General features: G+C 63.7%; 71 protein-coding genes, 1 tRNA gene and 2 pseudogenes (1 of these 74 cut by a window edge). 55 read left to right on the forward strand and 19 right to left on the reverse strand.

Features of this window, described 5'->3' with window-relative positions; genetic code table 11:
- Positions 1-402: 402 nt before the first annotated feature.
- From RDW26_RS01715 to rlmD, 16 genes are all read right to left on the reverse strand, one after another.
- A complete protein-coding gene (locus RDW26_RS01715; protein ID WP_294398588.1) occupies positions 403-1,113 on the reverse strand; it encodes a TIGR03936 family radical SAM-associated protein in 711 nt (236 codons plus the stop codon).
- A gap of 1 nt (position 1,114) precedes the next feature.
- Positions 1,115-3,103 (reverse strand): TIGR03960 family B12-binding radical SAM protein, encoded by a 1,989-nt coding sequence (locus RDW26_RS01720; RefSeq protein ID WP_307982261.1) that lies wholly within the window; start codon positions 3,101-3,103, stop codon positions 1,115-1,117.
- 22 nt (positions 3,104-3,125) lie between these two features.
- Positions 3,126-4,250: a hypothetical protein gene (locus tag RDW26_RS01725; RefSeq protein ID WP_307982262.1), complete on the reverse strand. Its 1,125-nt coding sequence runs from the start codon at positions 4,248-4,250 to the stop codon at positions 3,126-3,128.
- A gap of 15 nt (positions 4,251-4,265) precedes the next feature.
- Positions 4,266-5,465, reverse strand: a complete 1,200-nt coding sequence (locus RDW26_RS01730) for an FtsW/RodA/SpoVE family cell cycle protein (RefSeq protein ID WP_307982263.1) — start codon at positions 5,463-5,465, stop codon at positions 4,266-4,268.
- A gap of 15 nt (positions 5,466-5,480) precedes the next feature.
- On the reverse strand, positions 5,481-7,646 hold the full coding sequence (mrdA, locus tag RDW26_RS01735) for a penicillin-binding protein 2 (RefSeq protein WP_294166598.1): 2,166 nt from the start codon (positions 7,644-7,646) through the stop codon (positions 5,481-5,483).
- 9 nt (positions 7,647-7,655) lie between these two features.
- Positions 7,656-8,180, reverse strand: coding sequence for a rod shape-determining protein MreD (mreD, locus tag RDW26_RS01740; RefSeq protein ID WP_118350207.1), 525 nt, complete (start codon positions 8,178-8,180; stop codon positions 7,656-7,658).
- A 2-nt stretch (positions 8,181-8,182) separates the two neighbouring features.
- Complete coding sequence (gene mreC / locus RDW26_RS01745) at positions 8,183-9,187, reverse strand: rod shape-determining protein MreC (RefSeq protein WP_307982264.1); 1,005 nt, start codon at positions 9,185-9,187, stop codon at positions 8,183-8,185.
- 15 nt (positions 9,188-9,202) lie between these two features.
- Positions 9,203-10,249, reverse strand: coding sequence for a rod shape-determining protein (locus tag RDW26_RS01750; protein ID WP_374047757.1), 1,047 nt, complete (start codon positions 10,247-10,249; stop codon positions 9,203-9,205).
- Between the two features lie 295 nt (positions 10,250-10,544).
- Positions 10,545-11,840, reverse strand: coding sequence for a Ni/Fe hydrogenase subunit alpha (locus RDW26_RS01755; protein WP_307982265.1), 1,296 nt, complete (start codon positions 11,838-11,840; stop codon positions 10,545-10,547).
- Positions 11,841-11,853: 13 nt separating this feature from the next.
- The gene (locus RDW26_RS01760; protein WP_307982266.1) at positions 11,854-12,636 is read right to left on the reverse strand and encodes an NADH:ubiquinone oxidoreductase; all 783 of its coding nucleotides are present in this window, start codon (positions 12,634-12,636) and stop codon (positions 11,854-11,856) included.
- A gap of 15 nt (positions 12,637-12,651) precedes the next feature.
- Complete coding sequence (locus tag RDW26_RS01765) at positions 12,652-13,563, reverse strand: FAD/NAD(P)-binding protein (protein ID WP_042434614.1); 912 nt, start codon at positions 13,561-13,563, stop codon at positions 12,652-12,654.
- Complete coding sequence (locus RDW26_RS01770) at positions 13,553-14,590, reverse strand: 4Fe-4S dicluster domain-containing protein (protein ID WP_307982267.1); 1,038 nt, start codon at positions 14,588-14,590, stop codon at positions 13,553-13,555. Before RDW26_RS01770 ends, RDW26_RS01765 begins: the two co-directional genes overlap by 11 nt.
- Before the next feature lie 206 nt (positions 14,591-14,796).
- Positions 14,797-15,201 carry a nucleoside-diphosphate kinase gene (ndk, locus tag RDW26_RS01775; protein WP_042434618.1) on the reverse strand — a complete coding sequence of 135 codons (405 nt, stop codon included), beginning with the start codon at positions 15,199-15,201 and terminating at the stop codon, positions 14,797-14,799.
- 142 nt (positions 15,202-15,343) lie between these two features.
- Positions 15,344-16,732 (reverse strand): tetratricopeptide repeat protein, encoded by a 1,389-nt coding sequence (locus RDW26_RS01780; RefSeq protein WP_307982268.1) that lies wholly within the window; start codon positions 16,730-16,732, stop codon positions 15,344-15,346.
- Positions 16,733-16,780: 48 nt separating this feature from the next.
- Positions 16,781-17,314, reverse strand: coding sequence for a peptidylprolyl isomerase (locus RDW26_RS01785; protein WP_042434623.1), 534 nt, complete (start codon positions 17,312-17,314; stop codon positions 16,781-16,783).
- 329 nt (positions 17,315-17,643) lie between these two features.
- Positions 17,644-18,984: a 23S rRNA (uracil(1939)-C(5))-methyltransferase RlmD gene (gene rlmD, locus RDW26_RS01790; protein ID WP_307982269.1), complete on the reverse strand. Its 1,341-nt coding sequence runs from the start codon at positions 18,982-18,984 to the stop codon at positions 17,644-17,646.
- 61 nt (positions 18,985-19,045) lie between these two features.
- On the opposite strand from rlmD, the gene RDW26_RS01795 reads away from it, so the two are divergent.
- Both RDW26_RS01795 and RDW26_RS01800 read left to right on the forward strand, forming a co-directional pair.
- Positions 19,046-19,122: transfer RNA gene (locus tag RDW26_RS01795), tRNA-Arg, on the forward strand.
- Positions 19,123-19,143: 21 nt separating this feature from the next.
- Positions 19,144-19,452 (forward strand): hypothetical protein, encoded by a 309-nt coding sequence (locus RDW26_RS01800; protein ID WP_307982270.1) that lies wholly within the window; start codon positions 19,144-19,146, stop codon positions 19,450-19,452.
- 168 nt (positions 19,453-19,620) lie between these two features.
- Here the strand turns inward: RDW26_RS01800 and RDW26_RS09100 are convergent.
- From RDW26_RS09100 to RDW26_RS01815, 3 genes and pseudogenes are all read right to left on the reverse strand, one after another.
- A pseudogene (locus RDW26_RS09100) lies at positions 19,621-20,526 on the reverse strand (recombinase family protein); the annotation flags it as partial.
- Positions 20,513-21,016, reverse strand: a complete 504-nt coding sequence (locus tag RDW26_RS01810; RefSeq protein ID WP_307982272.1) for a hypothetical protein — start codon at positions 21,014-21,016, stop codon at positions 20,513-20,515. The pseudogene RDW26_RS09100 and the gene RDW26_RS01810, both read right to left, overlap by 14 nt.
- Before the next feature lie 2 nt (positions 21,017-21,018).
- Positions 21,019-21,231, reverse strand: coding sequence for a helix-turn-helix transcriptional regulator (locus RDW26_RS01815; RefSeq protein WP_307982273.1), 213 nt, complete (start codon positions 21,229-21,231; stop codon positions 21,019-21,021).
- A 107-nt stretch (positions 21,232-21,338) separates the two neighbouring features.
- Between RDW26_RS01815 and RDW26_RS01820 the strand changes: the two genes are divergently transcribed.
- From RDW26_RS01820 to RDW26_RS02080, 53 genes and pseudogenes are all read left to right on the forward strand, one after another.
- The gene (locus tag RDW26_RS01820; protein WP_307982274.1) at positions 21,339-21,542 is read left to right on the forward strand and encodes a helix-turn-helix transcriptional regulator; all 204 of its coding nucleotides are present in this window, start codon (positions 21,339-21,341) and stop codon (positions 21,540-21,542) included.
- Entirely contained in the window at positions 21,542-21,673 is a 132-nt protein-coding gene (locus tag RDW26_RS01825) for a hypothetical protein (RefSeq protein ID WP_307982275.1), read from the forward strand. Before RDW26_RS01820 ends, RDW26_RS01825 begins: the two co-directional genes overlap by 1 nt.
- Positions 21,674-21,900: 227 nt before the next feature.
- Positions 21,901-22,032, forward strand: a complete 132-nt coding sequence (locus RDW26_RS01830; protein WP_278541272.1) for a hypothetical protein — start codon at positions 21,901-21,903, stop codon at positions 22,030-22,032.
- Positions 22,033-22,079: 47 nt separating this feature from the next.
- Positions 22,080-22,364 carry a hypothetical protein gene (locus RDW26_RS01835; RefSeq protein WP_307982276.1) on the forward strand — a complete coding sequence of 95 codons (285 nt, stop codon included), beginning with the start codon at positions 22,080-22,082 and terminating at the stop codon, positions 22,362-22,364.
- A complete protein-coding gene (locus tag RDW26_RS01840; protein ID WP_294418362.1) occupies positions 22,357-22,692 on the forward strand; it encodes a hypothetical protein in 336 nt (111 codons plus the stop codon). The genes RDW26_RS01835 and RDW26_RS01840 overlap by 8 nt, the downstream gene beginning before the upstream one ends.
- Complete coding sequence (locus RDW26_RS01845; RefSeq protein WP_307982277.1) at positions 22,689-23,150, forward strand: RusA family crossover junction endodeoxyribonuclease; 462 nt, start codon at positions 22,689-22,691, stop codon at positions 23,148-23,150. Before RDW26_RS01840 ends, RDW26_RS01845 begins: the two co-directional genes overlap by 4 nt.
- On the forward strand, positions 23,147-23,482 hold the full coding sequence (locus RDW26_RS01850) for a hypothetical protein (protein ID WP_307982278.1): 336 nt from the start codon (positions 23,147-23,149) through the stop codon (positions 23,480-23,482). Before RDW26_RS01845 ends, RDW26_RS01850 begins: the two co-directional genes overlap by 4 nt.
- A 2-nt stretch (positions 23,483-23,484) precedes the next feature.
- Entirely contained in the window at positions 23,485-23,691 is a 207-nt protein-coding gene (locus RDW26_RS01855; RefSeq protein WP_307982279.1) for a hypothetical protein, read from the forward strand.
- Positions 23,684-24,691, forward strand: a complete 1,008-nt coding sequence (locus RDW26_RS01860; protein ID WP_307982280.1) for a DUF1351 domain-containing protein — start codon at positions 23,684-23,686, stop codon at positions 24,689-24,691. The genes RDW26_RS01855 and RDW26_RS01860 overlap by 8 nt, the downstream gene beginning before the upstream one ends.
- 9 nt (positions 24,692-24,700) lie before the next feature.
- On the forward strand, positions 24,701-25,267 hold the full coding sequence (locus tag RDW26_RS01865) for an ERF family protein (RefSeq protein ID WP_138378170.1): 567 nt from the start codon (positions 24,701-24,703) through the stop codon (positions 25,265-25,267).
- Between the two features lie 3 nt (positions 25,268-25,270).
- The gene (locus RDW26_RS01870) at positions 25,271-25,624 is read left to right on the forward strand and encodes a hypothetical protein (RefSeq protein WP_195644530.1); all 354 of its coding nucleotides are present in this window, start codon (positions 25,271-25,273) and stop codon (positions 25,622-25,624) included.
- Positions 25,621-26,253 (forward strand): single-stranded DNA-binding protein, encoded by a 633-nt coding sequence (locus RDW26_RS01875; protein WP_307982281.1) that lies wholly within the window; start codon positions 25,621-25,623, stop codon positions 26,251-26,253. The genes RDW26_RS01870 and RDW26_RS01875 overlap by 4 nt, the downstream gene beginning before the upstream one ends.
- 13 nt (positions 26,254-26,266) lie before the next feature.
- Positions 26,267-26,917 carry a hypothetical protein gene (locus RDW26_RS01880; RefSeq protein WP_307982282.1) on the forward strand — a complete coding sequence of 217 codons (651 nt, stop codon included), beginning with the start codon at positions 26,267-26,269 and terminating at the stop codon, positions 26,915-26,917.
- Positions 26,895-27,608, forward strand: a complete 714-nt coding sequence (locus tag RDW26_RS01885; protein WP_307982283.1) for an ATP-binding protein — start codon at positions 26,895-26,897, stop codon at positions 27,606-27,608. Before RDW26_RS01880 ends, RDW26_RS01885 begins: the two co-directional genes overlap by 23 nt.
- Positions 27,605-28,060, forward strand: coding sequence for a hypothetical protein (locus RDW26_RS01890; protein ID WP_307982284.1), 456 nt, complete (start codon positions 27,605-27,607; stop codon positions 28,058-28,060). The genes RDW26_RS01885 and RDW26_RS01890 overlap by 4 nt, the downstream gene beginning before the upstream one ends.
- Before the next feature lie 3 nt (positions 28,061-28,063).
- Positions 28,064-28,459, forward strand: a complete 396-nt coding sequence (locus RDW26_RS01895) for a hypothetical protein (RefSeq protein WP_307982285.1) — start codon at positions 28,064-28,066, stop codon at positions 28,457-28,459.
- On the forward strand, positions 28,456-28,671 hold the full coding sequence (locus RDW26_RS01900) for a hypothetical protein (protein WP_307982286.1): 216 nt from the start codon (positions 28,456-28,458) through the stop codon (positions 28,669-28,671). The genes RDW26_RS01895 and RDW26_RS01900 overlap by 4 nt, the downstream gene beginning before the upstream one ends.
- Complete coding sequence (locus RDW26_RS01905; RefSeq protein ID WP_307982287.1) at positions 28,668-28,904, forward strand: hypothetical protein; 237 nt, start codon at positions 28,668-28,670, stop codon at positions 28,902-28,904. Before RDW26_RS01900 ends, RDW26_RS01905 begins: the two co-directional genes overlap by 4 nt.
- A gap of 36 nt (positions 28,905-28,940) precedes the next feature.
- Positions 28,941-29,294, forward strand: coding sequence for a hypothetical protein (locus RDW26_RS01910; protein WP_307982288.1), 354 nt, complete (start codon positions 28,941-28,943; stop codon positions 29,292-29,294).
- Between the two features lie 234 nt (positions 29,295-29,528).
- The gene (locus RDW26_RS01915; protein ID WP_307982289.1) at positions 29,529-29,894 is read left to right on the forward strand and encodes a DUF4406 domain-containing protein; all 366 of its coding nucleotides are present in this window, start codon (positions 29,529-29,531) and stop codon (positions 29,892-29,894) included.
- Positions 29,895-30,029: 135 nt separating this feature from the next.
- The gene (locus RDW26_RS01920; RefSeq protein WP_307982290.1) at positions 30,030-30,740 is read left to right on the forward strand and encodes a hypothetical protein; all 711 of its coding nucleotides are present in this window, start codon (positions 30,030-30,032) and stop codon (positions 30,738-30,740) included.
- 184 nt (positions 30,741-30,924) lie between these two features.
- Entirely contained in the window at positions 30,925-31,155 is a 231-nt protein-coding gene (locus RDW26_RS01925) for a hypothetical protein (RefSeq protein WP_307982291.1), read from the forward strand.
- A complete protein-coding gene (locus RDW26_RS01930) occupies positions 31,152-31,385 on the forward strand; it encodes a hypothetical protein (protein ID WP_307982292.1) in 234 nt (77 codons plus the stop codon). The genes RDW26_RS01925 and RDW26_RS01930 overlap by 4 nt, the downstream gene beginning before the upstream one ends.
- Entirely contained in the window at positions 31,382-31,738 is a 357-nt protein-coding gene (locus RDW26_RS01935; RefSeq protein ID WP_307982293.1) for a hypothetical protein, read from the forward strand. The genes RDW26_RS01930 and RDW26_RS01935 overlap by 4 nt, the downstream gene beginning before the upstream one ends.
- A gap of 183 nt (positions 31,739-31,921) precedes the next feature.
- A complete protein-coding gene (locus RDW26_RS01940) occupies positions 31,922-32,212 on the forward strand; it encodes a hypothetical protein (protein ID WP_307982294.1) in 291 nt (96 codons plus the stop codon).
- A gap of 118 nt (positions 32,213-32,330) precedes the next feature.
- The gene (locus RDW26_RS01945; RefSeq protein ID WP_307982295.1) at positions 32,331-32,558 is read left to right on the forward strand and encodes a hypothetical protein; all 228 of its coding nucleotides are present in this window, start codon (positions 32,331-32,333) and stop codon (positions 32,556-32,558) included.
- Positions 32,559-32,797: 239 nt separating this feature from the next.
- Positions 32,798-33,088 carry an HNH endonuclease gene (locus RDW26_RS01950; protein WP_307982296.1) on the forward strand — a complete coding sequence of 97 codons (291 nt, stop codon included), beginning with the start codon at positions 32,798-32,800 and terminating at the stop codon, positions 33,086-33,088.
- Between the two features lie 222 nt (positions 33,089-33,310).
- Complete coding sequence (locus RDW26_RS01955; RefSeq protein ID WP_307982297.1) at positions 33,311-33,754, forward strand: P27 family phage terminase small subunit; 444 nt, start codon at positions 33,311-33,313, stop codon at positions 33,752-33,754.
- On the forward strand, positions 33,754-35,175 hold the full coding sequence (locus RDW26_RS01960) for a hypothetical protein (protein WP_307982298.1): 1,422 nt from the start codon (positions 33,754-33,756) through the stop codon (positions 35,173-35,175). The genes RDW26_RS01955 and RDW26_RS01960 overlap by 1 nt, the downstream gene beginning before the upstream one ends.
- The gene (locus tag RDW26_RS01965) at positions 35,175-36,602 is read left to right on the forward strand and encodes a phage portal protein (RefSeq protein WP_307982299.1); all 1,428 of its coding nucleotides are present in this window, start codon (positions 35,175-35,177) and stop codon (positions 36,600-36,602) included. The genes RDW26_RS01960 and RDW26_RS01965 overlap by 1 nt, the downstream gene beginning before the upstream one ends.
- Positions 36,574-37,827 carry a hypothetical protein gene (locus tag RDW26_RS01970; protein WP_307982300.1) on the forward strand — a complete coding sequence of 418 codons (1,254 nt, stop codon included), beginning with the start codon at positions 36,574-36,576 and terminating at the stop codon, positions 37,825-37,827. Before RDW26_RS01965 ends, RDW26_RS01970 begins: the two co-directional genes overlap by 29 nt.
- A 224-nt stretch (positions 37,828-38,051) precedes the next feature.
- Complete coding sequence (locus RDW26_RS01975; RefSeq protein ID WP_307982301.1) at positions 38,052-38,528, forward strand: hypothetical protein; 477 nt, start codon at positions 38,052-38,054, stop codon at positions 38,526-38,528.
- A gap of 19 nt (positions 38,529-38,547) precedes the next feature.
- Positions 38,548-39,426 carry a phage major capsid protein gene (locus RDW26_RS01980; RefSeq protein WP_307982302.1) on the forward strand — a complete coding sequence of 293 codons (879 nt, stop codon included), beginning with the start codon at positions 38,548-38,550 and terminating at the stop codon, positions 39,424-39,426.
- Positions 39,427-39,438: 12 nt separating this feature from the next.
- The gene (locus RDW26_RS01985) at positions 39,439-39,720 is read left to right on the forward strand and encodes a hypothetical protein (protein WP_302854215.1); all 282 of its coding nucleotides are present in this window, start codon (positions 39,439-39,441) and stop codon (positions 39,718-39,720) included.
- A gap of 4 nt (positions 39,721-39,724) precedes the next feature.
- On the forward strand, positions 39,725-40,123 hold the full coding sequence (locus RDW26_RS01990; protein WP_307982303.1) for a Gp19/Gp15/Gp42 family protein: 399 nt from the start codon (positions 39,725-39,727) through the stop codon (positions 40,121-40,123).
- Positions 40,111-40,449, forward strand: a complete 339-nt coding sequence (locus tag RDW26_RS01995) for a hypothetical protein (protein ID WP_307982304.1) — start codon at positions 40,111-40,113, stop codon at positions 40,447-40,449. The genes RDW26_RS01990 and RDW26_RS01995 overlap by 13 nt, the downstream gene beginning before the upstream one ends.
- Complete coding sequence (locus RDW26_RS02000; RefSeq protein ID WP_307982305.1) at positions 40,442-40,732, forward strand: hypothetical protein; 291 nt, start codon at positions 40,442-40,444, stop codon at positions 40,730-40,732. Before RDW26_RS01995 ends, RDW26_RS02000 begins: the two co-directional genes overlap by 8 nt.
- Positions 40,732-41,073: a hypothetical protein gene (locus RDW26_RS02005; protein ID WP_307982306.1), complete on the forward strand. Its 342-nt coding sequence runs from the start codon at positions 40,732-40,734 to the stop codon at positions 41,071-41,073. Before RDW26_RS02000 ends, RDW26_RS02005 begins: the two co-directional genes overlap by 1 nt.
- An 8-nt stretch (positions 41,074-41,081) precedes the next feature.
- Complete coding sequence (locus tag RDW26_RS02010; protein WP_307982307.1) at positions 41,082-41,657, forward strand: hypothetical protein; 576 nt, start codon at positions 41,082-41,084, stop codon at positions 41,655-41,657.
- A gap of 11 nt (positions 41,658-41,668) precedes the next feature.
- Positions 41,669-41,917 carry a hypothetical protein gene (locus RDW26_RS02015; RefSeq protein ID WP_307982308.1) on the forward strand — a complete coding sequence of 83 codons (249 nt, stop codon included), beginning with the start codon at positions 41,669-41,671 and terminating at the stop codon, positions 41,915-41,917.
- Between the two features lie 110 nt (positions 41,918-42,027).
- A complete protein-coding gene (locus RDW26_RS02020) occupies positions 42,028-42,312 on the forward strand; it encodes a hypothetical protein (RefSeq protein ID WP_307982309.1) in 285 nt (94 codons plus the stop codon).
- A complete protein-coding gene (locus tag RDW26_RS02025) occupies positions 42,302-44,857 on the forward strand; it encodes a hypothetical protein (RefSeq protein ID WP_307982310.1) in 2,556 nt (851 codons plus the stop codon). Before RDW26_RS02020 ends, RDW26_RS02025 begins: the two co-directional genes overlap by 11 nt.
- Positions 44,858-44,860: 3 nt before the next feature.
- On the forward strand, positions 44,861-47,170 hold the full coding sequence (locus RDW26_RS02030) for a fibronectin type III domain-containing protein (RefSeq protein WP_307982311.1): 2,310 nt from the start codon (positions 44,861-44,863) through the stop codon (positions 47,168-47,170).
- On the forward strand, positions 47,163-48,248 hold the full coding sequence (locus tag RDW26_RS02035; RefSeq protein ID WP_307982312.1) for a hypothetical protein: 1,086 nt from the start codon (positions 47,163-47,165) through the stop codon (positions 48,246-48,248). The genes RDW26_RS02030 and RDW26_RS02035 overlap by 8 nt, the downstream gene beginning before the upstream one ends.
- Positions 48,238-48,495, forward strand: a complete 258-nt coding sequence (locus tag RDW26_RS02040) for a hypothetical protein (protein ID WP_307982313.1) — start codon at positions 48,238-48,240, stop codon at positions 48,493-48,495. Before RDW26_RS02035 ends, RDW26_RS02040 begins: the two co-directional genes overlap by 11 nt.
- A gap of 10 nt (positions 48,496-48,505) precedes the next feature.
- Positions 48,506-49,231, forward strand: coding sequence for a hypothetical protein (locus RDW26_RS02045; RefSeq protein WP_307982314.1), 726 nt, complete (start codon positions 48,506-48,508; stop codon positions 49,229-49,231).
- 12 nt (positions 49,232-49,243) lie between these two features.
- The gene (locus tag RDW26_RS02050; RefSeq protein WP_307982315.1) at positions 49,244-50,161 is read left to right on the forward strand and encodes a DUF6273 domain-containing protein; all 918 of its coding nucleotides are present in this window, start codon (positions 49,244-49,246) and stop codon (positions 50,159-50,161) included.
- Positions 50,162-50,267: 106 nt separating this feature from the next.
- Complete coding sequence (locus RDW26_RS02055) at positions 50,268-50,738, forward strand: hypothetical protein (protein WP_307982316.1); 471 nt, start codon at positions 50,268-50,270, stop codon at positions 50,736-50,738.
- A gap of 34 nt (positions 50,739-50,772) precedes the next feature.
- Positions 50,773-50,910 (forward strand): annotated as a pseudogene (locus RDW26_RS02060) (DUF6273 domain-containing protein); the annotation flags it as partial.
- Positions 50,911-51,102: 192 nt separating this feature from the next.
- Positions 51,103-52,332 (forward strand): RNA-directed DNA polymerase, encoded by a 1,230-nt coding sequence (locus RDW26_RS02065; protein WP_307982317.1) that lies wholly within the window; start codon positions 51,103-51,105, stop codon positions 52,330-52,332.
- Positions 52,333-52,450: 118 nt separating this feature from the next.
- Positions 52,451-52,777: a hypothetical protein gene (locus RDW26_RS02070; protein WP_035136723.1), complete on the forward strand. Its 327-nt coding sequence runs from the start codon at positions 52,451-52,453 to the stop codon at positions 52,775-52,777.
- Positions 52,777-52,944 (forward strand): XkdX family protein, encoded by a 168-nt coding sequence (locus RDW26_RS02075; RefSeq protein WP_294418228.1) that lies wholly within the window; start codon positions 52,777-52,779, stop codon positions 52,942-52,944. Before RDW26_RS02070 ends, RDW26_RS02075 begins: the two co-directional genes overlap by 1 nt.
- 1 nt (position 52,945) lies before the next feature.
- Positions 52,946-53,185: the 5' portion of a hypothetical protein gene (locus tag RDW26_RS02080; protein WP_294418226.1), read on the forward strand. Its footprint extends 102 nt past the window's final position; the window shows 240 of its 342 coding nt (coding positions 1-240); its start codon is at positions 52,946-52,948; its stop codon lies beyond the right edge, outside the window.

Below are 53,185 nucleotides of genomic sequence, written 5' to 3' on the forward strand. Positions count from 1 at the left end.
TCGCGACCTCCGACGTGACAGGCCGGCGCTCTAACCAACTGAGCTAACACCCCGTTCAGCTGCGAGAAAGTACAATACAGCAGTTAGCGATTCGATGCAAGTACTATTTTCAAAAAATTGGCAGTCCGGCGGTTTTCAACCCGGAACGACACGTCATGACGGATTCGTGCCCGCGTAGAGAAACCGAACTTAGGCAGAAAATCGAACAGCCTCCCGGCGACCGCCCTATCAGCAGCTATCCTAGCGCCATCGATCAACCTCCCAGCGACTGCCCTAGCATCGACCGCCCTAGCATCGACGCCGTGCCCGACCCCAATCATGGCAATACGCGCAAGAGCGCCTCCCATCCCGCAATGCACAAGAAATGGGAGGCGACTCAAGGGCGTTCGTCGTTTATTCAGCCTATTTCGCCCGCTGATCGATGCGCGTCATGGACAGCACGCGTAGCGGCTGTCCATCGGCAGGCGGCTCGATGGACTGCGTCCAAGCGTTGTCCACCAGAAACGCCAGCGGAACCTCCTGCTCCTGGCCATCGGGCGCGTTAGCCTGATCAAGGCATGCGGCCAGCAGCTTGTCGGGACGAAGGCTGCCCGTAGGCTTCTGCTCCAAGGTGAACGTCAGCGACGCCCCCTCGAGGAGCATCTCCCCCACCAGGAAGTCGGCCACGTCGAGCACCTTCTCCTTCTTCTTGCGGATGATGTGCACCTGCGCGGGCACCGGCAGCTGCGCCGGCGCGGCCGACAGCAGCGCACGATACGTGCTCAGCGGGAACGCCGCCGAAGCCGCAGGCGCCTTCGGCTCGATGTAGACGCATTCCTTCACCATAAGGTCGGGAACGCTCTCCTTCTGCAGGGCGAGCAGCGCCTCCTCGGGACGAACATAGCGCAGGAGCTGCAGATCGACCATCTCGTGCGTGCCGCCCACGCCCACGGGCAGCGCGGCGCCGAACGCGATCTTCATATGCGGGCTGAAGCCCTGCGACACGGCGAACGGAAGCTGGGCGCGACGTACGGCGCGCTCGATGGCGCGCGCCACCTCAAGGTGCGACAGCAAAGCCAGGCGACCCTGCTTGGCGAACGTGATGCGCATGCGGAACGTCTGCTGCTCGGCCATGCTACTCCCCTTCCTCGGCGGTTTGCGGACCGGCGGCGGGCTGTCCGCTTGCGGCCTGCTCGGCGGCTACGGCCGCAGCCGCACCCTCTTCGCCAGCCTGCTGCGGGCGAGCGTTCGACCCGCCGGCGATGCGCGGCTGCGCCAGCTGGTTGTCGATGCCCAGGCCCGGGCATGCGCCGCATGCGGCGCAGCGCTCGAAGGTGCAGTCCGGCGTGGTCTTCTCCGCAGCGGCCTTCTTGCGCTCATGCGCCAAAAAGCGCGTGGACACGCCCGTGGAGATATGCTCCCAAGGCATGACGTAGCTGGTGTCGTAGGACGTCTGCGCGACAGCGGCAGGGTCAAGACCCACCTCGACGGCGGCATCGCGCCACGCCTGCTCGCTGAAGTGCTCGGTCCATGCGTCGAAGCGCGCGCCGTGACGCCACGCGGATTCCACCCAGGCGGCGGCAGCGCGCCCGCCGCGGCTCATGACGGCTTCGACGAAGCTGGTGGACGGGTCATGCCAGTGCACGTCGATGGCGCGGTACTTCACGCTGCGGCGAAGGAGGGACACGCGGCGCAGGGCCTCTTCCGGGGCGATCTGGCCGTCCCACTGGAACGGCGTCTGAGCCTTCGGCACGAACAGCGCGCACGACACCGACATGCGGATGTTGCCGCGCTGCTCGACCGGCACGGCCTTCTTCGCCCTATCGTAGGCGCGCTGCACCAGGCTGGCGATGCCCTTGATGTCGTCATCGGTCTCGGTGGGCAGGCCGATCATGAAGTACAGCTTGCAGCGGCGCCAACCGGCGCCGAAAGCCGCGTCCACAGCGCCGAACAGGTCGTCTTCGGTCACCTGCTTGTTGATGACGTCGCGCAAACGCTGCGTACCCGCCTCGGGGGCGAACGTCAGGCCGCCCTTCTTCTGGCCGGCCACCAAGCCCGCCATATCCACGCCGAAGCTGTCAAGGCGCTGGGAAGGCACGGAGATGCGCACGCCCTTGCCCTGGAACTGCTTGTTCAGGCGCGTGAGGACATCGGCGATCTGCGAGTGGTCGGTGGAGGACAGCGAGGTCAGGCTGACCTCGTCATAGCCGGTTTGCGCCAGGCCGCACACCACCGAGTTCACGATGTTGTCGGCAGAGCGCTCACGCACCGGGCGGTACATCATGCCCGCCTGGCAGAACCGGCAGCCGCGGGCGCACCCGCGCAGCACCTCCACGTTCAAACGATCCTGCACCACCTCGGTGAACGGCACGATGCACGGCTCCCAGCCCGGGCTTTCCGCGAACCCCTCGAACACGCGCTTCCGGATGTGCGTGGGAAGGCCCTCCTCGACCGGCTCGATCCAGCTGCCGGCCTGCTGCGCCTGCTCCTCCTCGCGCCAGCGATACAGGCTGGGCACGTAGAAGCCGTCCATGCGCGCGATGGCGCGCAGGATGTCGGCACGGCACGCCCCTTCTGCGCGCAGGCGGCGGATAGCCTGCAGGCACTCGGGCAGCGCCTCCTCGCCCTCGCCGATGCTGAAGATGTCGAAGAACGGCGCATAGGGCTCGGGGTTGAACGAGCACGGGCCGCCGCCGATGACGAACAGGTCGTCCTCGCCGCGGTCCTGCGCGTGCAGCGGGATGCCCGCCAGGTCAAGCGCCTCGAGCACGTTCGTAGCCACCAACTCATGGGACAGCGTGACGCCGAGCGCATCGAACTCGGCCACAGGCGCGCAGCTTTCGATGGAGAACAGCGGCAAGCCCTCGGCTCGCATGGTGTCGCAGAACTCCGCCGCCGGCAGGAAGGCGCGCTCGGCCACCATGCCGTCCACGGCGTTCACCACGTTCACCAGGATGCGCAGGGCCTGATTGGCCTGCCCAAGCTCGTAGGTATCCGGATACATCATGCAGAAGCGGAAGTCCGCCTCGGGTTTGTACACGCAGCCGAACTCATGGTTCAGGTAGCGCGCCGGTCTTTCGGCGCTCGCAAGCAGCGGCTCGAGCCGCGGCCACAGATCTGTCACTGTTACCCCCTCGGAAACAAGATTAGCGTCGGGAAATGCGGGCGCGCAGACTCGCAGCGGCATCGGTTGCCTTTTGGCGAACGGCTTCCACGGCAGCCGCGCCGTTGTCGGCGGCAGCGCCTGCAGCCTGCTTCGCGGCAGCGGCGATCACCTTATCGCGCGCGGCCGAAACGTACTCGGCGAACTTCGCCACCGTCGGCCCGCCTTCGTAGAACTCCACGGCGGCACGGCCCATGGCAAGCGTGCCCGAATAGCCAACCGCAGCCTTCACGGCCCATCCGAGCACCGGCACGGCAGCGGCAAGCTGGCGCGCGACCGCGCGGCATGCGAACGCGCCGCCCACCAGGGCGGCAAGCTCGCGCACGCGCCCGGCGTCGATGGACTGCCCATAGGCCGCGGCGATTTGAAGCAGCATCTTGGCCTGGTTGAGCGTCATCACGGGAAGGTCGGCGCCCGGAATGAGGAACAGCAGCCCCACGCCGGCGTTCTGCACGGACGTGGCGTTGACCGTTTCCAAGGCCAGCGGACGACGAACGAACGGGAAGGCCTGCGCGAACGCCAGGCGCTTGGCACGGCACGCCGCGCACACCCATTGGCCCATGCGCGCATCGAGCGTGGCCCGCGCGTCGTCAATGAGCTCGATGGGCTCGTAGATGCCCACATCGCCGTTTTCCGGCGGCTTGGGCGCGCCCCACGAGGCCGTGATAGCCGGCCCCTGACCCGCTGCCGTGGACACGTGCTCGTACACCTTCGCCGTGAGCTTGGGCGCCACGATGTCCGCCTCGGGAATGGCGCAACCAGCCGCCTTGGCGATAGCCCCCACCAGCTGCGGGAGCGTAGTGACCACCATGGCGGGCACCCCGGCCTTGCGGCAAGCGCGGGCATAGGTGCCCACGTTCTCGTTAAGACCCGCCACGATGCAGGCCATGTCGTCTTCGGAGCTGGGCGCGAACTCGCGTCCGTCCAGGTAGATGAGCGAAACGCGCGCCGTGTCGGAAGCGCTGGCGAACGCCTGGCGCACATGCGCGGCAACATCGCCCGGCGCCGTTTCGTCCACATAGACGCTTACCGAAAGCGGCGTGGCGCGGGCGGCCTCGACGTTGACGGCCTCTTCCAACAGCGCGCCGATATCAACAGGAAGCTGCATAGGGCATCCTTTCGCTTAATGCTGCTTGAGCGTCGCGTTGTGGGACCAAACCGAGCCGATCATGCCCAGCATGAAGAAGTTCACCACCATAAACGACGATCCGTAGCTCATGAACGGCAACGGGATGCCCGTGATGGGCATCAGGCCGCAGTCCATGCCGATGTTCTCCAAGATCTGGAACAACCACATACCCACGACGCACATCACGATGACCATGCCGAACAGGTCGCCGGAGCTGCGGGCTATGCGGAAGCTTATCAAAACCAGCGCGGCGTACAAACCGAGCAGCACGAGCGCGCCCAAAAATCCCAGCTCCTCGGCAAGCACGCAGAAGATGAAGTCGGTGGGCGCCTCGGGAAGAAGGCCTAGCGAATGTTGCGTGCCCTGGAACAGGCCCTTGCCGAACAGGCCGCCCGAGCCGATGGCGACCTTCGCCTGCTGCAGGTTGTAGCCTTCATCGGTAGTTGCCGTGCCGGACTGGTCCATGAATACCAACAAGCGGTTGCGCTGGTACTGTTTGAGCAGCTTGTACTCGCCCGTGGAGGATTTGATGACCTCGTCTATGGCGAACACCGCCACGACAGCGGCCACGAACAATCCAAGCGTTATCAGCAGGCATTTCGAGTTAGCGCCGCCCATGACCAGGGCGAACGCCGCAATGCACAGATACACCAGGCCGGTGCCCAGGTCGGGCTGCGTCATGATGCACGCAAACGGCACCATCATGATGCCCAAAGCCTTCACATACTCGCGCGGATCGTCCAAGTTGCCGCCGTAGCGCGCCATGACCGCGGCATCCATGAGGATGACGGTGATCTTGGCGAACTCGCCGGGCTGGATCTGCATGCCCAGCTTGATCCAACTTTTCGCGCCCATGCCGGCATCGGTGCCGAGCCCCGGTATGTGCGGCGACATGATGAGCACCACGTTGATGATAAGGAACAGCGTGGTGTAATCCGACAAGCGCCGGTAATCGAACCGCCACACCAAGATCATGAACACAAGGCCCACGGCAACGCCGCCAAGCTGGCGGCTGTACTGGTAATCGCCGTCAGCGCGGACGGCGGAATACACGATGATCAAGCCGTATCCCACCAGCAACGTGATCACGATGGCAAGCGGCAGGTGCAGCCACGGGAAACGGCGCGGCTTGGATGCAGCTGATGCCGCCGCGTTGGGGCGGCGAAGCGAATCGATTTGCGGTAACTGCGCCATAGCGCCTCCTTCCCGTTAGTCCGAACGTCCGCTCGACGTGCCCTTACCGGCGCCGGCTTCCGACTTGCCCGAGGAGCCCGCGATATCGCCGACCTCCCCATCCGAGGCGTTGGTCGACGAAAGCGCCGCGGCCATGACCTGCGCGCCGATCGGCGCCGCTACCGATGAACCGCCGCCGCCGTGCTCGACGACGCAGGCGAGCACGTACTTCGGGTCGTCATAGGGGGCATAGCAGGCGAACCAAGCCGTGTCCTCCATATCAGTGTATTCGGCCGTACCGGTTTTACACGCAACCGTATCCGGGTCGATACCTTGATCGTTGAACAGCTTGGCGATCTCCTCGTTGTCGGTGGTCACGCCGCGAAGCGCATTGCGCACCACGGCAAGGTCGGCCATGGAGACGTCAGGCGTGTCCAGAACCTGCGGCTGATACGTAAGCGCCACATCGCCGCCGGCGTTGCGCACCTCTTTGAGCAGATGCGGCTTGACGATGTTGCCAGACGCGATGGCGCCGTAGGCTACCGCGATCTCCATGGGCGTGACCAGCACGTAGCCCTGGCCGATGCACATGTTCGTATAGTCGCCGCCCTTCCACTGGGCATCCTCGGGAGTGTCGCGGAAATACTCCTGCTTCCATTCGGGCGTGGGAATGCGACCCGAGGTTTCGCCGTTAAGGTCGATGCCGGTGGTTTGATCCAAGCGGTAGCGTTTCAGGAAATCCTGCAGCAACGTTGCCGACTTGCCCTTGTTCGCAGCAGCGTCCCAGAACTTGTAGCCGATGTCGTAATACACGGTATCGCACGAGTTCACGATGCCGCCGCGGAAATCGAGCGTGCCATGGCCCTGCTTCTTCCAGCACTTCTGAACATCGCCCGAGCCGAAACCGTCCCAGCTGCCGGTGCAGTCCCAGGTCTCGGTTGCCGTGGCCATGCCGTTTTCAAGCGCCGCCAAGCCGGTGAACGTCTTGTACGTGGATGCTGCCGGATAGGTGCCCTGGATGGCGCGGTTGAGCAGCGGGCTGAACGCGGCCGAGGATTGCAGCAGGTCCAGCTCGTCTTGCGTGATGCCGCCCACGAACGTGGTGGGCGTGAACGTGGGATAGCTGGAAAGCGCCACAATGCTTCCATCGGTGACATCCATGACCACCACCGCGCCGCCCGTGCCCTTGCCCGAGCCGATAGCGCCGCCATCGGGGCAGATCATATCGGCAAGCGCCTTGTCGGCCACATACTGCACGTGCGATTTCAGGGTGGTGTGCACATCAGAGCCTTTGACGGGCTGCGTTTCGCTAACCACTTCCACCACGTTGCCCTGCGCGTCCGCCATGACCTTGCGCTCGCCATGATCGCCGGCAAGCAGATTGTCATACATCTGCTCGATGCCGCTGCGACCCACCGAGTCTCCCAGCTCAAGGTCGCGGCCCTCGGCCACGCTTGCGATGTCGTCGCTGGTCACGCTGCCGGTATAGCCCACCGCATGCGCCGCAAGGGCGCCATGGGGGTAATCGCGCACCGTGCGTGTTTGCACGGTGATGCCCGGAAACGCATCGGCGTGCTCGGCGATGAAGGCGACGTTTCGCATGCTGGCATCGCTTGCCACCACGCGCTGGCTTTGCGCGCCGCTCGTCGCATCGGCGATGCGCTTGCGCACGATGCCGCTCGGTACGCCCAGCACCGTGGACAGACGGGCGACGACATCGTGATCGTTTGCGACGTCGGGCTCGGCAAGCACCGTCAGCGACGTGCGGTTCTTCACGATGACGTTGCCGTCGGCATCCAGGATGTAGCCGCGCGGCGCGGGAGTGTACACCGTGGTGTACTGGTTGTCCTCGGACTCCTTTTTGAAGGAGGCTCCGGAAAGCACCTGCATGCTCCACAGCTTCGTGGCGAGCGTGCCGAAGATCAGGCCGGCCACAACGCCCATGGCGGTGAAGCGGCTTTTCAGGTTATCGCCGGGGTTTGCCACCGGCTGCGCAGGCGTTCCTCCGCGGGCGACGCCGCCTGCCGGCACACGATGCGAATCGGGAAGCGAGCTGCTCACGCCCACCGATTGGATGGAGCGAACGTCGCGCTTGACGCTGACGTTCTCGGTTTTCCGGCTGCGAAGCACCGCATAGACCGCCACCAAGATAGCGGCGACCACCAAAAGGGCCACGAAGCCGGCTACGATAGCTGCGAACATGCGCGCCCCCTATCGCAGTTTCGGCGTGCGCAGACCGCGGTCCTGGGCGCCGCCGGCAAGCAGCCGCGCCATGACGAAGTAGACCACCAGGCCCACGGCGCAGTCGTACAGCGCGCACGGAAGGGCGCGGGTGAACAGCGCCTCCAGAGGGTTGGCGGCAAGCCCGCATGCCATGAGCAGCATGCCGTAGCAAAGCTCGGCCAAAAGCGCGCAGGCCGTGAAGATGGCCAGCGGCATGAACAGCGTGTCGTTATCCACCAGCGAGAACACGCGGGAAGCCAAGAAGCACGCGATGACCAGCAGAAGCGCCATGCCGCCCACCGGGCCCGTGCCCGTAAGGTCGTACAGAAGGCCCATGGCAAACGGCAGCACCGGGCCCGCCTCCGTGGGGATGACGATGGCCACGACCAGCGCATAGGCCAGCAGGAAGTTCGGCTGCGCCGAGAACAGCGCCACGGCCGGAGCCAGCGCGATCTGCAGCACGAACGCCACGATAGCGCCCACCACCAGCACCAGGTTGTTCTTCTCGCCCATGGCTAGCGCCCCCCTTCGTTGGATGAATTGCCGTTGCCGGAGTTACTGGAACCGCTCGAGCTCGACGAGGAGCTGCTCGAACTTCCCGTATTGGATCCGCTGGAGCTATTGGGGCCGCTTGTGGAAGTCGAGCTGCTGGAGGCTGTGGAATCCGAATCGTCGTCATCGGATGCGCCCACGCTGGAAACCACCAGCACGTCCTCGAGCGTGTCGATGGAATCGTTCGGGGAGACCACGATGCGTCGGCTGGTATCGCCCTGCTGGGCGTCCACCTTCACCACCGTGCCGATGATGAGGCCGCGCGCGTAGCTACCGCCCAGACCCGAGGTGACGATGACGTCGCCGACGTTGACCTCGGCATCGGCATCCAGGTCCTCAAGATACAGAAGGCCGATCAGGCTGCCACGCAGGATGCCCTCGGCGCGGCTGGACTGAACCATGGCCGCGGCGCCGGATTGCGGGTCGGTGAGCAAGCGCACCGTCGCGGTGCTTCCGCTGGCCGATACCACCTGGCCCACCACGCCGGAGGTCCCGATAACCGTTTGACCGGTCGAAATGCCCTCGTTGGCGCCCTTGTTGATGATGACCGTCTGACTCCATGCCTCGGAGCTTCGGCCGATGACGCGCGCACCCGTGCCCTCGATCTGGTAGTTATCCTTCAAATCGAGCAGCTTCTGCAAGCGCTGCGCTTCCTGCTTATATTCTTCCATCTGGGCATATTGCTGCTCAAGCTGGCTGTTGTACTCGCGCAAGCCCGTCAAGGTGTTCTGGTCGGCCGTGATGTTCTCCATGGTGTCGCCCACCGTGGAGGTTGCGGCCTCCACCGAGCCGCCCACGATGCGCAGCGGGCTGACGGCGCCCGACACCGCCGACTGCAGCGTGTGCAGCGGGCCGGCCGAACCTTCGCGACCGTAAGCCGTGACCATGATGATGCTGGCCGCAATCAAGCCTATAAGCAGCGCTCGGCGCATAAGCGCCGAGCTTTGTTGTTGAAAATTAAGAGCCATAACGTTGAGGCTGTCCTATTTCGATCGCATGAGCGTCTGCTTGAGCGCCTGCGGGGTTTCGAGAACCTTCAGGCAGCCCATGACCACGTTCGTCAAAGCCGTCTCGCTCACCCACACGGGAATCTCCAGCTTATCGGTAAGGTAGCGGTCCAAGCCGGAAAGCAGGCCGCCGCCGCCGGTGAGCAGGATGCCGTTCTGGATGATGTCCGATGCCAGGTCGGGGTTGGTCTTCTTGAACGTCTCCTTGATGTGCACCACCATCTCCTCGCACGGGGCGATGAGCGCCTGGCGCACATCCTCGGACTGGATGGTGACTTCCTTGGGCTGCTCGGTGATGACGTCCTGGCCGGAGATGATCATGTCGCGCTCGCGGCCGTCTTCAAACGGCAGGATGGAGCCGATCTTGATCTTGATGATCTCGGCGGTGCGCTCGCCGATCTTGATGCCCAGAAGGTCGCGCAGGTGCATGGCGATGGCCTCGTCCATACGGTTGCCGGCCAAGCGCAGGCTGGAGGACGTGACGATGCCGCCCAGGGAGATGACGGCCACCTCGGTGGTGCCACCGCCGATGTCGACGACCATGGAGCCGGTAGGCTCGGTGACGGGCAGGTCGGCGCCCATGGCAGCGGCCATAGGCTCCTCGATCAGGTACGCCTGGCGGGCACCCGCCTGCACGGCAGCCTCGAACACGGCGCGCTTCTCAACGGAGGTGGCGCCGCAAGGGATGCAGATGACGATGCGGGGCTTGGCCTGCCACGGATACTTGCGCGGCGCAGCCTTGTTGATGAACGCGCTGATCATAGCCTCGGTGACGTCGTAATCGGCCACCACGCCGTCATGCAGCGGGTGCTCGGCCGAGAACGCATCGGGCGTATGGTTGATCATGTTCTTCGCCTCGTGGCCGACGGCCAAGACGCGATGGGTGCTTTTCTCGATTGCGACGACGGAAGGCTCGTTGACGACGATGCCTTCGCCGGGAATGGCGACCAGGGTATTCGCGGTGCCGAGGTCGATGGCCATGTCGCACGACATCTGGCCAGTAAGACCCGAGAAGAAATCCAAGAATGACATGTAGGCAAACCCCTTGTGCTACGTTTCTAGTGAAACCAGATTCTATCACAGGCAATTTTACCCGGTTTCCCAGCGCATGGAAATCCATCAGGGGTACGCATTAGGGATGACGAAGGGAGCCCCTGCTTTACGTCGAGCATCAAGGCCAAGCCGACAAGCACCGAGCAAACCGTACACAGCGCATCGCAAGCCGCTTCACCATTGCGCCAACAGAGCGCACCCGACCAGCCCCATCAAGAAGCGGCCCGCATTCCGCGGGCCGCCTTCGTTCGCATTATTCGGTTCTCTAGTGCACGCTGCAGCTGAAGCAGGGGTCGTAGGCTCGCACGAGCTTCTCGACCTCGGCGCGCACCTCCGGCGCCTCCGCGCCGTCGGCGATGAGCTTCTCGGCCAGCACGCGCATATCGGCCTCCAGGTTCGCGCAGTTCTGCGCCGTGGGGGTCATGATGGTGGCGTGCACCACGCGGCCGGCATCGTCCAGTTCGAGCTGATGGAACACCGTGCCTCGCGGCGCCTCGGTGAAGCCCGTGCCCACGCCTGCGCGCACGTCGAACGGCACCGGGGCGCTGCCGCCCTCGAACGGACCGTCGGGCTCGGCAAGCTTGCGGCACAGGTCGGCGCAGCGTCCCAGCGCGTCGAGCACCTCCACTGCTTGGGCGACGTTGTTCAGGAACGGATTGCGCTCGGGCGGACGCAGGCCTGCCTTTGCCGCCGCCACCTTCGCCTCCTGCGAAAGCGCGCCCCACGATGCGTTGATGCGCGCCAGCGCGCCCGTGAAGTAGGTCTTCCCGGTCTGCCTGCAGCGGGCGAACAGCGCCGCGGAATGCGACACCTCGTACTCCTCGACCTGCTCGCAGGCCCTATCGGCGTCGAACGTGACGCCTGCGTCCAAGAAGCGCGCCCAACGGCTGTCGGCCACCGGGTAGCGGCCCTCGGCCACCATGGCCATCATGTCGCCCTGGGTGGCGATATCGGGAACGGCGAAGCCGTTGAACAGGTCGACCACCGCACGGGCGAACTCGCGCTCGGCTTCCAGCTTGTCGGCCATAGCCAGGTACTCGTCGCGCGACGGCTCGTGGGTGAAGCCGCCCACCACCGCGGTGATCGGGTGGATGGAGCGCCCGCCCACCAGGTTGCACAGCTGGTTGCCCAACGACTTCAGGCCCAGCGCCTGGTCGAACAGCTCGGGGTTGGCCTTGGCCAGCGGGAACACGCTTGCCATGTCCAAAAAGTCGGGCGCGGCGAACACGAATAGGTGCGACGCATGGTTTTGCAGGTAGCTGCCGTACACCAGAAGCTCGCGCAGGGCGCGCGTGCGGTCGGTGACCTCCACGCCGACGATGCGCTCGATGGCCAGGATGTCGGTGATCACGTGGCTTGCCGAGCAGATGCCGCACACGCGGCTGGCGATATACGGCACGTCGGCGAACTTGCGGCCCACCACCATGGACTCGAACAGGCGTGCCGGCTCCACCACGTTCATCTCGCACGTTTCCACCGCACCGTCCTTGATGGACAGATGCACGTTGCCATGGCCCTCAACGCGGGCGATATGGTCTACCGAAATGGCGGTCCTCGTCATATCGATTCGTCTCCTATTCGCGCGCCGACTGCCCGCGTTCAACCTGGTTGAACAGCGCCAGCGCCTCGTCGAAATCGTCCGGGTCCACGCCCGCGCGTTCGCACGCGGCGCGCGCGGCGTCAAGGTTGGCGTCGGGGGAAAGCCCGCGGCAGCCGTTGCACGCCCGCCCAAGGTTCACGCACTTCGCGCCGCAGCCGGCAACCGTCACCAAGCCCAGGCACAGCTGGCCTTGGTCGAAGAAGCAGTCGGTGCCGTTGCGCTTGCACTGCCCGCACATGGTGCCCGTGCGGTCGAACTTGTTCGAGCCGTACAGCGCGCGCTGCAACACGTCGATGAAGTCCATGGTGTCGATCGGGCAGCAGCGCACCGTGTGGTCGACGTCGATGACCGCGCCGACCGGGCGCGGCACCACCATGGAGCCGCATGCCGCCGGCACGTCCTGGTACACCTGGCTCGGACGCTTGAAGAAGTTGCGCGCCGCGATGCCGGGGATGCCGGCAGTGGCGGCGCAAGAGCCCAAGGCGATGATGCACTTGGCGCGCTCGCGCAGCTTGCGCACCGTGGCCTCGGCTTCCTCGGTGGTCACGGCGCCCTCGATGACGGCCACGTCGAACTCCTCCGGCATGGGCTCGCTCGAAGCCAGCTGCCAGTAACGCAGGTCGATCTGGCCGAGCACATCGGTCAGGTGCTCCTCGACGTTGGTGATCTGGAGCTGGCAGCCGAAGCAGCTGGCAAGCCCGACCACCACAACGCGCGGAAGGTCGCGCGCCTGGCGCTCGTCGTTTGCGCATCCCATGTTCGTGCCTCCCATCTACATCGACCCCTGGATGTTCTTCGCTTCCCAATAGTTGAACACGGGCCCGTCGATGCAGCAGTACTGGTGCCCGATCTGGCAGTGGCCGCACTTGCCCATGCCGCACTTCATGTGGCGCTCGAAGCTCATGTAGATATGGTCGTAGCTGATGCCCTTCTTGCGCATCTCGGCGACCACGAAGCGGTACATCACCGGCGGGCCGCACACCGCGCCGAAGGTGTTCGCCGGGCTGATCTCAAGATGCTCGAAGGGCTTGGTGACCAGGCCCACTTCGCCATCCCACGTGTCGTCGGGGTTGTCGACGGTCAGGTACAGGTCGAAGTCCTTGCGATGACGCCACATCTCGAACTGGTTGCGAAACATGACCTCAGAGGGGTTCTTCGAACCGTAGATGATGGTGACCTTGCCGAAGTCGCTGCGCTCGTCGTGGATGTTGTTGATAAGGCTGCGAAGCGGCGCGATGCCCAGGCCGCCTGCCACCAGCAGGATGTCGTGGCCCTTCATCTCCTCGAACGGGAAGCCGCGGCCGAAGGGCCCGCGGATGCCCACGATGTCGCCGCACTGCATCTTGTGCAGCGCCTCGGTGAAACGACCGGCGCGACGCACGCACAGCTCGATGAAGCCGCGCTTGGAGGGGCTTGACGAGATGGAGATGGGAGCCTCGCCCACGCCGAAGATGGTCAGCTCGACGAACTGGCCCGGCTCATGGCGGAACGCCTCGCGGATGCGCTCGTCGATCAGGCGGAACTCGAACAGCTTCTCGGTTGCCGTTAACTCGGTGATGGATGTGATGCGCGCCGGCCACGGGCGATACGGGTTAGCGGCCATGAGCTCCTGCCCCGTCATGGCAGCCGGCTCATCGTGGTACGGCGATACGACCACGGGGTTGAAATCGGTGTTAGCAGGCACCTTCGGCCCCCTTCTTCTCGAAGAACTCCAGCACGCGAATGGGGTTGATGTCGGCCTTGCACGCCTTCACGCAGCGTCCGCAGCCCACGCACAACATGCGGTCGTAGGTTGCCAAAAAGCCATTGAGCTTGTGATACATGCGATGACGCACGCGCTCGCGACCCGTGGGGCGGAAGTTGTGGCCGCCGGCCACCACGGCGAACTGCGGCGAAGTGCACGCATCCCAGATACGCTGACGCTCGCCGGTTTGGCCGTCGGGGTCGAGCACGTCCTGGATGTCGAAGCAGAAGCACGTCGGGCACACGGCGGCACAGGCGTTGCAGGCCAGGCACTTGCTGCCCAGCTCCTCCCAAAACGGATCGGAGTGAAACGCGTCCATGAGCATGGCCACGTCCTGAATCTCGGGGATCTCGGGATTGAATGCAGCCTGACGCGCACGCGTGGCGTGGCGGAACTCGATACGGTCCTCGTTGGTGGCATCGCGCAGGTCGACCGCGGACTCGAGGATGTTGGCGGCCTCGACGCTGGAGATGCTGACCAAGAACTTATCGCCCAGGCGATGAAGGAACAGATCATAGCCGAAACGCGCCTCGTCGGCATCCCACAGGTTGCAGAAGCAATCGGAGTCGGGGCTGCACGACACGCCCACGATCAACGTGGCGGCGCGGCGGGCCTTGTAGTACGGATCGGGATAACGCCCGTCGCGGAACACCAGGTCCAGACGGTTGATGGCGTTGATGTCGCACGCATGGGCGCCGAAGATCACGCGCGGGACCACTTCCTCCTGAAAATCGGCCACCTCGTTGGTGGCGGCGTTGTAACGCATAAGCGTTTCGGTGGGAGGAAGGAAGTAGCGCTTCGGCGATGCGAGCGTGGTGTCGTAGGCCAGGTCCATCTCGTCAGGCGAGCTGATGGCCTCGAACGAAAAGTGCGCACCGCGCTTCACGGGGGCCACGACCTCGTAGCCGTCCATGAATGCCGACACCAATGCGGGTAGCTCCGCGGCGTCGAAAACTCGATAGAGCATGTTTCATCCGTTTCTCGTCTTACGGCATTGCGGGCTCCGATGACGCAAGCACCCGCATGGTGCTTGCAAGCGGCACGGCCACCCCCTTAAGGCAGCGCACCGATGGCAACACGCGTGAACAGTATTCCAGCATCCCGCCTAATCAAAAAGCCCTTTGCCCGCTTGAGCGGGCAAAGGGCTTCCAAAGTTGCAGGATGCCGTTCGGCTTATGCGAAGAAGATGCCGATCTCGCGCTCAGCGGACTCCGGGGAGTCGGAGCCGTGAATAACATTCTCGTCCATAATCAGACCGAAATCGCCGCGAATCGTGCCGGGGGCAGCTTCAGCCGGATTAGTGGCGCCCATGAGGGTGCGCACCTTGGCGACGGCGCCCTCGCCGGAGATGACCATCTTCACGACCGGGCCGGAGGTGATGTAGGAGATGAGGCCGTCGTAGAACGGCTTGCCCTCGTGCTCGGCGTAGTTGGCCTTGGCCTGGTCAAGCGTCACCATGCCCAGCTCCATGCGCTCGACGGTCAGGCCGGCGCGCTCGAAGCGGTTGACGATCTCGCCGATGTGGCCGTTGCGCACACCGTCGGGCTTGATCATGCTGTAGGTCTTCTGGATAGCCATGATTGGTACCTTTCTTCTTATCTCTTATCCCAAGCGCCCGTTTCCACGGGCGCAGGTTACCTTGGTTGCGGCTTCGAAGCTTGACTGCGCATTGAGCCGTTTGAGACATGCCCGGACGCGAAGCCCGCAGCTCGTCGAGCCGTTAGTTCTGGCTGGGGAAATACAGCTCCACGTTGCTGACCTTCCAACCGATGAGGTCGCGCACCATGGACAGCTTGTACTGCATCTGCCCGCCTTGTTCGGTCTCGGCGGACACGTACACGGTGGAATCGGTCATGGACTTCTCCACGGCGTTGATGGTGGGTGCGGAATCCTTCACCAGCGAGTTGGTCATGGAAGCGGCGGACGTTTCGCTTACCTCGGCGGAATACAGCGCAGAGGCGTTATCCGGGTTGGCGAACAGCTGCGTTGCCACGCTGTCCTGGCTGGGGTAGCCCCAACCCTGCGTGTACATGAACAGCGCGCCGCCGAAGGCCGCCACCACGAGCAGGATGATGACCACGAAGATCTTCAGGCCCACGTTGCGGCGCTTGCGATCGCGCTTGGCAACGCCCTTGGACCACTGCTCCAACTCCTCGTCGGAGGCGCTGAAGAAGCGATCGTCGCCCGCTGCCGCGCCGTACTGGCCGGCATCGGCGGCGTAGGGGTCGCCGTAATAGTACGGATCGGCCTGCTGGGCCGCGTAGGGGTCCTGTTCGGCGTACATGGCGGAGCCGTCGGCTGCCACATCGATGCCGGAAAGGTCCGCCGAATCGGAGGGCGCTGCGCCGCCGGGAACCAAAACCGGGGCCATGACCTGGGTGATCTCGGACGTGCCCTGGGCGACGGCCGCCACCGCGCGCTGGTAATCGACGCTTGCGGAGTCGGACAGGAAATACGTCTTGTCGGCGATGGACTCCTCGAAGGCGTTGACGGCCTTCTGCATCTGGCCGGTTGCGACGTAGGCCTGGCCGAGGTTGGCGTACAGGCGGTTGCGCATCTCGGGCTGCATGTCGAACTGCAGGGCACTTTCATAGGACGACACCGCATCGGCGGCACGATTGAGTGCCATGAAGCACACGCCCAGGTTCAGCAGGGCCTTGGTGGGGTCGGGGTTGGCCTCGTCAAGGGCGGCGTTGCGGAATGCCACGCCGGCCTCGGCGGTCTTGCCCATCTTCAGAAGCGCGTTGCCCATGCCCGTGTAGGCCTTGTAGGCGGAATCGTACTTCGCATTGGAAGCTGCCGCCTCGAAGTTGGCCACGGCGTCCTCGTAGTCGTGCAGGGCGGCGTAGGCCATGCCCAGGTTGTAATGCACGCCGCCTCGGGCGTCGTAGGCCTCGTCGGCCACGGCCTGACCGTATGCCTGGATGGCCTCGTTGGGCTGCTTGAGCTTCACCAGGCAGTTGCCCATCTGGTGGTACAGCTGACCCATCTCGCCGGGGGCAAGGGGGTTGGCCTCGTCCTGCAAGCACTGCTGGTAGGTCTCCAAGGCGCCTTGGAAGTCCTTCTGCGCATACGCTGCGCGGGCTTGCTGGAATAACTGGTTGTTCATCTGGATCCTTCGCTATCTTGTACGCTTCGAAATGCTGCGTCTAGCAGGTTATTCGGCGGCGTTCTCGATCTCGATGCCCTCGATCACATCGCCGACGCGAAGCTGGGCGATGACGTCCATGCCCTCGATGGTCTGGCCGAACACGGTGTAGCCGCTGTCCAGCATGGGCTGGGCGCCCAAGCACAGGTAGAACTGCGAACCCGCGGAATCGGGGTTCTGGCTGCGGGCCATGGCCAGCGCGCCGTCGGCGTGGTGGTTGTTGGGGTTGGTGGAGTACTCCTCCTTGATGCAGTAGCCCGGGCCGCCGGTGCCGAGGCCGGCGAAGGGGTTGCCGGCGGCGGCGATGACCTGATCGGTATCAAGGTCGCGCGTGTTGGGGCAGCCGCCCTGGATGACGAAGCCCGGCACGTAGCGGTGGAACTTCAGGTTGTCGTAGAAGCCCTTGGTGGCAAGCTCGACGAAGTTGCCGACGTGGATGGGGGCGTCCTTGCCCGCCAGCTGCACGCGGATGTCGCCCTTGGAGGTTTTGATGACGGCGATCTCATCGCCGGTGGGCTGATACGCGGGAGTGTACAAAGCCATGGGACTTCTCCTTTTCTCAAGCCGGCCCCGACGTTTGCCGGAGGCCTTCGCGAAAACGCCCGCGCAGAAGGCGGGCGTTGCTTTAAACGAATCTCGTGACATGTAGTTTAGCAGCTTGGGGCCGACCGCGGCGAAACCTGAAAACGCCTGCGGGGAAAAACCGTAGAACGCACAAACGGGGCCTGGGTGCCGGCAAGCGGCTCGGAGGCGCCGCGCGGACGCCCCGCCGGCGCGCACAAACGCGGCGCTGCAGCGCCGTGCGTGCATTCCTGCCCGGCCCACGCAAACCCGGGCCCTGCGAACGCCGAACCGCACGAACGCACCGATGCCTAGCCGCGCACGAAGCAGCTGACCAACTCCACATGATAGGTTTGCGGGAACAGATCGACGGGCTGCACGCGCTCCAGGCGGTAACCCACATCCTCGAAGCGACGCACGTCGCGCGCCCAGGTGGCAGGGTTGCAGCTGACGTAGACCACGCGCCCTGGGCGGGCGGCGGCGATATCGGCCGGCACGCCGTCGGCAAGGCCCGCGCGCGGCGGGTCCACCACCAGCGCGTCAAGGCCGCCCAGCTCAGGCAGCTCGCGAGCAGCGTCGCCGCCGATGACGTCGATGTCGACGTAGTTCTCGTCGGCGTTGCGGCGCAGGTCGCGAACCGAGGACGCCGCGGACTCGACGGCGATCACGTCGGCGCCGGCGCGCGCCATGGCCACGCCGAAGGTACCGCAGCCCGCGTACAGGTCGGCGACGAGCAGCCCGTCGAGGCCCTCGGGGCCGTCCTCCCCCACGCTTCCGCCGAGCATGCGGATGGCCTGTTCCATGAGCTTTTCGGCCTGCGCGGTGTTCACCTGGAAAAACGACGGCGCATGCGCCACATAGCGCGCGCCGAGCAGCTGCTCTTGCCAGCAGCCCTTGCCGTCGAGCACCTCAAGGCCCTTGATCTTACGCGCCTTGCCCGGGTCGGCGATGACGCGCACCACGCTCGTGGCCTTGAGCGAGCTTTTCAGCATCTTGGCGGCCGCCGCGCGCGGGAAGCCCGACGGGCGCGTCCACAGCGCGATCTCGGTCTCGCGCGTTCGCACGCTCGTACGCACGCCCACGCGGAAGATGCCCAGGTCATCGGAGCCTTGCAGATAGCGAAGCGCCCCGCGCAGCGCCTTGGGGGCCTTCGCGATGGCGTCATGGGCCAGCGGGCAGGACAGCGCCTGCATCACATCAGGGCTTCCCTCCTGATGAAAGCCCAGGTTGAACACGCCCTTCGCATCCCATTGCGCGCCCAATTCCAGCTTGTTGCGGTACCCCCACTGGCGCTTGGAGGGCAGGCACGGCGCCACCAGCTCCGCCGCCGCGTCGCCGAAGCCGCCCGTGCGGGCAAGCGCCGCCACCACGTTGGCGCGCTTGGCCTCAAGCTGCGCGTCGTAGGCGATATGCTGCCACGGGGCTGCGCCGCTTGCCGCGGGCTCGGCCCACTTCGGCATCACGCGGCACGCGCCTGGTTGTTCAAGCTTGGCGATGCGGGCGCGTGCGAACGTGGGCTTGTCCTCGACCACCTCCACGCTTGCCACATCGCCCGGGGCGCCGCCTTCCACGAACACGGTCTTGCCGTCGGACAGGTGCCCGACGGCTTCGGCGCCGTAGCCCATGCGCTCGATGGTGATGATTTCGGTCATGTTCACACTCGTTTCTTTTTCGTGCCCATTCGGGCGATAGTAGCGTATAATCGGTGGATACGCCCTAGTAGCTCAGTTGGATAGAGCGTCTGCCTCCGGAGCAGAAGGCCACAGGTTCGAACCCTGCCTAGGGCACCATTTGCATTTTGTACGAACCCGTTGGACGTCAAGTCTGGCGGGTTCGTTGCTTTCCACGTCGTAGTTCAGCGTCACTATGCACTCTTCGTCGCTCACGCTCACCTGGTAGACGAACGCCTTCAGCAGCGTCGCGTCGTCCAGGGCGGAGCCGCATTGCAGGAAGTCGGCCAGCCGCTCGGGGTCTATCTGCTCGTCCCTGATCGCCTCAAGGTCGAGCTTGGCGCGGTCGCGCTGGTGTTCGAGCTCCGCTATGCGCTCCTTCGCACCCGGGGCTATTATGCCCTGCTCGATGGCGTTGAGGATGTTCTTAAGGCCGCGCTCGGCGGCTGAGAGCGATTGGGCGGCCTGCTTGCGCCTCGCCGCCACCTCCGCTCCGTCCGAGCTTTCCGCGACCATGCGGGCTATCCGCAAGGCCTCCTCGCGGTCTTGCAGGAGCGTCCGCAGCGCCTTGACGATCTCACCCTCAAGCTCCTCGCGCCTCACGGGCCTCACGCAGCCGTCATGGCAGCGGTAGTACTCGTATTTCACGTTCTTGCGCCCGCGCCCGCTCACGCCTTGCAGGTTGCGCCCGCAGCCCGCGCAGATCGCCTTGCCGGAAAGGGCGAAGTCGCCCCAGCTCTCCGCGCTGCGCTCCTTGGCCGCGCGTATGCTCTGTGCCTCCATGAACGTCACCTCGTCGATGATCGCGGGCATGCCGCCCTCTTTGACAACGCCGCCCCACTCGTAGCGCCCCGTGTACTTCCGGTTCTTTACCATCCGCTCGACCATCGAGTAGCCGCACGGGTTTCCCTGCGAGGTCTTGACCCCGCGTGCCGCGAAGTCGCGCGCTATAGAGTTGGTGGTCTCCTTTGCTATGCGCCGCTTGAACGCCTCGCGCACGAAAGCGGCCTCGTCCTCGTCGATCACGTACTCGTCGGCCTCGTTGCTGGCGTAGCCGAACACGCGCACGCCGTTGGTCTTGCACTTGAGCGCGTTGCCCTCCATGCCGCGCCTCGTGCGGATCGCGGTCTTCTTCGACTCGCACGCCGCAAGGCCCTCAAGCAGCTTCTCGTAAATGATGCCCTCGGGCGAATCTGGTATCTGCTCAAGCGCCGAGACGAGCTTCACGCCGTGCTGGGCAAGCTCGCGCTTGTATATGGGCGCGTCGTATTCCCCACGGCTGAAGCGATCCATCATGTACACAAGCACTATGTCGCTCTCGCCAGCGTTCGCGACCATGCGCTGGAATTCGGGGCGGTCATCGGTACGCCCGCTTATGGCGTAGTCGCAGTATTCCGCCACGATGGCGTACCTCTCGCGCTGGCACCACTGGCGGCAGATGCGCAGCTGGTCGTCGATGGAGGCCTCGCGCTGCTTGTTGCACGAAAAGCGGGCGTATATCACCGCAGTTCTAGCTGTTGGCATTGAACGGAACCTCCTCACCACTTCTCTCGCACTCGTCAAGCCAAGAGAACACAGCTTCTTGATCTGGAATCATGGCAACAATCTCAGGTATCCCCTGCGCGTACCATCCAACGTTTTTGCACCTAATCTTGACCCGGTATCCCATACGGATCATTTTTCGAATGCTTTTGCTCATTGGGCTAAAAGAGCCAAATGGCTTGCCCCTATACATAAGCGCGTTGTTTCCGTGTTCGGCAGTATTCCATTCTGTTCCCGTCAACTCGCTTACAAGGGTGACAGGCTTCCTAGCGACCTCAGCATCGAATGTCTGCCCGACCCTTATTCCCTTCAATGGCCCGCCGTAGTAGGTGTAGACATCGCGCTCGTGTGAGCCGGATAGAACGATCTCCTTTGTTGGGAACATCTCGGAAACCTTCTCGTGCGCAGTGTTTGAAACTTGATTTATAGCGACCTTCGCAGCGGCTTTAGCCATATCACCAAGAAGTCCCATGCCTATTCCTCCTCGTATGTCATCCGAGCCATCTCTTCAAGGGACACGCCAAGAGCGTCCGCTATCGCCTTAGCTTTACCAAGTGTTGGCTCTTTTGCCCTTCCGCTCAAAAGGGCAGAAACGGTCGATCTAGGGGAACCAATAGCGCGAGCAAGCTCAGCTGGAGTCATTCCCTGTTCCTCTAAGTAATGTGCGAGAACAAACCGGTACTCCATGGCCTCCCCTTACAGTCCAAATATTTACACGTACAAAGTATTGCACGGTGTAAAACTTTGTACAATACTGTAGGAGTACAAAGTTTTGTACGGGAGAAAGGAGAAGCATGAACCTGTCGGAGAAGGTCAACGAGTACGCCGAAACGAATGGTGTTACACGTGACGCGCTGGCAGACAGTCTCGGTATGAGCCGATCTTCGTTCTTTAACAAAGTTCGAGGCTCGTACGAGTTCAGCCTGTCTGAAGCCTACGCGCTATCTCGCATCCTCGGCGTTTCGTTGGACGAGCTGCATGAGCTGGCGGTGGCCTAATGAGCGACGAGAAGCAACAGGAGCAGCGTCAGAAGACGGCCCGCGAAGTTGCCTTTGACGGCATGTGCTCGACGATCCGCCAAGCATATCGCAAGTGGGAACGCCAGCAGAAGGGAGAAGCGAAGGCGTGAAGCAGTGGTCTACACGTGAGCTCAGATACCTCGAAGAGCACGCCGGAGACGGCGCCAAGCAGGTAGCCAAGGACCTCGGGCGCTCCATCGACTCAGTGAAGCATATGGCGCGGAAGTGCGGACTCTCACTCCGCAAGCGCCGCCAATGCTCACACTGCGGCCAATGGACGTTCCGCCCACTGAACAGGATCAGCGGCTGGTGCATCGAGTGCACGAAGGAGCTTCACATGGCAGACCTCGCCGAGCAGGCAAACGCGATGAAGGAGGAGGCGATCAGGGAGAAGAGGAATGACAGGCAGCGCCAGCGCTACTACAGCCAGAAGAGCAGGGCGAAAAAGGCGGCAAAAAAGAGGCCCTAAAAAGCGCCCTAGCAATGACCTGCGAAAACACCGAAAGGAGAACGGAAATGCAGACAAAAAAGAAAGCGAGCGCCCCCAGCTTCCACACATCGGGCACCCGCTACGTAGCCGCCTCGAAAGAGGCTGCATCCATCATACCATTCGAGGGCAAGCGCCCGACGGCGCAGGAGCAGCTTGAGCGCTCCCAGTTCAGGGCGGGCGTCATGGTCGGCTTCCTCGCGGCCCTCATGATCTTCCTCGCCGTGCTCTGGCTCTGGGTCATCCCCACGATGGACCAGGCCGTGGCCGACGCCCAGCGCGCGGTGGGAACCATGGCGGTGCTCAATGCGTAACGACGAGAGATACCGCCCCAAGCCGCAGAGCAACCAGCTTGAGATCTTCGGCCTGGGCATGGCGGGCGAGCAGGACGTGGCCGAGGCCAAGAAGTGGATCGAGGCCAACCCCGAGGCGTGGCGGTTCATGCTCTCCAACGCCCGCCGCCTCAAGGAGAAGGGCTACGTGTCGATCAACTACCTGGTGAACATGGTGCGCAACGAGCTGCACGTCGGCTGCAAGAACGGCATAGCCCCAGCCCTTGCCCGAATCATGGAGGCGCGATACCCGGAGCTGCGCGGAGCATTCAACAAGCACCGCAGCCAGAGCGATGGGTTCAGCGAATGAGCTGGCAGCGCACCCTTGCGGCCACGGCGCACATCACCATGCACCCCGCCCAGCTTGTCGGAAAACAGCGCCCTATGACCGACTACCGCAACCACCGAACCTACACGCCGACCAAGACGCTCAAGGCCGAGAAGGCCATCAAGGACGCGTTCCGCGCGGCATACGGCGAGACCTTCGCCAACCACGACGGCCCGGTTGTGATGCGGATCTCGACCACCAGGCCGCTCGCGAAAAGCAACCCGAAGTACTGGGAGGGCCGCGCCGACCTCGGCAAGCCCGACTGGGACAACCTCGGCAAGCTCGCCTGCGACGCGCTCAACGGGATCGCCTTCAAGGACGACTCGCAGGTCGACATGGGAGCCGTCACCAAACGCCCGAGGTCGCCATACGGCACCAAACCACGCATAGACATCCACATCGAGTACTTCGTCGAGGAGTACGTGAAGGAGAAGAAATGAAGCACTTCGAGAACAACGTGAACGACGGCATGAGCCGCACCGACAGCATCGAGACGCTTATCGACCTCACCAGCTGCATCGCCGTGAACGCCCTCATTGTGGCGGGCGGCGAGGCCGAGGCCAACGAGAAGGACGCGGGCGCTTGGTGGGCCGTGATCGCCCTGGCCGAGGCCGCGCTTGAGGGCTACCCCGAGGACGTGCGCGCCAAGGGCTACCAGGTCGTCAACGAGAACACCAACCGGGAGCTTGTGGAGCAGGCGCGCCGCAAAGAAGCCGAGCAGGCCGTCAAGCACGTCATGAGCATCATCTTCGGCGTGAAGAAGGAGGACTAGCCGTGCCATCCGCAGTGAGCATCCGCGCCTTCTTCAAGCAGGCCACCATCAAGGGCGGCACGGCCACCTTGCAGTTCGAGGTACTTATGGAGGACGCGAACGCCTTCCCCATGATGAGGAAGAACGGCAAGTACGTGATCCTGACCGCCGAGGACACCCAGCAGGCCATGGACTTCGACGACGAGACCGGGGAGGTCTGGGATGAGTAACGAAGCCGAGAACGTTGTGGCCGAGGTCATCGAGGAGCAGGACGCATCGAGCCTGACCGTGGCCTACAAGCCGTCCGTCATCGAGGCGAACTTCGACGCGCTCGAAGCCCACGTGCGCAAGACCGTCGAGGCCTACGATGGCGCGACCTACGACCTCACCAAGAAGGAAAACATTGCAGAGGCCAAGCACGACCGCAGCTACCTCAACGGCCTCAAGAAGGAGATCGACGAGCGCCGCAAGGCCGTGAAGCGCGAGTACAGCAAGCCGCTCGACGCCTTCGAGAAGCGCTGCAAGCAGATCACAGCCATCATCGACGAAGCCGCCGACAACATCAAGGCGCAGCTCGACCAGGCCGAGGAAGAGCGCAAGGCCCGCGCCTACGCCAAGCTGCAGGAGCACTACGAGGAGTTCGCCGGGCTTCTGGCCCCCGTCGTGCCCTATGAGCGCTTCCACGAGCCGCAGTGGCTCAACAAGACCTTCGGCGAGATCAAGGCTTACGAGGCGCTTGAGGCGAAGGTCTCCAAGCTGGCGGGCGACTGGGAAACGCTCAAGTCGCAGTTCGAGGGCGAGCCTTTCTATGCCGAGGCCGAGCGCGAGCTGTTCGCGACCCTCGACCTGGGCGCAGCGCTCACAGCGGCCCGCAAGGCGGCAGAAGAGGCCGCGCGCATTGCCGAGCTGAAAGCCGCCATGGAACCTGAACCAGAGCCGGAGGCCGCGCCCGAACCCGCCGGCAACTGGTATCCGGGCGGAAGCCCCATGCGGGAGATCGGCGACGAGCCTATCGGCCCCGCACCCATTGCCGCACCGGCGCCCGCGCCCGCACCAGTTGCCTCACCGGCGCCCGTGTCGAGTGGCCCCGCAACCCCCTGCGTGATGCTCATCGACTCCGCCACGACCGACCAAATGCAGGCCATCGGGCGCTTCTGCGGGAGCATCGGCGTGAGCGGCGTGTTCAAGCGCGGCACCCTACAGCAGGTCTACGAGCGCACGATCCGTTAGGAGCATCAAATGGCAGACGACAAGCACATGACAATCGACCAGGCGGTGGCGCAGGTTCAGCGCTCCGTGGTCGTGCCGAAGGCGCGGTACAACGCGCACGGCAACTACTACTACCGCTCGATGGAGGACATCGTTGCCGCGCTCAAGGAGCCTTGCCGTGACGCGGGCGTGTTCTTCACCCTCAACGACTCCATCGAGCAGGTGGGCGACCGCTTCTACGTGAAGGCCACCTGCCTCGTGAAGTTCGAGGACGGCACGCCCGGCGAGATCGTCATTTGCGCCTACGCCCGCGAGCCGCTCGCCCAGAAGGGCATGAGCGAGACGCAGCTCACCGGCTCGGCGTCGAGCTACGCGCGCAAGTACGCGCTCTGCGGCATGTTCGACATCGACGGCACGAGCGACCCGGACTCCCTGAACGGCGTGGAAAAGCCCGAGAAGGAGCCGCCCGTGCAGGGGCCGTTCGACGCCAAGTGCAAGGCCTGCGGCACCGCCTACCGCTTCAACAGCCGCGAGCAGTACGAGCAGTTCATCCAGAACCCCGGTTGCTGCGCGACCCCGACGTGGACGGTCTTGTAGGCCATGCAAGACCTGTACGGAGAGCGCGAGCAGCTTTTCGACCAGCTCATGCAGGAGCTTGAGGCCCTGCGCAGGACTGGCCAGCAGTACGCCGAGAACGAGGCCGAGTACCGCAAGGCGCTGCGCATAGCCATCTTGGAGGAGCGTTCCAAGGGCACGCCGGTCACCGTGATAAGCGACCTGTGCCGGGGACGCCCCGACATAGCCGAGAAGAAGCAGCTGCGCGACTGCGCCGAAGCGCTCTACAAGGCCTCGAGCGAGGCAATCATGGCAATCAAGTTGAGGATCAAGACCGTTGACGCCGACATCCAGAGGACGTGGACGAGCGGCGGCACCGGAGAAGGGAGCTTTTTGTGAGCATCAACCGAGTGAACATCACGGGCAACCTGACGCGAGACCCCGAGCTTCGCAGCACGGCGGGCGGCATGGCGGTTCTCGGTTTCGGCGTTGCGGTCAACGACCGCCGAAAGAACCAGCAGACGGGCCAGTGGGAGGATTACCCGAACTTCGTCGACTGCACGATGTTCGGCAACCGCGCCGAGGCCCTGAGCCGCATCCTGCGCAAGGGCATGAAGGTGGCCATCGAGGGCAAGCTGCGCTACAGCTCATGGGAAGACAAGAACGGCGGCGGCAGGCGCTCGAAAATCGAGATTATCCCCGACGAGGTGGAGCTGCTGAGCCAGAACGCCAACGCCCAGCAGCCGCAGCAGTACGCGCCGCAGGGCTACCAGCCGCAGGTCTATGCGCCCCAGCAGGCACCGCAGCAGGCCTACCAGCCGCAGCCCGCCCCGCAGCAAGTGCCCCAGCAGTGGAACGCCCAGCAGGCGTACCAGAACCCGCCCGCAGCCCCGCAGCCGCGCCAGCAGGCACCAGCGCCCGCGCCGCAGGCCTACGCGCCCCAGCAGGCACCGCAGGCTCTGCAGCAAGCGCCCCAGCAGCCCGTGCAGCAGTCGATGGACGTGTACGACGAGGACATCCCCTTTTAGGGGTGACGGCGGCGTGCAAGTCCTGGACTCGCTCATAGACGGGCCGCTGAGGCTTCGCAACCGCAGGGAGGGCGACGAGCTTATCGGCATGATCGTCCGCTACCTGCGCACGGGCGAGGAGCCAGAGCCGCGCACGGACACCCAGGAAGCCGTGCTGACGGCAATACGGCCCGTCATGGAAACCTCCCGCTCGCGCATCGTGGCGGGAGGCAACGGCGGCAAATCATCAAGCAACGATGTAAGCAAAGCCGAAAGCAAACGGCCAAGCAAACCGTTAAGCAAAAGCGGAAGCAAAACGGCAAGCAAATCATCAAGCAACGATGCAAGCAAAGCCGAAAGCAAACGGCCAAGCGAAGAGGAAGAGGAAGTAGGAAGAGGAATTAAGGAAGAGGAGAGAGGGAGCAAGGCGCGTTTCCGCGCCCCCTCTCCCGAAGAGGTCGACGAGTACGCCCGAAGCTACGCGGAGGGCAAGGGCCTCGACCTCGCCTCGACCGACTTCGACCCGGAGCGCTTTGTCGACTTCTACGCCCAGAAGGGCTGGATGGTCGGAAAGGCGAAGATGAAGGACTGGAAGGCCTCGGTGCGCATCTGGGTGCGCTCCTCGAAGCCAAAAAACGGCATGGCAAAGGAGGTGCCAGACGATGGATTTTCGGCCTACGACTGAGTGCCCGCACTGCGGCGCGACCCTCAAGGCCCGCACCACGCGGCTCGCTGGGCGGACGCTGTTCTGCGGCTACGAGCAGTGCGGCTGCGCAGGCGCCGAGGCCGAGCGCGAGAAGGAGCGCCAGGCCGAGGCCGAGGCGGCTCGCAAGGCTGCGCTCGACAGAGCCATGCACGACTGGAAGCGGGCGGGCGTGCCCGATCGCTACGTGAGCCTCGACCACCCCTTGGCCGCCGAGATCGCCGAGTGTATGAAGCGCGGCCAGTGGGTGTACCTCTGGGGAGACGTCGGAACTCACAAGACCACCTGCGCCGCAGCCGTGGCGAAGCGCCTGGCCGGCGGCAAGCGGTCGGTGCTCATGGCACCGATGTACCGCATCCTCGACGAGATCCAGCGCAGCTTCCACGACGGCGGCGACCCGCTCAAGCGCTACGCCGAGGTGCGCTACCTGATCGTGGACGACCTGGGCAAGCGCAGGCCAACGGGCTTCGTGCTCGACAGCCTTTTCAGCTTGATCGACCAGCGCTACTCCGCGATGCTGCCCACGCTGGTGACAACGCAGTACAAGCCGAGCGACCTCGTGCGCAGGCTTGCCGAGCAGGGAGACCCCGATACCGCGAAAGCAATAGTGTCGCGGCTGAGGGGCGGCGCGAGGGTCGAGCACTTCGATGGCCCGGACGGGAGGCTGCAATGATTCTCGATGCGGGGGTGCTTCGCGGCTACCCCAAGGAGCGAGCCGAGCTTTACGGCAAGCCTCACCTGGGGGCGCACTACACCCACGGAAAGGCCTACGAGGCGCTTTCGCCCCGATGCTGCGTCTGCGGCAGACGCGCCGGAAGCGTGCACCACGTGGCGCACCGGTCTTGGGGCGAGACGTTCCGCCTGGTCACGCCGTGCGGCGCCTGGGACTTGCGAAGCCCGCTGTTCTGCCTCTGCGGCAGCGGCACCACCGGGTGCCACGACAAGTTCCACGGCGGGGCGCGGCTCAAGGCCGAGTGGCGCTGGCGGCATCCTGTCTACGAGGAGGCCTGGTGGACGGGCCAGCTGTTGCAGGTCTACGAGCCGCACAGCCCTGGCCTCTACGAATACGGATATTGGCTGATCACAGACCGTGACGGCAACGAGATGATACGAGAAGGGATGTAGCCCATGGAGATCAAGACATGCGAGCAGTACGTGCTCGACCAGCTCAAGTGCGCGGAGAACGAGGTATACAGCCTGCGCGCCGCAATCGACGAATGGAAGGCGCGTTGCGCAAAGCTCGAAGCCGAGCTCAAGGCACGCGACGAGCGCGAAACCTCGAAGGTCGAACAGGCGATCCGCAAGACGGGCCGCTCCATGCTCTACCGCGACGGCACCGGCTACCGAACCAGCGTCAGCAGCGGCGGCAGCCTTATCCCGTTCGAGGACTGGTGCATGGAGCACGTTGGCTACTCAAGCCAGCACTACGGGATGACCAAGACCGAGTTCATCGCCTACTTCGAGCCAGAGTTCCGCGCCGAGTACGACGAGCTGGCCGAAGAGTGGAAGGCGGAGCAGGAATGATCGGGATCTACGAGCGCTCGCTTTGTCAGAGCTACGCCGGCGCCTACAGGGCTGGTATCAAGATCAGCGAGGCCGAGACGCGCGAGGACGCGCTGAAGCAGGTCGAGGCCATGACCGAGGACAGCTACCAGTGCTTCGCCGTCGACGATGACGGCACGTGCATCGACCTGACGGGCACGTTCCCCGGATGCCTCGCGGGGATGGTGAAATGAGCTGCGAGTACTGCGAGGAAGAGCGAAACCTGTTCGCAAGTGCCGAAGGCCGCGCGTGCGACATCGACGAGGTTGCGGTTGGGCGCTTGTGCTTCTTGAGCAAAGACAAGCAGCCCAAGGAGTCGTATGCGATCGTCGTTACGTTTGACAACGACGACTATTGCTACACGAAGGACATCAGCTACTGCCCGATGTGCGGCGCGAAGCTGGGCGGTGATGCGAATGGCGCGTAACGCATACGGCGGCTACTGCCGAGAGGAGGGAGACCGTTGGCAACCGAGATTAACCCGCTGATCATCCCGTTCGACAGCCTGCTGGTAACGAGGAGCAAGCGGGAGTACCGCGAGACCGTGCGCGGCTGGGGCGAGGAGCCATTCGAGCTTGAGGGCATTGACGGCGTGACCACGGCGGTGCGCGGCAAGGGCTGCGTTATCTGGATCAGTAAGAAAATCAAGGGGCATGACCTCTACGGGCTCGCCGCGCACGAGGCGACGCACGCCGCCTGCGACATGCTCGGCATGATCGGCGAGGACGAGCCCGCCTCCGAGGAGCTGGCCTACATGGTGCAGTCCATCACGGCGGGGATCATCATCGCCTGCGGAGGTTCCGATGGCGACGATTAAGCATCCCGACACGTTCAAGTGCGACGTGTGTGGAAGAGGGATCGAACGAGCCCATTCCATCACCCTCCCCGTGAGGTGGACGACCGAGCAGAACGAAGGAAGGCCGTGCACTCCCTACGTTAAAGAAGAGACGATTGACCTCTGCGACGGGTGCTTCGAGAAGGCCGTCGTCATAGAGGCGGCGGGATGCATGGGGCGGAACAGATACCAATTCATTCGATAGGAGACCGAAAGATGATCGAGAAGACGAACGAGGCAGATAGCTTCGAGGAGACCGTGAAGAAGGCTATGATCTCCCAGCCCATGGCAGGCAAGACCGACGAGGAGATCGCCGCCACGCGCGACCTCGCAGTGGCGAAGCTGCGCCAGATGGGCTACGAGGTCGTGAACACTCTATTCACCGACGAGTGGTACAGCGACGAGGCCATGAAGGAGCGCGGCGTGGTGCAGGTTCCGCTGTGCTTCCTTGCGAAGTCGCTTGAGAACATGAGCCTGTGCCACGCGGCCTACTTCTGCAAGGGCTGGGAAGACGCCCGAGGCTGCAAGATCGAGCATGAAGCCGCCGAGGCCTACGGGTTGGAGGTGCTTTATGGAGACTAGTTTGACGCCCGACGAATTGTCCCGCGTAGCCTCGGCCTTAAAAGACGCAATCGCCTCTATCGCGGATGCTTTCACGAAAATCTTGCGCAAGGCCATCCGATGTTTCCGAAAGCTGGCGAAGCAGCTTGACCAGAAATGGCAGCGCCGAAATCGACGCGCCATCGCTCGGTCGCGCCGCAACAACCTGTATTTGAAGAGCGTTGGGAGGTGTCGGTAATGATTGACGACGCAACTCGTCACGACGTTGCTAAGCAGTTGGAGCACGACGCCGTTTACCGCGACGGTTCAACGCTTGGCGAATGGTGGGCGCGCCTTCAGTCAGTCGCATGCGGCTGCGACGACTTCCCCGATCCGCGCTCCCTTTTCATGAGACTTGCCGGGCTAATTGAGCCAAACCCCATCGACGGCAGCACGTCTGACGGCTACCACACCTTCAACGAGCTTTACCATCACCGCGCCGTCCTCTTCTCCGTTATCGTTGCGGCCTTTCCCGACAAGGCTTGGAAAGCGAAGGCGCACAGCGACGGCACCATGTATGGCGGCATGTTCATCGTCGGCATCAACACGCCAGACGGCCAGGCCACCTATCACTACGACATCGAGCCGTACTGGGGTATGTTCCGCTGCAAGGAGCTTGACCGAGCGCCAGAGTGGGACGGCCACACGCCAGAGCAAGCTATTGAGCGCATAGGCAAGTTGACCGGCCTTATCGACCGCGCGACCACGCACCTTGTCCTCGATGAAGACGGCCGCACGTGTTGCGCAAAATGCGGATGCGACTACCTATGCATGAGCAGCGCGACGTATTGTCCAGATTGCGGCGCGAAGGTCGCCAAGAATGGCTAGAGGCATGACGAAGCGGTTTACCGAAAGCGAGCTGCGCGAGAGGCGAAACCGCCAATGGTGGGAATCCCGCGCCCGCTGCGGCTATGCGACCGTCTGCCCTCTGTGTGGCGGGTACACACTCTCGAAAACCGGCTATCACGCGGGCTGTGCCAAGAAGGCAGGGATCAAGATTCCAAGGCAGCGAATGAAGCGGGCTGTATTGATCGCCAAAGAGCGTCAGAAGATCCCCGTTGCCCAGATGGCTGGCCCGGTGGGCGCCGTTGTCCGTGACGACGGCGTGCGATTCGAGTCGGCTGGCGCGGCCGCGCTCGCGACATACGGGTATTGCGGCAGCCAGAACATCGTGAGGGCCGTCAGAACGGGATGCAAGGCCGGAGGCCACAACTGGAAGCGAGCCGACGAGGAGGATAAATGACCGATCAATACGTGTTCAACCCCGACATACACGACGAGTGGAAGCCGCCCGCGCACCGCTGCGAGAACTGCGCCCACCACGAGCACGACGTTGTGCCGATCGTTCATTTCGACGTGGACGGCAACGAGGCGGGCAGCACTACCGGCACGCGCTGCTACTGCAACCACGACGGCAAGCACTTCGTGACGGGCGACAACAACCACTGCGACTACTGGGAGGAGGCGCGATGAGCTACGACATACGCCTGTGCGACCCCGTGACGCACGAGGCGCTGCAAACCGACGTGCCTCACGACATGCGTGGCGGCACCTACGCCATGGGCGGTACTACTGGCCTCTGGCTGAACGTCACCTACAACTACGGCAAGCACTACTACCGCGTGCTCGGCGACAAGGGCATCCGCACCATCTACGGCATGACGGGCGCGGAGTCCATCCCCGTGCTCGAAGCGGCTGCGGCCAAGCTGTCCGATGAGGTTTCCGAAGATTACTGGGAAGCCACCGAGGGCAACGCCAAGCGCCCCCTATTGCAGCTGGCCGCGATGGCGCGTATCCGCCCCGACGGCGTTTGGGACGGTGACTGACGATGCTGGTGATAGAGAGGAATAACGTTCCAGAAAACTGCTCGACGTGCCTTTACGGAAGGTTCTACGGCTGCGCCCATACTGACCGCCAGAAGGATTGGACGTACTACCGCTTTTGGCAAGGCCTGAAGCACTGCCCGAGCTGGTGGCTCGACCAGAACCGGTTCGAGAGGGTGTGGTGAGATGGTTGGCTACGAGCCGCCTAGTGACTGGAACCTCCCGCCGGGGTGCTTCGAGGGAGACCCGAACGCGCCGTGGAACCGTGAGGAGCCGAAAACCTGCGGGGACTGCTCGCATCTGCTGGAAGGCTGCTGCGACTACGGCATCTGCGAGTTCGAGTTCGAGGAGGCGTTCGACGAGGAGGCGGGCAAGCGCCCGCTTCCGGCATGGGAGGCCGCCTGCTGGGCGCGTGACTGGATCGTCGAGCATTACAAGGACATGCAGGAGGACACGTGCGAACGATGCGATGGCTAGCGGCATTATGCGCCGCGCTGCTTGTCGCGGTTGTGGCCCTTGAGCTTTATGTAATCAGAACGCTGGCGGCGGGGCTGGTGGTTCTGGCCCTGCTCGCCTGCGGGTAGGAGGTGGACGATTGACCAACTGGGAGCGGTACTTCGGTTCGCCCGAGGCCGCGATGCGCATGGAGGTGCGCATGCTGCGCGACGGACGGCGGTTCCGCATCGCGGTGAGCGAGTGCAACCCCTTCACCACGTGCGCGTTCGCATCGCGCCGGGTGCGTGACTTCTGCTCATGGGGCGAGTACCTGGACTGGCTCAAGGCCGAATACGACGACGGGACCATCAGGTGGGAGGATGAATGAGCCGCCCAGGATGCAACCGGGGTTGCCTGCTCCTCATTGCGGCATCCCTGCTAATAGACGGATTGACGCTGTGGGCGGCGGTATCGCTGGCCCGCATGATCATTGGAGGTTGACATGGGATACAAGAAGTTAATGGATGCAGCCAGTGCTGTCGTGTCCATACTCGTGATGCTCTTCCTGGTGCTACTCGTGTGCTACGGCATCGTGTGGTGCATAGGCGGGATAGTGGCGATGCTGGCATGAGCGGCAACCCGCGCAACCGCAACGGCAACGCAAGGCGCAAGCTGAGGGCGAGGCTGAGGGCGGAGGGAAGGCCATGCCACATATGCGGCCAGCCGATAGACTACAGCCTGCCGAGCGGAGACCCGTGGAGCTTCGAGGTAGACGAGCTGTTGCCAGTCTCGCGCGGGGGCAACCCGCTGGACTACTCCAACGTGGACGCCGCGCACAGGATCTGCAACCAGCGGCGCGGCAACAAGATGCCGGGCGACGCCAAGCAGTACCAGATACGCCGCACGCGGCTGTTCTGAGGGAAACATAGCAATGCACCAATAGGGGCGCGGTCGTTTCGGCGGTCGCGCCCTTTCTTTTGGCTCCGAGCGCCGAAGCCGCCGAAAAGAGGCGGGGCGGTCGCCCCTCCCCCGGGTCAGAAGGCCACCCCGGCCGCCTAGGGCCGATTTCCCCCCGCCCGTTCCGAACGATTTCGCTATCTCACGCCGCCATTACGATTCCCCGCGAAGAAGGAGGGAATCATGGCCGAGAACATCGAGATGCCGCAGGAAGTGGCTAGCGACCCCGTGCAAGCCGCCATCTGGGAGCAGCTGACCGCGAGGCGCACGTTCGCGCAGGAGGATGCGCCGACGCTGGCGCTGCTCTGCTACTGGCACGCCGTGGCGAACCAGGCACGCGAGGCCATGGCCCTCGGTAACAACGAGATCGAAATACTCGACGCCACCGCATACAAGCCGATCAGGGGCAAGGGCGGCAAGCGGCTCAAGATGATGCGCAAGAATCCGGCGCTGACCGTACTGAAGGAGGCCAGCACCGAAATCAGGGCGCTGTCAGACCAGCTCGGCCTGTCCAAGTCGGCCCGCAACGTCACGGTGCAGCAGGCGCGACCCGCGAGCTCCCACGGCAAGCTGCTCACGCTCATGTTCGACGACCGCGAGACGCGTGCCAAGGCGGCAGGCGCGTGATGCAGGCGAGGCAGACCCCGACATACGAGGCGAACATCCCAGAAAGGCTCGACGGAGACGGCCCCATGGCGGCAGAACTGGCATCCGCGTACTTCGGCGACCCGCTGCCGTGGCAGCCACACCTGCTCGATGCCATGCTCGCCCGCGACGGACGCGACAAGTACCTGCTGCGCTCGATCGGCATATCCATCCCGCGACAAAATGGCAAGAGCTGGGACGTTCGCGCCCGCTGCTTCCATGGCGCCCTCAACGGCGAGAAGATTCTGTACACATGCCAGCACGGCGACACCTCAGACCAGATGTTCCAGGAGCTTTCAAGGCCATTCGAGGACGAGGACGAGCCTGAGCTTAACGACCTGCTGCTCGCCGTGCGCAAGACCAACGGCCAGCAGGCCATCAAACTCAAGAACGGCGGTCTTATCCGCTTCACCACGCGCACCGACTCGCTGGCGCGAGGCAAGACCTACGACGTGCTTATCTACGACGAGGCGCAGGAGCTTACTGACAAGCAGCAGGCGGCTTCGCTGCCCGCCATATCGGCAGGGTCGAAGCACAACCCGCAGACGATCTACCTGGGCACGCCGCCAGCCCCCGACAACGTGGGCACGGTGTTCCGCGACCTCCACGAGGACGTTCACAACGGCAGGTCTGAGATGGGATGGATCGAGTGGGGCGCTACAGAGATCGGCGACGTGCACGACGAGTCGCGATGGTTCGAGTACAACCCGTCTCTCGGCACGATCCTCGACATAGAGGCCGTACGCGGCGAGTCCGAGCAGATGCAGCCCGACGTCTTCGCGCGTGAGCGCCTTGGCTGGTGGAGCCCAATCGGCGGAGCCGACTCATACGCGCTTTCGAGCGCCAAGTGGAAGGCGTGCGAGGTGGCGGGGCCGATGCAGGGAGGCAAGCTCGCGTTCGGCGTGAAGTTCTCGCCCGACGGGTCGCGCGTTGCCGTGTCCTGGGCGAAGGCGGAGCGCGGTGCCGGCTCCTACGTCGAGCTTTACGACCTCATGGGCGCTGAGGGCGGCACTGTCGGCATATCCGACATGCTGCTACGCAACCGCGAGGAGATCGCGTGCGTCTGCATCGACGGAAAGAGCGGAGCGGACGCGCTGAAGCAGCGGCTTCTTGACGGCAGGATGCCGAAGTCGGCGATCGTCATGGGCAGCACCGCGATCGTTCAGGCTGCTGCGACGATGCTGGCCGACGAGGTTAATGCCAGGACGACGAGCCACATCGAGTCGCCCGCGTTGGACGATTCCGCAACGAAGTCGATCAAGCGCGACGTAGGGCGCGACGGCTGGGGCTTCGGTGACGGCCCCGACTCTTCATCAGCGCCGATCGAGAGCGCATCGCTGGCCCTATGGGCGGCGAGGACAACCAAGAGAGACCCGAGACGTAAACAGGAGGCAAGCTTCTGATGGCAGCAGTGAACATGGAACTGGCCGGACAGGTCGCGGCGGCGGAAGGCCTGCGACACGAGGACAAGGCGCTCGTGCGCGAGCTTATGGACACGTGGCGCACCCACCGATCCCGCAACATGTTGCGGGAGGACTATTACCTCGGACACATCGGCGTCAAAGACCTGGGCATCGCCATGCCGAAAGCCCTCGCCAAGAAGATCAACCCGCGCGTTGATTGGCCCAAGAAAGCGGTGCACGCCCTGGCAGATCGCTCGGTGTTCAACGGCTTCACTGCCGACGACGAGGCCGTTACCATGCAGCTGCGCGACATATGCGCCGACAACCAGCTCGAAGCGCTCTACCGCAAGAACCTTATCGGTGAGCTGAAGCACTGCTGCGGCTTCTGGACTGTCACGGACGGCGGCGGCAAGCCCATCATCTCAGCGTACCCGGCAACCGCAGCGGCGGCGATCTGGGACGACGCGCAGAAGCGCATCAAGGCCGGTCTCGTTGTGGCCGAGTCGAAGAAGATGCCAGGCGACACCGAGCGCGTGCCGACCGTCGTGCACCTGCTCACGGAGGACGCGCTGGTGGTGCTTACGCGCGGCAGCGGCCACTGGGTGGCCGACTACATGGAGCACGGCATGGGTCGCTGTCTCATGGAGCCCATGCCATACGATGCCACGCTCGAGCGACCGTTCGGCTCCTCGCGCATCAGTCGTTCGGTCATGAGCATCACAGACGACGCCATACGCCAACGTGCCCGCATGGAGGTGGCGTCTGAGTCCGCGACGCTGCCGCAGACTTGGCTGCTCGGCACCTACAAGAAGATGATCAACGGGCAGAACAAGTACGACGCGTCGATGGGCGCGGTCAACGAGATCACCAAAGACATTGACGGAGACTCGCCGACCGTGTGGCAGTCGGCCCAGTTGCAGATGGCGCCGCTCACCGAGTACCTGCGCCAGCTAGCATGCCAAATGTCGGCGGTCACCAACGTTCCGGTGTCTTTCTTTGGCGTGAGCAATGACAACCCATCCTCCTCGGATGCTATCGCAGCATCGCTCGAACCGCTCGTGATTGACGCCAAGAACCTCAACCGCGAGAATGGCAACGCCTTGCGCAACGTGGCCTACATGGCGCTCGCCGTGGCGAACGGCACGGACTACGAGACCGAGCGCGATGCCGGCTACAACCTCAACCCGCGCTTCATGTCCCCGGCCTACCCGTCGATCGTGAGCCTGTCCGATGCCGCGCTGAAGCAGGTGCAGGGCCTGCCGAAACTCGCCAACTCCGACGTGATGCTCGAAATGCTCGACTACACAGACGAGCAGATCCAGCGCATCAACAGCGACAACAAGAAGGCGCAGGCGAACGCCGCCGTGGCCTCGCTGTTCGAGCCGAAGGAGGGCGAGGATGGCGGAGATACCTCGCAGCCTGCTTAACGAGCTTACGGACGAAATCAACACGCTATCTGGAAGGGCGCAGCGCCAAGCCAGCGACGCGCTCACCCGCTTGGTGGCCGACTGGGAGGCGAGCGGGAACGGCGACATAGCGGCGCTGAGAGAGGCAACCTACGAGGTGATCGAGACGGCTTGCGGCTACTATGCAGACACCGTTGCGGCTGGCCGCGCCGCCGAGTTCTACGACGCCGTGCGCAAGGCGCAGGACGCGCCCGGGAAGTACGCCGCCGTCGCCGAGTCGCTGCGCGACCCCCAGGCGACGTACGGCTCGGTGAAGGCGTTCATGGTAAGCGTGGTGAAACAGGAAGCCACCGACCTATTCGTGGCCGCGTGCGTTCGTCGCCTCGATGCAGAGATCCGCAAGGCCGCGAACATGTGCGTGGCGCACAACGCCTCCAAAGACCCGGCGAAGCCGAGGTACGCACGCGTGCCGTCTGGCGAGACGTGCGGCTTCTGCCTCATGCTCTCCTCGTTCGGCTTCAACTACAAGACGAAGGAGGCTGCGAGCCACTCACACCCCAAGTGCGACTGCCGCGTCGTGCCGAGCTTCGGCAAGGGGCCGAAGGTCAAGGGATACGACCCAGACGGTATGTATGACAGGTTCAACGAGTGCATGGACACGCTCGGCGGGCGCAACGGCATACGCTCAGATTGGGATGCCTTGCCCGATGCCGAGCGCGAGGCGTACATCAAGGAGCATGGCGGAAAAGCCAGGAAGGCGTTCGACAAGTACGTGAACAAGCGCATGGTCGAGGAGATCGAGACCAGAGACCCAAAATGGTACGCAACTGGCACGGAACCAAAAATCGGATTTGTCAGCAAAGGGGTGGAGAAGCGGGCTACCAAAGCGGAAATAGGAACAGCGAAGAGGCTGGCGCATCACGGCGTTGCCCCGACGTTCATCCAAGATTACAGATGGGTTCAGGAAGATGGGAGAAAGCGCAAAGTCGGGCTTTCAGACCTAAAAAACGGAATCGAAATCAAGACAATCGGAACGTCTGGAAACGCATGGGGCGCAATGAAGAACTACCTTGACAGCACGGCTGGAAAGGAGGGCGTCAAGTGCATGGTCGTTGACAACTCCGTATCCGAGCGAATAGACGACAATGCACTAATATCAGCGGCAAAGGATCTCGCGCCTAAGTACCCAAAGGTCGCGCATGTGCGCCTGCTGCTAAAGGATGGCAGGTACATAGCTGTCAAATAAAAAGGAACGGCACCGAAAACCTCAAAAGTAGAGGGCAGCATGCCGTTCCATCAACAGATTATACCAGTGCAAATAGGCAAGGGCCACCTACGGGTGGCCCTTTTCATGCCGAATCTCACGCTCATAAGAAACTGTCGCGGACGGGCCGCACGGCCCAACTAACGAACCGTTGAGCAGCCGCACGGCAGCTCAGGCGTGCCGCACGGCACGGGAAAGGACGCGACATGGCAGAGGCAAACGAACCCACACAAGCACCAGGAGCAGAAGGCGGAGATGGCGCCAACCAGGAGCCGCCCGTCGACTACAAGGCGCTGTACGAGGCCGAGAAGAAGCACTCGCGCGAGTGGGAGAAGAAGGCAAAGGCCAACAGAACCGCAGCAGTGGCGCTTGAGGAGGCCAACAACGCGAACAAGACAGCCGAAGACCAGATCGCCGACCTCAAGAAGAGGCTCGACGACAAGGAGAAGGAAGAGAAGCGGTCGAAGATCGCGGCCAAGGTCGCGCAGGAGAAGGGCGTGCCGGCGAGCCTGATCGTCGGCGACGACGAGGAAAGCATGTCCAAGTGGGCAGACGACATGCTCGCCGCGTTCAAGAAGCCGCCCGCGCCCAAGGTCGAGAAGCCGGGAAGCTTCCCGAAGCCAGGCGACGGCGACAAATCGGAGCTGCGCGACTTCACGCGCCAGCTCCTCGGTAACAACTAGAGACAAGTAAGGAGCCGAAATGGCTAACGACACCAGCAAGGTCAAGCTCCCGCACAAGGTAGTGACCTCCATCATCAACAAGGCGAAGGACACCTCCACCATCGCGGCGCTGTCCCCCAGCACCCCGCAGACGTTCTCCGACACCACCTACATCGTGTTCAACCCGACAACCGAGGCTGAGGTAGTTGCGGAGGGCGCGAAGAAGAGCGGTTCCGAGGTCTCCACCACGCCGATCGTCGCAAAGCGCGTGAAGGTGGTCACGACCACACGCGTCTCCGACGAGCTGCGCTGGGCCGACGAGGACAATCAGCTTGAGATCGTGACCAACATCATCGCCGACCAGACCGCCGCGATCGGTCGAGCGCTCGACTACGTGGTCTACCACGCCGTGTCCCCCAAGACGGGCACCGCGCTCGATGGCTACACCGCGCTCACCGCAGGGGCCAACGCCGTAACCGCCTCGGCATCCGCGGTCGACGACATCGACGCGCTGGCCGATGCGCTTATCGACTACGACATCAACGGCTTCGCGCTCTCCCGCAAGTTCGCCGCAGACCTCCGCAAGCTGCGCATTCCCGCCACCGGCCAGCGCCTCTACCCGGAGATCCCGCTGTCCCTCAACGTCGGCAACATCGACGGCATCCCCGCCGCGACCTCCGGCACCGTCAACGGTCGCCGCTGCAAGGCCGACCCGAAGGTGGCGGGCATCATGGGCGACTTCTCCACCATCAAGTGGGGCATGGTGCGCGACATGACCTCCGAGATCATCGAGTACGGCGACCCCGACAACACTGGTCAGGACCTGAAGGGATACAACCAGGTCGCGTACCGCACCGAGGCAGTCCTTGCCTACGCGGTTCTCGACCCCAAGGCCTTCGCCATCCTGAAGACGGCCTAGGGGGCGGTAACCATGGCGAACCTTGTGCAGAAGTTCATCGTCGAGGACGCATCCAAGGCATCCCCGATCCTCCCGCAGCACGTCTGCTTCGTGACCGCCGACGGCGAGCCTGTCGGCATCTCCAAACAGGCCGCAAACCCTGGTGCGAACCCGACCATCGCCAAGGTGGTCAAGTGCCTCGTCGACGCGGGCATGATGGCCGCGACCTCCGAGGCGTCCGAGCAGAAGGCCGGCGAGAATGCCGCGAAGCCGGTTGACTCCGGCAAGGCCGAAGAGCCTGCCAGCGAGGAGTAGGCGCATGGAGCCGCTAGCGAGCATCGAAGACTACAGGGCGAGGTACGGCGACCCGGCCGACGAGGCACGCGCCGCGACCCTGCTCTCAGACGCGTCAGACCTGCTCATGAGCGCCTACGAATCAAACGTGGGCGACTACGAGCGTGGCAAGGTAGCCGCCTTCGACCGGTCTGCCGCAGCGGTGTGCTGCCTCGTGGTCAACAGGGTCTTGTCTGCGCCAGCAGCTCTGGCGGGTGCCATGCAGTACAGCCAGGGCGCAGGCGGCTACACGGCCAGCGTGTCGTACGGGTCTGCCCTCGGCGAGATGTACCTAGGAAAGACAGAGCTGAAGCGCCTCGGGCTGCTCGACCAGCGCATCGGGGCGCTCCAACCGGTTGGGAGTGATGCTGAATGGGACTCATAAGCACCGAATCGGTGACGGTCGCAACACCCGTGGTCGAGTTCGATTCGCTCGGCGAGCCTATCGAGCGCGGCAGCGTGGACACCGCCATAGAGGGCGTGGTCGTGTGCCCGGGGGCCACGTCGGAGCTCGACGCATCGCGCCCCGACGGCGTTGAGGTCGCCTACACGCTGTGTTTCCCCAAGAGCTTTACCGCATCGCTCAAGGGGTGCCGCGTAAACGTTCGAGGCGCCGAGTACCGCGTCATAGGCGACCCGCAGCGCTACGACCCGGCAAACACCCCCGGAGATTGGAACCTCACCGTGGAAGTGGGGCGCACCGATGGCTAAGTGCAAGGTGAAGTTCGAGTGGAAGGGCTGGAAGCGCGGCGGCTATGCCGAGGTTATGAACTCAGGCGCGGTGCAGGCGCTTCTCAAGAAGAAGGCAGACGCCGCAGCGGCATCGTGCAACTCGTCCTTCTCCCGGCACCCCGGCGAGGGTGCCGGCTACATAGTCCGCAAGTTCAAGGGCAAGCTCGCAAACGGCTTCGTGGTTGCTACGGCGACTCCGCACGCCCATGCGAGCGAGCGCAAGCACAACCGCCTCAGATCCATGTTCGGAGGCGGTGAGTGATGGACGCGGAGCGCATGGTGGCGCAGCGGCTCATGGACGAGACCGGCATCAAGACCGTGCTCGACGTGCCAGCCGACAGGCCCAGCGAGTTCATATCGGTGTCGCAGACCGGATCTAGCCGCAGCGGCTGCATCAACCGTGTGCAGCTCGTGGCGCAGTCATGGGCGAAGACCCGCAGACGCGCCGCAGAGATCGCCGAAGCCGTGGAGCACGCAGTGCCGAGTCTCATGGACGAGGAGTGCGTGTTCGAGGCCACGTGCGGAGACACGTACCGCTGGGACGACCCAGACAGCCGCCAGCGCCGATACCAGACCAACGTAAACGTAACCATTTGCGAATAGGAGCCGACATGGCACTTTTCAAGAAAAACGAGACCAAGAACGTCTCGTCCACCAAGGGCGTGAAGGGCGGATACATCTTCGTGGCCCCGACAGGCACCACCCTCCCCACCGACATTAAGACCAATCTCGCCGAAGCCTTCCTCAACCTCGGCTTCATCTCCGAGGATGGATACACCGAGTCCGAGGAGACCGACGCCAACGAGCTGAAGGACATGAACGGCGACCTCATGGACTCCGCCACGACTTCGCGCGTGGAGTCCGCGAAGCTCACGCTCGCAGAGATTAAGGCACAGACCCTCAAGGTCATGTACGGCGCCGACAACGTGACCGACCTCGACGGCGTTATCACTGTAGAGCACAACGGCAACAAGGACGAGGCGTGGTCGATCGTGCTCGAACTCGTGCTCAAGAACGGTCGCCGCTGGCGCAAGGTCGTGCCCGCCGCCAAGTCCTCTGAGCTTGATGACATCAAGCTCGCCGTGAGCGAGATTGCTGGGCGCCAAATCACGTTCAAGTACCTGGTCGATAGCAACGGCAACACCTGTTACGACTACATCGAGTCAACCGAGACCAACAACGCCTAGGGGGAAAGAGAATGACCGAGATCACCTTTACCGTCGACGGCGTTGACGGCGAGTTCGCCGCAAACCTCGACGAGCTGAAGTCTTACAAAACCGTGAAGCAATTCGCCCGAAGCGAAACCGACCCGGCGGGGATGATGGACGCCATGGAGCGCATCTTCATGGGTCGAGACGAGGAGTATATCGAAGCCCTCGGCGGAACGTCATACGACATGCGCCGCCTGTGCGACGCGGCCTTCGAGGCGGCAAAGACAAAAAACTAATAGGCTTCGCCAGCGACCTCGAGAACAGGCGCGGCGAAGCGATAGCAGACTTCCAGCAGTTCTACGGCATAGCCCTGCCATTGGATGGAGCGCCCGAAGACCTCGATCGGATGGCGCTCCTCTGGCAGCACCTCCCCGACAACTCGCGCCTCGCCAAGGCGCAGTACCCGCAACTCAGGTGGAGCACGGCCGACTACATGCTCTGGCGTATCGAGCACCAGCTTCGGTGCATCGCCTGGGGCATGGCCGACAAGAAGGACAGGAGCACGGAGCCTCCCGAGCCAATCAAGACGCCGGCGCAGCTCGCAGAGCTTGAGCGTCACCGCGCGAACGCGCTGGAAGCCAAGGAAGAGATAGACAAGATCCTGGGGATAGGAGGGGAAGATGGCGACTAGTGTCGGGTCGGCCTATGTGTCCTTGATGCCGTCGATGGACGGCTTCGCGAGCAAGATCGGCAAGGAGTTCGGCAGCCAGGGCAACGCCGCAGGCAAGGCCTTCGGCGACTCCATGACCGTCGGCATCGACGGCGGGGCCAAGAAGTCCTCGGGCATCCTGACCGGGCTTGGAACCGTAGCCAAGGGCGTCGCCACTGCGGCGCTAGCCGGGTTCGCAGCGCTCACCGGGGCCGTGACCGCGATTGGCGGCGCGGCCCTTTCCGCATATGCCGACTACGAGCAGCTGGTGGGCGGCGTCGACACCCTGTTCGGCTCCGCGTCGCAGACGCTGCAAGGTTATGCCGCAGAGGCGTACAAGACCTGCGGGATGTCCGCCAACCAGTACATGACGCAGGCCACGAGCTTCGCGGCTTCGCTCGTCTCGTCGTGCAGCGGAGACGTGGCCAAGGCGGCTGACTACGCCAACATGGCGATGGGCGACATGTCGGACAACGTGAACAAGATGGGTTCCGACATGGCGGACGTGCAGAACGCCTACCAAGGCTTTGCGAAGCAGAACTACACGATGTTGGACAATTTGAAACTCGGCTACGGCGGCACGCAGGCCGAGATGAAGCGCCTGATCGCAGACGCCAACAAGCTGCGCCAGGAGCAGGGCAAGAACGCCGACCTCACGATCGACAGCTATGCCGATGTGGTCGAGGCCATCCATACCGTGCAGGAGAACATGGGCATCACCGGCACCACCGCCAAGGAGGCCGCTACCACGATCAGCGGCTCCATCGGCATGGCGAAGGCCGCGTGGGAGAACTTCGTCACCGGACTCGGGCGCGACGACGTTGACTTCTCGCAGCTCACGCAGCAGCTGCTTGAGTCGATCGGCGCGGTAGCCACGAACGTGGCCCCTAGAGTTGCGCAGATCGGCAAGGGAATCGTCGAGGCGTTCCCGGTTGTGCTGTCTGGCCTTGGCCCAGTCCTTGGCCCAGTGATCTCGGAAGCGCTTGCGACCGCTTGGAACATCGCCGTAGGGGCCTTGGCTGAGCTTGGCATACAGCTGCCGACAGTCGACGCTTCCCAGATAACGGGGGCGTTCCAGGCGATTGCCGACGCTGCGGCATCCGTCGTAGGCACGTGCAAGTCCGCTTTCGGGAAGCTTGGCGAGCAGATACCGGGCATCTGGGACACCATCGTCTCGACTATTAGCGGAGCCGTGACGACGATCATCTCGGCGGTGTCGCCGCTCGTGACGTACTTCGCATCGCAGATGCTGCCCGCCATCGCGTCATTCGCATCTGGCGCAGTCGGCGCGTTCAGCGCTGTGCGGCCTGTTATAGAGCAGCTTGGCTCGACACTGCTGAACGTCGGCCAGGCCATCCTGCCCGTGCTGCACAACGCCTTCGCGATGATCGTCCCGATCATTTCGCAGGTCATCGGCGTCGCCATGCAGCTTTTCGCTGCGGTAAGCCCGCTCGTGTCGCAGGTAGGCGCTGCGCTCATGCCGGCAATCACGTCTATCGGCACGGCGCTCGCAAACCTCGCCAACGCCGTGCTGCCGATATTGGCTAGCGGCATGCAGATAGTTCTCTCCGTGGTTCAGATGCTCATACCGGTAATCCAGACCGTGCTGTCTGTAGTTGGTTCAATCGTGTCTGTCGTGATAACGGTGGCAAGCCAGGTGATCTCGGTCGTGGTAAACGCCGCATCCGTCGTAGCCTCGGTCATTGGCCTCGTCATGTCGGTCGTGAGCGGCCTCGTGACTGCTGTTACCACGTTCATCGGCTCGATCGTATCCGTTGTCGGCGGCGGGATAGCTACCGTGGTCGCCGCCGTCTCAGGCGGCGTGAGCGCGGTGGTGTCGTTCATAGGCTCGATGGTGTCTTCTGCACTCGCGTTTGTATCAGGCCTCGTGTCCTCGATTGCCGGGTACTTCTCGACCATGGTGTCGACGACGGCGAACGCGGCGCAGCAGGTGTACGCGGCAGTGACGGGTGCCTTCTCGGCGCTTGTCGGCGCTGTGTCTGGCCATATCGGGAGCCTCATGAACACCATTTCCAGCATCCCCAGCCAGGTAATGGGCTTCTTCACAGGCGCTGGGTCGTGGCTCGTCGATTCCGGTCGCGCGTTGATCAACGGCTTCACGCAGGGCATCCAGAACGCAATCGGCGGCGCCCTCTCCGCCGTGTCCGGCGCCGTCTCGCAGATCCGCTCGTTCTTCCCGTTCTCGCCCGCAAAGCGCGGCCCATTCAGCGGCCACGGCTATACAACCTACTCGGGCAAGGCGCTCATGGAGGGATGGGCCGAGGGCATCGGCAGCGGCACTGGGGCGGTCAGCTCCGCCATCACGTCGGCGCTAGCCTCCGCAAGCTCGCTTATCGGCTCGGGCATCACGGTCGCTCCGTCGGTTGCCGTTGCCGGGGCAGGCGCTGCCGGCACGACCTACAACGTCACGGTCAACGGGGAAAGCTTAAACGCAGACCAGCGGATCATGCAGGCGGTTGACGTTCTGGTCTCCGCAGCCAAGCGGTCCGCAGGGTCGGGAAGGTAGCCAATGGGAACCTATACAAGGGAGATTCAGATCGCGGGGCGCAACCGCTGGTATTGCGGCTATATCTCCGTTGACGGCGTGAGCACGGTCAACGACACCACCTCGCGCATAACAATCACCGCCGCGCTCGACGACAAGTATGCGGCACAGTACGGCACGCACTACGACGTGATCGTGAACGGCATCACCTACAGGTCGCGCGACGTGCTGCTCAACAACTACGGGAATTGGGCCACGCGCGACGCCGTGACCTTCACCGTGGACGTCGGGCGCGGGGCCAGCGGCTGGAACTGCTCCGTGCAGATCCACGTCTACGGCAAGACATACAACAACTACTACGGCAGCGCCGGCGGAGACGCCTGGGCAACAGAGTACGCTTGGATTCCCCAGCGCGGATACTCGCAACCGCATCCTCCCAAGAACCCGAAGCTGGCCCGCGTTTCCGACACATCCCACAAGATTGCGTGGGACGTCGACTACACGGGCATGGACGGCGCGTACCCCTGGGCTGGCGTGTACGTAGACCGCCGCACCGACGACGGCTCATGGGTGAACATCGCCGACGTCTCGTGGGACGTGACCAACTACACCGACAACTCGACGACCGCAGGCCACAAGTACGAGTACCGCCTTTGCGCCCACGGCCCTGGCGGCAACTCCACACACGTCTCGTGCGGAACCACGTACACAACTCCGTCGGCACCTTCGCACATCGATGCCGTCAAGGCCGGCGCGTCCGAGGTGACGCTGCGCGTCTACGGGGCGTGGTGGTACGCCAGCGCATGGGATGTTCAGCGATCAGGCGACGACGGGAAGACGTGGGCGGCGGTCTCGACCACCACCGAGGGCGAAGACCCCGCATGGGTAGACCTGCACGACACCTCCGCGCCTGCCGGCACGATCGTCTACCGCGTCAGGGCCAAGCGCGGTAGCCTAACGTCTTCGTGGGTCGAATCGAATTCCGTGACCACGATCACGCCGCCTCTCGCACCGAAGGTCACCGCCGACCATGTTGTGCCAACGGGGTCGGCGGCATCCGTCTCGTGGGTGCCCAACCACCCCGACGGCTCGGCGCAGTTCGCCGCGCAGCTTGAGCTCGTCGGCAGCGAGACGATAACGAAGTCGTACACGACCGAGAAAAGCGCATCGGTCACACTCACGAAGGGAAGTTGGAAAGCCCGCGTTCGCACGAAGGGACTGCACGCCGATTGGGGCGCTTGGTCTGGCTATGCGGCGATAACGGTCGCCGACTACCCGCAGTGCTGGGTCGCCTCCCCCGCTACCGACGGCATGCTTGTCGATGCGGTGCCGCTCACGGTGCAAGTCGCCGCAACCGACGAAACTGGCATCGCGCAGGCGACGCTCACGCTCGCAGAGGTCGGCGGCGCGACGGTCGCCACGGCAGACGTCACGAACCTGAAGCCCGTGAGTTTCGGCAGCTACGCCACCATACGCAACGGCATCGACTATCTGCTCACGCTCACGGTCAAGGGCGGCTCCGGCCTGTCCAAGACGGCCATGCGCCGCTTCAAGACGCACTGGGCGGAACCGGCCATCCCAGACGTGTCACTGTCGTACGACGATGCGCTGGCGTGCCACGTGAAGGTGCGTAACGGCCTCTCGTCATACGAGATCGAGCAGACCACGCTCGTAGGCCCCATGACGGCCGACGAGGTGAGCAATGAGCTTTCCATGCTAGGCACGATCACAGTCGATGGTGACGCGCTGGTGCTCGGCAACGCCTCCCGCTGCTCCGCCTTCACGGTGGAGCGCGTGGCGTACGGCGGCGATGCCGTCATAGCATCCGGCGTGCTCGACTCTCAAGAGACGATTGACCGCGTGCCGCCGCTAAACACCGACTACGAGTACAAGGTCACTGGGTACGCCGACAACGGCACCTCGTCGCAGACCGTGACCGATGCCAACGTGTTCGCGCACGGGATGGCGCTTAACTTCGGCCAGGATGCATCGACCGTGCTCGTGCTCGACTACAACGGCGACTACTCGACAAGCTCTCAGCGATCCGTGGAGACATACCACTTCGCCGATGGCGGCGAGAACGGCGACCTGCCCATTTCGTACATGCTCGACGAGCTGAACAAAAAGACCTCGCTCTCATGGGAGATGAAGCGCGACGGCCACGACAGGTACATACGGATTATGGACGAGCAGTGGAGGGGATGGTGGCGCGGACATGCGGGCGAACGCGCATACGGCCCCATGGACTTCGACATGTCTGTGAAGGGTGCAGGCATCTGGAAGGGTTCGGCCAACGTCACGCACAACGTCTTCGAGGAGCCGATAAATGGCTGATTGGGGAAAACCGTTCCTCACCTCGTTCCGCTTCATGCGCGTAGACCGCGCAAGCGGCAACGAGGTCGAGAGAATCACGAACATAAAGAACGGCGGGTGCATTGAGCGCAACCAGGACAAGGACTACACCACAGGGCAGGTCGATTACTCCGGGGCGCTCGATATCGGGGCAGACCTGCTGCGGGTGTACCTCGATGCCGACTTCGGTGGCGCGTCAGCCAGTGAGGCGCTGGGGACTTTCGTTGTCTCAGCGCCGAAAAGGACTAGGCGCGGCGTCAACTCAACCGGCACGGCAGGCCTGTCGGGCAGGCTGTCGGAGGTGGCGGAGGACGAATTCGATGCCCCATTCACGGTGGCGGCTGGAACCGTGGTTGTCCCCTACGTCGTAAAGCTGCTCAAGGCGGCTGGCTTCGCTGACGTGATCGCCGACGGCTCCGACTACAAGCTAGCGCAGGATTGGACGCTCGGAATCGATTCGGGTGACATGAGGCTGTCGAAGCGCCTGGCGGCGTGCAACGCGCTGCTCGACGTGGCGGGCTTCCGCGCCGTCGACGAGGACGCCTACGGAAGGCCCGTACTTCGCAAATATAGGGAGCCGCAGGACAGGCCCGTTTCCATGACCCTTCGAGAGGGCGCGGGCGCACGCTTCATCAACGAAGTCGTGGACGAGCTTGACCGCTCTGGCGTGGCGAACGTCGTGCACTGCGACTACGAGACGCAGGATGCCTTCTACCGTGGAACGGCCATCGACTCAGACCCCGACAGCCCATACTCGACCGTTTCGCGCGGGTGGCGAAAAACCGCCACGTACAGCTACAGCGACCTGCCCGAAGGCTCCACCGATGCAGAGAGGCAGAAGAACGCAGACTCCAAGGCGAGCGAGATGCTGCGAACGCAGCAGAGCGCCATCCACAGGGTCACGGTAAAGAGGACGTACGCGCCTATCGCGTGCGGCGATGCCGTGATGGTTGATTGGGCAAGCGCCGGCATCAGCGGCAAGTTCGCGGTGAGGACTGCGACTCTCACGCTCGTGGGAGGATGCCCAATCGAGATGGAGGTGAAGAGGTATGAGCGATGAACTCATGTTGGCCATGCGCCGATACGGCGCCGCGATGGCCGATGCGACCGCCAACGATCCTCCCGGCCAGCAGGCGTGCTACGGAACGGTGAATTCCGTATCCGGAGCCACCATGGCCGTATCGGTGAAGGGGGCATCCCTGAAGCTCCCGTACACCACCTCATGCTCGGGAGCCAAGGCAGGCGACCGATGCATCATCCAGGCAATCGGCCCGCACGCCATCGTGATCGGCGTGCTAGCTAAGTAAAGGAGGTGCGATGGCAGATACCAATAAAGGCGCGGCGCTGCTGCTCAACGATGCGGGCAACATCGACCGCGCCAGAACCACCGACGGCTCGATCTTCCGCATCGAGTCGACGCTATCGATGGAGGCCGCCGAAGAGGCCAAGACGGCAGCGGCGAACTGCAACACCGCGGCTGAAAGCGCCGAAGCGGCAGAGAAGACGCGTGTGTCCAACGAGAACGCTCGGAAAACGGCTGAGACCGAGCGCGGCAACAACGAGACAACCCGCAAGAACAACGAGACGTCGCGCAAGAACGCCGAGGCAACACGTCAAGACAACGAAACTGCGCGAAAGAATGCCGAAACCACCCGCCAGAACAACGAGACGAGCCGATCGAACGCCGAGATCGAACGCAAAAAGGCCGAAAGCCAGCGCCATGACGAGCATATCGCCGACCAACAGGCATCGAGCAACGCGACCTCGGCGGCGAACGGCGCGGCATCGCGTGCTGACGCGGCGGCAAACCAGGCGTTGCAGATCGCCAACTCCGTGGCGCAAGGCAGCGCAGGAAGCTCGGACGTCGCGGAGCTGCGTGCCCAGAACGCGAAGCTCGCAACGCTTTTGGCGAACTCGACGGGTCAGTTCATATACATGGGCGGAACAGTCTACTGCCCGGCTTCAAAGGCATCGGCGAGCGGGACGACCGTAACGTTCGGCTCAACATGCTCCGCAAGCGGCAACACCATCACATTGATTTAAGAAGGAAACGAAATGGCTCAAGCTAAGATCCTCACAGTGGGCGGCACCAACTACGAGATGATAGACGACACCGCCCGCACCAACGCCACCACGGCGCTCAACAACGCCGAGTACAACCGACAGGGCCTGATCGGAAAGTACCCGGGCCAGTCGCTCGCAACGCTTCTCGCGGGCGAGGTCTCAGGCTCCGCCACCATCTACGACGCGCTGCACAAGCGCGTGCAGGCCGCGAACTTCAGCGGCATGCGCGTGGGCGACTACATCGACGTGCCGCTCGTGAGCGCATCGGCCATCACGGGCCAGCAGTCCGTGCGCTTCCTGCTTGCGCACTTCGACCCGTACTACCAGTGCGGCGACAGCGCCAAGGGCCACCACATCGCGTTCATCGCGTCCGCGCCCGTCGCCGTGGCCAAGACCGTCACCGGCGTGGCCAACGACAGCTACCTGATGTGGAACACCGCGAACACCAACCAGGGCACCGCAGACGTGAAGAACCCGTACCTGAACAGCAACCTCAAGGCGTGGGAGAAGCTGTTCGAGGCGTGCCTGCCCGAGGGGCTGACCAAGTACCTGCTCACCCAGCGCGTGCTCCTGGAGGAGCGTTACAGCGCCAGCGGTGCGCTTACCGACTCCAACAACTGGAGCTGGCAGGACATCGGCAAGGTGTGGTCGCCCTCCGAAATGGAGGTGTACGGCTGCCCGGTGTGGGGTACCAAGGGCTACAGCGTGGGCTTCGACTGCCAGTTCGACCTGTTCCGCGATACCGCGCACCGCTTGAACGAAACTCGGTGCGGTTGGTGGCTGCGTTCCGTCATGGGTGGCTCCTCGTCCAACGTGTGCTGCGTCTTCGACAGCGGCGATGCCGGCTACTATTACCGTTCGGCGACGTACACCTGGGTTCGCCCCCGCCCCGGCTTCCTCGTCGGCTAGCCAGCCGAGTGCTCTATACTTTGACTTATGATGCGACCGCCTTGCGCGGTCGCATCCCTGCCCGCGCAGCGGGCCGTTTTTTTCGCCACTATTTCCGGGAGGTGCCATGAGCGGCGTCTACCAGCGAAACCGAACCGTTTCCGAGTACAAGTTCTTCACGCAGGCCATCGCCATCCGCGTCGAGGTCAACAAGCTGATGGCCTCGTCCTCCGTGGTTCCGAAGGCCTACCGTCTGCTGAACGCGGTGCCGACCGTGGAGACGGCGCGCAGCATCGTGTACAACGTCAACCGCGCCGACTGCTTCTACCCCAACACCTCGTTCAACGCGCTAGAGCGCAAGCGTTACCTGACGCTTGCCATAGCAGACTGCGAGCAGCTGATGCTGGACATGCAGTGCCTCATGGATATAGGCCTGCCCGTGAACGCCAACCGCTTCGAGGCGCTGGCCAACATGGTCGATGAGGAGATCAAGCTGCTCAAGGGCGCGCGCAAGAACGTACGCGTCACCGGCAAGAAGACGACCGACGAGCGCATAGCCGAGACCGAGGCCGAGCTAGAGCGCCTGCGTTCGTTATAATGGGCGGCGGTCACGCCTTGTATATCGGTACAATTGGTGGCTGCGTTCCGTCATGGGTGGCTCCTCGTCCAACGTGTGCTACGTCAACAACAACGGCAATGCCAACTACAATTCGGCGACGAACACCTGGGTTCGCCCCCGCCCCGGATTCCCTTACTGCCAGACCGAGTAGGCCAGCGGGCCGAAAGCAGAGCGCGGAGAGGAAGGAAGGCGCGACCATCGGGCGCGAGCCCGTAAATACGCACCCCGCGAGGGTGGCCGGACGCTGCTTGCATGGCGCGGCGCTCCGTGGCTTCGCCGCGTTTCATGGCCATACCTCAAGCGGCTGTCAGAGCCACATTGCAAGCCGTGCGGGGTGCCTTCTATGAACTCGGAGCAAAGGCGGGCCGCACGCCGGAAGCGCCGCGAGGAGAAGCGCGCCAGGGCCAAGGCCGAGCGCGTCAAGGCGTGCACCCTTGAGACGGTGGCCGACCTCAACAGCCTGTGCAAGGCTTCCAAGCAGGCCGCGCGTGGCGTCATGTGGAAGGCCTCGACGCAGCGGTACATGAAGGACTACCTGCGAAACGCCGTGAAATCGCGCCAAGACCTTTTGGAGGGCCGCGACATATGCCGGGGCTTCATCCGCTTCGACCTGTGGGAGCGCGGCAAGCTGCGCCACATCAGTGCAGTGCACTTCCCCGAGCGCGTGGTGCAGAAGTCGCTGTCCCAGAACGCCCTCGTGCCCGCGATAGTCCCCACGCTCGTATCCGCGAACTCCGCCAACATCAAGGGGCGCGGCACCGACTACGCCCTTAAGCTGCTCAAGCGCCACCTGGCCGACCACTGGCGGCGGCATGGGCGCGAGGGCTACATACTGCTGGGCGACTTCTCCGACTACTTCGCGCGCATTGCCCACGAGCCGGTCAAGCGGCAGGTGGCCGACGCGCTGCTCGACCCGCGCGTGGTCGCCCTTGAGCACCGCCTGATAGACGCGCAGGGCGAGGTCGGCCTGGGCCTGGGCAGCGAGCCAAACCAGATATGCGCGGTGGCGCACCCCAACCGCATCGACCACTACGTGGCCGAGATGCTGCGCCCCGAGGCCTACGGGCGCTACATGGACGACTTCTACCTGATCCACGAGTCCAAGGAGTACCTGCAAGTGTGCCTTCTGCTGATAGAGCACGAGTGCGCGAAGCTCGGCATCGCGCTGAACCCGCGCAAGACCCGCGTGGTGAAGCTGACGCGCGGCTTCACGTGGCTGAAGAAGCGCATCTTCTACACCGAAACGGGACGCATCGTCGTGAAGCCGTGCCGCGACTCCATCACGCGCGAGCGACGCAAGCTGAAGAAGATGGCCCGCATGGTGGCCGAGGGGGTCATGACGCCCGAGCAGGTGCAGCAGAGCTACCAGAGCTGGCGCGGCGGCATGGCTCACTTGGACGCGCACCGCAGCGTGCTGGCCATGGACGCGCTGTACCGCAGCCTGTTCGAAAATCTCGCGGGGGGGGTTGCTCAATGCAACCAAGCCCGAGAGACGATTCGGGCGGAACGCCCTCGCCATAGCGGAAGGGCGGCAACTCAAAACGGCGGCCTAGACGGGTCGAAAACGAAATAACCAAGACAGCGAAGGCGTGCTGCGGCGCGCCTTCTTTCTTCGCGCCCGCCCAAACGGCCAGGCAATCTCACGGCGCTAATACGATGGCGGCACATTCCCCGATAAGGAAGGAGTCCGCATGGACACTGAGGAAGACATGCCGCGCCCCGACGAGCTTCGAGACGGCACCCTGGCCGAGGTCAACGCCCTGCGCGACCTGCTGTCGCAGATCGGCGACCCCGACGCGGCGCACGACGCGGGCGTTATCGACGATGACGAGTACGTGGAGCGGAAGGCGCGAAAGCTCGCCTACACCTCCGCGCTCGCCGCCTACGCCAACGGCGAGGTGCCCGACCTCCCGGCGCTGCTCGAACAGATGCGCGAGCAGGCGTCCCAGCCGACGCAGACCGAGACCAACACGGCGAACATCGACTACCTGCTCATGACCGTGGGAGGTGACCAGTAATGGCTACGAAGAAAACCGTTGAGCATTCCAAGCACTTCGCGAAGGTCAAGAAGTACTACGACAAAGACCTTTGGAGCAAGGCGCGCGTCTACAAGGCTGTCGAGTGCAAATGGATCACCGCCGACGAGTACAAGGAAATCACCGGCGAAGAGTACACGGGGGCTTAGCGTGAACGACCTCGTGTACACCGTGGCGGTCACCGCCATCGTGTCTGGCCTCGTCGGCTCCGTGGTATCCGCCTTGGTGGCGGCACTCAAATCGCAAGGACGCAAGGCTGTCGAGCGCACCGAGGCGGAAAAGGCGACGGACGAGGCCTTGAGGATGGGGGTGCGTGCGCTGCTTTGGCGCGAGCTGAAGAACATCCATGAGCAGGCAGTCCGTCAAGGCGGCTTGACGGTCGCAGACCGC

The organism is uncultured Senegalimassilia sp., assembly GCF_902464545.1.
Taxonomy (GTDB): Bacteria; Actinomycetota; Coriobacteriia; order Coriobacteriales; family Eggerthellaceae; genus Senegalimassilia.

Coding starts and splice junctions, on each gene's coding strand:
- RDW26_RS01820 (WP_307982274.1), top strand. CDS start 21,339: ATGAACCTGTCGGAGAAGGTCAACGAGTACGCCGAAACGAATGGTGTT.
- RDW26_RS01890 (WP_307982284.1), top strand. CDS start 27,605: ATGATTCTCGATGCGGGGGTGCTTCGCGGCTACCCCAAGGAGCGAGCC.
- RDW26_RS01980 (WP_307982302.1), top strand. CDS start 38,548: ATGGCTAACGACACCAGCAAGGTCAAGCTCCCGCACAAGGTAGTGACC.
- RDW26_RS01715 (WP_294398588.1), bottom strand. CDS start 1,113: ATGGCCGAGCAGCAGACGTTCCGCATGCGCATCACGTTCGCCAAGCAG.
- RDW26_RS02010 (WP_307982307.1), top strand. CDS start 41,082: ATGGCACTTTTCAAGAAAAACGAGACCAAGAACGTCTCGTCCACCAAG.
- RDW26_RS01975 (WP_307982301.1), top strand. CDS start 38,052: ATGGCAGAGGCAAACGAACCCACACAAGCACCAGGAGCAGAAGGCGGA.
- RDW26_RS01785 (WP_042434623.1), bottom strand. CDS start 17,314: ATGGCTTTGTACACTCCCGCGTATCAGCCCACCGGCGATGAGATCGCC.
- mrdA (WP_294166598.1), bottom strand. CDS start 7,646: ATGTTCGCAGCTATCGTAGCCGGCTTCGTGGCCCTTTTGGTGGTCGCC.
- RDW26_RS01850 (WP_307982278.1), top strand. CDS start 23,147: ATGAAGCACTTCGAGAACAACGTGAACGACGGCATGAGCCGCACCGAC.
- RDW26_RS01865 (WP_138378170.1), top strand. CDS start 24,701: ATGGCAGACGACAAGCACATGACAATCGACCAGGCGGTGGCGCAGGTT.
- RDW26_RS02040 (WP_307982313.1), top strand. CDS start 48,238: ATGAGCGATGAACTCATGTTGGCCATGCGCCGATACGGCGCCGCGATG.
- mreD (WP_118350207.1), bottom strand. CDS start 8,180: ATGGGCGAGAAGAACAACCTGGTGCTGGTGGTGGGCGCTATCGTGGCG.
- RDW26_RS01990 (WP_307982303.1), top strand. CDS start 39,725: ATGGAGCCGCTAGCGAGCATCGAAGACTACAGGGCGAGGTACGGCGAC.
- RDW26_RS01905 (WP_307982287.1), top strand. CDS start 28,668: ATGAGCTGCGAGTACTGCGAGGAAGAGCGAAACCTGTTCGCAAGTGCC.
- RDW26_RS01925 (WP_307982291.1), top strand. CDS start 30,925: ATGAAGCGGGCTGTATTGATCGCCAAAGAGCGTCAGAAGATCCCCGTT.
- RDW26_RS02055 (WP_307982316.1), top strand. CDS start 50,268: ATGAGCGGCGTCTACCAGCGAAACCGAACCGTTTCCGAGTACAAGTTC.
- RDW26_RS01810 (WP_307982272.1), bottom strand. CDS start 21,016: ATGGGACTTCTTGGTGATATGGCTAAAGCCGCTGCGAAGGTCGCTATA.
- RDW26_RS02015 (WP_307982308.1), top strand. CDS start 41,669: ATGACCGAGATCACCTTTACCGTCGACGGCGTTGACGGCGAGTTCGCC.
- RDW26_RS01940 (WP_307982294.1), top strand. CDS start 31,922: ATGGTTGGCTACGAGCCGCCTAGTGACTGGAACCTCCCGCCGGGGTGC.
- RDW26_RS01780 (WP_307982268.1), bottom strand. CDS start 16,732: ATGAACAACCAGTTATTCCAGCAAGCCCGCGCAGCGTATGCGCAGAAG.
- RDW26_RS01840 (WP_294418362.1), top strand. CDS start 22,357: ATGCGTAACGACGAGAGATACCGCCCCAAGCCGCAGAGCAACCAGCTT.
- RDW26_RS01995 (WP_307982304.1), top strand. CDS start 40,111: ATGGGACTCATAAGCACCGAATCGGTGACGGTCGCAACACCCGTGGTC.
- rlmD (WP_307982269.1), bottom strand. CDS start 18,984: ATGACCGAAATCATCACCATCGAGCGCATGGGCTACGGCGCCGAAGCC.
- RDW26_RS01895 (WP_307982285.1), top strand. CDS start 28,064: ATGGAGATCAAGACATGCGAGCAGTACGTGCTCGACCAGCTCAAGTGC.
- RDW26_RS02075 (WP_294418228.1), top strand. CDS start 52,777: ATGGCTACGAAGAAAACCGTTGAGCATTCCAAGCACTTCGCGAAGGTC.
- RDW26_RS01935 (WP_307982293.1), top strand. CDS start 31,382: ATGAGCTACGACATACGCCTGTGCGACCCCGTGACGCACGAGGCGCTG.
- RDW26_RS02030 (WP_307982311.1), top strand. CDS start 44,861: ATGGGAACCTATACAAGGGAGATTCAGATCGCGGGGCGCAACCGCTGG.
- RDW26_RS01930 (WP_307982292.1), top strand. CDS start 31,152: ATGACCGATCAATACGTGTTCAACCCCGACATACACGACGAGTGGAAG.
- RDW26_RS01835 (WP_307982276.1), top strand. CDS start 22,080: ATGCAGACAAAAAAGAAAGCGAGCGCCCCCAGCTTCCACACATCGGGC.
- RDW26_RS01900 (WP_307982286.1), top strand. CDS start 28,456: ATGATCGGGATCTACGAGCGCTCGCTTTGTCAGAGCTACGCCGGCGCC.
- RDW26_RS02045 (WP_307982314.1), top strand. CDS start 48,506: ATGGCAGATACCAATAAAGGCGCGGCGCTGCTGCTCAACGATGCGGGC.
- RDW26_RS01970 (WP_307982300.1), top strand. CDS start 36,574: ATGGCGGAGATACCTCGCAGCCTGCTTAACGAGCTTACGGACGAAATC.
- RDW26_RS02000 (WP_307982305.1), top strand. CDS start 40,442: ATGGCTAAGTGCAAGGTGAAGTTCGAGTGGAAGGGCTGGAAGCGCGGC.
- RDW26_RS01815 (WP_307982273.1), bottom strand. CDS start 21,231: ATGGAGTACCGGTTTGTTCTCGCACATTACTTAGAGGAACAGGGAATG.
- RDW26_RS01760 (WP_307982266.1), bottom strand. CDS start 12,636: ATGGGATGCGCAAACGACGAGCGCCAGGCGCGCGACCTTCCGCGCGTT.
- RDW26_RS02005 (WP_307982306.1), top strand. CDS start 40,732: ATGGACGCGGAGCGCATGGTGGCGCAGCGGCTCATGGACGAGACCGGC.
- RDW26_RS01830 (WP_278541272.1), top strand. CDS start 21,901: ATGGCAGACCTCGCCGAGCAGGCAAACGCGATGAAGGAGGAGGCGATC.
- RDW26_RS01960 (WP_307982298.1), top strand. CDS start 33,754: ATGCAGGCGAGGCAGACCCCGACATACGAGGCGAACATCCCAGAAAGG.
- RDW26_RS02070 (WP_035136723.1), top strand. CDS start 52,451: ATGGACACTGAGGAAGACATGCCGCGCCCCGACGAGCTTCGAGACGGC.
- RDW26_RS02035 (WP_307982312.1), top strand. CDS start 47,163: ATGGCTGATTGGGGAAAACCGTTCCTCACCTCGTTCCGCTTCATGCGC.
- RDW26_RS01885 (WP_307982283.1), top strand. CDS start 26,895: ATGGATTTTCGGCCTACGACTGAGTGCCCGCACTGCGGCGCGACCCTC.
- RDW26_RS01920 (WP_307982290.1), top strand. CDS start 30,030: ATGGCAGCGCCGAAATCGACGCGCCATCGCTCGGTCGCGCCGCAACAA.
- ndk (WP_042434618.1), bottom strand. CDS start 15,201: ATGGCTATCCAGAAGACCTACAGCATGATCAAGCCCGACGGTGTGCGC.
- RDW26_RS01755 (WP_307982265.1), bottom strand. CDS start 11,840: ATGACGAGGACCGCCATTTCGGTAGACCATATCGCCCGCGTTGAGGGC.
- RDW26_RS02025 (WP_307982310.1), top strand. CDS start 42,302: ATGGCGACTAGTGTCGGGTCGGCCTATGTGTCCTTGATGCCGTCGATG.
- RDW26_RS01985 (WP_302854215.1), top strand. CDS start 39,439: ATGGCGAACCTTGTGCAGAAGTTCATCGTCGAGGACGCATCCAAGGCA.
- RDW26_RS01845 (WP_307982277.1), top strand. CDS start 22,689: ATGAGCTGGCAGCGCACCCTTGCGGCCACGGCGCACATCACCATGCAC.
- RDW26_RS01730 (WP_307982263.1), bottom strand. CDS start 5,465: ATGGCGCAGTTACCGCAAATCGATTCGCTTCGCCGCCCCAACGCGGCG.
- RDW26_RS01770 (WP_307982267.1), bottom strand. CDS start 14,590: ATGCTCTATCGAGTTTTCGACGCCGCGGAGCTACCCGCATTGGTGTCG.
- mreC (WP_307982264.1), bottom strand. CDS start 9,187: ATGGCTCTTAATTTTCAACAACAAAGCTCGGCGCTTATGCGCCGAGCG.
- RDW26_RS01955 (WP_307982297.1), top strand. CDS start 33,311: ATGGCCGAGAACATCGAGATGCCGCAGGAAGTGGCTAGCGACCCCGTG.
- RDW26_RS02020 (WP_307982309.1), top strand. CDS start 42,028: ATGGCGCTCCTCTGGCAGCACCTCCCCGACAACTCGCGCCTCGCCAAG.
- RDW26_RS01825 (WP_307982275.1), top strand. CDS start 21,542: ATGAGCGACGAGAAGCAACAGGAGCAGCGTCAGAAGACGGCCCGCGAA.
- RDW26_RS01870 (WP_195644530.1), top strand. CDS start 25,271: ATGCAAGACCTGTACGGAGAGCGCGAGCAGCTTTTCGACCAGCTCATG.
- RDW26_RS01860 (WP_307982280.1), top strand. CDS start 23,684: ATGAGTAACGAAGCCGAGAACGTTGTGGCCGAGGTCATCGAGGAGCAG.
- RDW26_RS01915 (WP_307982289.1), top strand. CDS start 29,529: ATGATCGAGAAGACGAACGAGGCAGATAGCTTCGAGGAGACCGTGAAG.
- RDW26_RS02065 (WP_307982317.1), top strand. CDS start 51,103: ATGAACTCGGAGCAAAGGCGGGCCGCACGCCGGAAGCGCCGCGAGGAG.
- RDW26_RS01965 (WP_307982299.1), top strand. CDS start 35,175: ATGGCAGCAGTGAACATGGAACTGGCCGGACAGGTCGCGGCGGCGGAA.
- RDW26_RS02050 (WP_307982315.1), top strand. CDS start 49,244: ATGGCTCAAGCTAAGATCCTCACAGTGGGCGGCACCAACTACGAGATG.
- RDW26_RS01725 (WP_307982262.1), bottom strand. CDS start 4,250: ATGCAGCTTCCTGTTGATATCGGCGCGCTGTTGGAAGAGGCCGTCAAC.
- RDW26_RS01950 (WP_307982296.1), top strand. CDS start 32,798: ATGAGCGGCAACCCGCGCAACCGCAACGGCAACGCAAGGCGCAAGCTG.